Origin of the sequence: Streptomyces sp. NPDC086549, assembly GCF_044746205.1 — a bacterium.
Taxonomy (GTDB): domain Bacteria; phylum Actinomycetota; class Actinomycetes; order Streptomycetales; family Streptomycetaceae; genus Streptomyces.
In genome coordinates, this window is sequence record NZ_JBIVBS010000001.1 from 1,318,574 (window position 1) to 1,375,011 (window position 56,438).

Here is a 56,438-nt window from a genome sequence, read left to right on the forward strand (position 1 = left end):
TCCACTTGACCACGCACAGGATGACCGTGAGGGCACCGACGTAGAAGAGGGCGATGCGCCAGGGCAGGGTGTTGATCGCCTTGGGGAGGGTCTTCTCCGGGTCCTCGGACTCACCTGCCGTGACACCGACCAGCTCGACCGCGAGGTAGGCGAACATGACGCCCTGCAGGGTCATCAGGGACGAGCCGATGCCCTTGGGGAAGAAGCCGTCGAACTGCCACAGGTTGGAGACCGTGGCCGTGTCGCCGGCGGAGCTGAAGCCGAAGGTCAGGACGCCCAGGCCGATCACGATCATGCCGATCAGGGCGGTGACCTTGACCATCGAGAACCAGAACTCCAGCTCACCGAAGAGCTTCACGGAGATCAGGTTGACCCCGAACAGGATCACCAGGAAGACCAGGGCGGTCACCCACTGCGGGATGTGCGGGAACCAGAAGTGGACGTAGATCGCGGCGGCCGTCAGCTCGGCCATGCCGGTCACCACCCACATCAGCCAGTACGTCCAGCCGGTGAAGTAGCCGAAGAACGGGCCGACGAACTCGCGGGAGTACTCGGCGAAGGAGCCCGAGACCGGTCGGTACAGCAGGAGCTCGCCGAGCGCCCGCATGATGAAGAAGACGATCGCGCCCGCGAGGGCGTACATCAGGATGAGGCTGGGACCGGCCTTGGCGATGTTCGCGCCGGCTCCCAGGAACAGGCCGACACCGATGGCGCCGCCGATCGCGATCATCTGGACCTGGCGGCTGCCGAGTCCGCGCTCGTATCCCTCTTCGGAGGCTTCGGAGGTCTTCTCCGTGTCGACCTGAGCGGAGGTCATGTGTCGTGTGCGCCTTTCTCCATGCCGACCCGGGCCTCTCGTCGGCCTCGGAGCGGGTTTCGATCCCCCCGGATTGATGGAGTTGAGCGGGCTTCGAGGGCCCGCCCGTGCCTGGCCGGCGGTCGCCGGCTCGGTGGCGCACCCGGAACGAACATGGGTGGTGTTCGCCGGGCGGTCGTGAAGATCTATCACGAGGAAAACATTGATCGGCGGCGCCCCCTGTGGGGCACGACACAGGAAGAACCGGACAAATAACACCCAGTGGGTGCATACCTGGCCGCAACGGTAACGCGATCGTTATCCGGATTTGAGCGTCCCCTGAGCGAACACGAAACCTGAATGAATCAGGACATCGGGGTTAGGGCATCAGAGTGGTGACGAGGGTCTCCTGGAGCCCGCCCAGCCACAGGTAGGCCATCACCATCGGCTTGCGCGGGTCCTCGTCCGGGAGCCGGTAGAGCAGATCGGTGTCGTCCTCGTCGGTGATGTCCAGCCGGGAGCCGATCGCCAGGCGCAGGTCGTTGAGCGCGCCCAGCCACTGCCGGGACTCCTCGGTGGAGAGCTTGAGGACCGCCCCCTCCTCACCCACCGGGGACAGCACGTCCAGCGTGCGGATCACCGCGAGGGCGTTCTCCCGCTTGCCGGCCCGCAGGTCGTTCTCGGTGTAGCGGCGGAACTCGGCGGAGTGGGCCTGCTGCTCCTCGGCCTCCTTCGTCGAGCCCGGCACCTGCTCCGGGTCGCAGTAGGCGTCCGGGAAGAGGCGGCGCAGCACCGGATCGGCGGGCGGCTCGCTCGGTCCTTCGGCGAACAGCTCGGCGAGCGGGTCGTCCGGGGCGTCCGAGGCGGGGCCGGGGCCGATGAGCTCCAGGAGCTGGACGGCCAGCGAGCGGATGATGGAGATCTCGACGTCGTCGAGTGCGACGGCCGCGCCGCCGCCGGGGAGCGGTTCGAAGGTTCCGGGCATGAAAGGGATTCGCTACTTCCGGTCCTGCTGGAGGGTGGCCCACAGACCGTAGCCGTGCATGGCCTGCACGTCACGTTCCATCTCCTCGCGACTGCCGCTGGAGACGACCGCCCGGCCCTTGTGGTGGACGTCGAGCATGAGCTTGGTGGCCTTGTCCTTGGTGTAGCCGAAGTACGCCTGGAAGACATACGTCACGTAGCTCATGAGGTTGACCGGGTCATTGTGGACGATCGTGACCCAGGGGACGTCCGGCTCGGGTACGGCGAAGACCTCCTCCGCCGACTCGGTGCGTTCGATCTCTACGGGAGCGGGTGACGTCACATGGCCATGCTGCCACGCACGCCATAAATCGTCACACTGACGAAATGGGAGTAGCATCCCTTGCCATGAGCACAGCGGACCTTGGGCTGCCGGTCAACGTTCCCTCTACGGCGCTCTTCACGGACCAGTACGAGCTGACGATGCTGCGGGCCGCTCTGAAGGCGGGTACCGCCGAACGGCGCAGCGTGTTCGAGGTCTTCACCCGGCGGCTGCCGGAGGGCCGCCGCTACGGCGTCGTGGCGGGCACCGGACGCGTGCTGGACGCGGTCGAGAACTTCCGCTTCGACCCGGACGTCCTCGGCTTCCTGCGCGAGCGCCAGATCGTCGACGAGGCGACCCTTCAGTGGCTGGCCGACTACCGCTTCAGCGGTGACGTCTGGGGCTATCCCGAGGGGGAGGTGTACTTCCCGGGCTCGCCGATCGTGCGGGTCGAGGGGACCTTCGCCGAGTGCGTGCTCCTGGAGACCGTGATCCTGTCCATCCTCAACCACGACTCCGCGATCGCGGCCGCCGCCTCCCGCATGAACTCCGCCGCCGGGGACCGGCCGCTGATCGAGATGGGCGCCCGCCGCACCCACGAGCTGGCCGCCGTCGCCGCCTCGCGGGCCGCCTACATCGGCGGCTTCGCCACCACCTCGGACCTGGCCGCCGGCTTCCGCTACGGCATCCCGACCGTCGGGACCTCCGCCCACGCCTTCACCCTGCTGCACGACCGCGAGCGGGACGCCTTCCGGGCCCAGGTCGACTCGCTGGGCCGGGGCACCACGCTCCTCGTGGACACCTACGACGTCGCCGAGGCCGTCCGTACGGCCGTCGAGGTGGCCGGGCCCGAGCTGGGCGCGGTGCGCATCGACTCCGGCGACCTGCTCCTGGTCGCGCACCGGGTGCGGCACCAGCTGGACGAACTGGGCGCCACCGGCACGAAGATCATCGTGACCTCGGACCTCGACGAGTACGCCATCGCCTCGCTCGCCGCGGCGCCGGTGGACGCGTACGGCGTCGGTACCCAGCTGGTGACCGGTTCCGGGCACCCGACCTGCTCGATGGTCTACAAGCTGGTCGCCCGCGCCGAGTCCGCCGACCCCAAGGCGCCACTGGTGCCGGTGGCGAAGAAGTCCACCGGCGGCAAGACCTCCATCGGCGGCCGCAAGTGGGCCGCGCGGCGGCTGGACGGGGACGGAGTGGCGGAGGCCGAGGTCATCGGTACCGAACCGGTGCCCGCCGACCTGGTCGACCGGCAGCTGCTCGTCGAGCTGATCAAGGCCGGCGACGTCGTCACCCGTGAGCCCCTGGACGTGGCCCGCGACCGGCACGCGGCCGCACGCGCCAACCTCCCCCTGTCCGCGACCCAGCTGTCCCGAGGGGAACCCGTCCTTCCGACGGAGTACGTCCACGCGTACTCGGGTAGCTAGAGCGGGTGCCCCCTTCCCGCACCGCCGCCGAAGTCTCTAGGCTCTTAAGTTCATCCTCAGTCGAAGGACACCGACCATGCGCCGCGCCTTGATCGTCGTTGACGTGCAGAACGACTTCTGTGAGGGGGGCAGCCTCGCCGTGGCCGGGGGTGCCGATGTGGCCGCCGCGATCACCGAGCTGATCGGGCAGGCCCCCGCCGGGTACCGGCATGTGGTGGCCACCCGCGACCACCACATCGCGCCCGGCGGCCACTTCGCCGACAACCCCGACTATGTCCGCTCCTGGCCCGCGCACTGTGTCGCGGGCACGGAGGGCGTGGGCTTCCACCCGAACTTCGCGCCGGTCGTCGCCTCCGGAGCGATCGACGCCGTCTTCGACAAGGGGGCGTACGCGGCCGCGTACAGCGGCTTCGAGGGGGCCGACGAGAACGGTGTGAAGCTCGGCGACTGGCTGCGGGCCCGGCAGATCGACGAGGTCGACGTGGTCGGCATCGCGACCGACCACTGCGTGCGGGCGACCGCCCTGGACGCGGCCCGGGAGGGCTTCCGTACCCAGGTCCTCCTCGACCTGACCGCCGGGGTGGCCGAGGAGACCACCGAGCGGGCGATCGAGGAGATGCGGGGGGCGGGCGTCGACCTGTCCGGCAAGCCCGTCGTCCAGTAGCGCTCCCCGGACTGCCTGGACTCCCTGGAATCCCCTGACCTATGCCTGGGCCGTCGGCCGCCTCAGCAGGGACCTGATCGGGCGCCACAGCTCGGTCACCGGCTCGGGTGCCAGGACACCGCTGTCCGGCTCCGTTCGCCATATCAGGCCGTCCGGGTGGTGCAGGACCGCCGTGATCTCGTCCGGGGTCGGCGGGGCCGCGTTGCCCCGCAGGTAGACCGCACGCAGGCCCAGGTTGCGCAGCCGCGTCAGGGCGCGGGCGCGGTTCTGGGCGTGGACGAGCACGCGCACGCAGCCGGTTCCGTCGGCGGCGGGGCGCGGCAGGTTCAGGGCCACCACCACCCTGCCGTTCGGCAGTCTGCAGAAACCTCCTGCGGCCATGCGGTCACATCCCCGTTTCGGTCGGTGTCAATAAGCGAGCCACAGGACGCACCTAAACACGATCGGCGGCGACCCGCCAGGGGGTCACCGCCGATACGCTTCTGACCTGCTAAAACGCGGACTACTTCACCGCGGGACCGACCTTGAGCAGGATCGTGGAGCCGTCCTTGGCCTCCTTGACGATCCTGATCTTGGTGTTGGTGTCAGTGATCTTGACGCCCGCGGCCGGGGTCGCCGGGTCGTAGTAGGTGTTCGTGTGGTCGTTGAAGACCGGAACACCCGCCGACGACTTGATCTTGGTCGCCACGTCCGCGTTGTGCAGCGTGAGACCGTCCGTGCGGTACAGGCTGAACGGCGAGTCGTAGGACTGGATGCGGGTGCGCATCAGCGTGCCGTCGGACCACTTCATCGCCGTCGGGTGCGAGTCGACCGGGAGGACCAGACCGACGCCCGGGTGGACGCTGGTGTTGTTGTCCGCCTGGGAGGTGTCCCACTTCCAGATCAGCAGGCCGTTCTGGTACGGGTAGTGCTCCACCCAGTCCGGACGGGTCGTCGAGAAGCCGAAGTTGTACGGGCCGACCTTGAGGGTCTTGTCGTACGACACGTACTGGCGGTTCTCGGCGATGTAGTACTGCGCGTAGTCCTTGGTGAAGGACGCGCCGATGCGGGAGAAGCCGTTCGCGGTCCAGGCGGCGTCCGCGGACTCGGCGTTGTCGGAGAACACGGTCGCGCCGTCGGCGGTCAGCGTGATCTCGTCGGCCGCGAAGCCCTTCTGGGACACACCGCCGTCGGTCGCGTAGCGGAAGCGGACGTCGATCTTCTTGCCCGCGTAGGCGTCCAGGGAGTACGACAGCTTCTTGTAGCCGTCCACCGTGCCGGTCAGCGCCGGGGCGTTGCTGGCGTCGCGCGGGATGGCCTGGCCGTCCACCGTGCCGTCGATCGCGGTCCAGTTGGCGCCGCCGTCGGTCGACACCTCGGTGTAGAGGTAGTCGTAGTTGGCCTCGATGTCGTAGTACCCGTCCAGGCTCAGCGTGGCCGAGGACTTGCCGGTGAGGTCGACGGAACGGGTCAGCGTGTTCTTGAGGTTGTCACCGCTGCCGCTCCACCACTGGGCCGAGCCCTGCGCCGGGTTGACGACGGTGGTGGTGACCGCCTTGTCCGGCAGGGAGACCACGAGGGCCTGCTTGTCCCAGGTGTTGTACTCGGCGACGCCCAGCTTGTGGGTGGACTGCTTGCCCGCCTTGGCCGTGTCGTAGTTCAGCCAGCCGAGCTGCAGCTTGTCCCAGGCGCTGAAGTCGCCCGGCAGGTCACCGATGGACTCCTTGCCCCGGCCGAGCCAGGAACCGGAGGACATCAGGGTCCAGAAGCCGGTGGAGTTGTCGCCGTTGCCGGTCGTGTCGTAGTGGTCCGGCAGACCGAGGTCGTGGCCGTACTCGTGGGCGAAGACGCCGAGTCCGCCGTTCTCCGGCTGGATGGTGTAGTCGCCGACCCAGATGCCGGTGTCGCCGATCTGCGCGCCGCCCAGCTTGTTGCCCGTGGGGCCGGTGGCACCGGCGTCGGTGCCGAAGGCGTACCAGCGGTGGGCCCAGATCGCGTCCTTGCCCTGGGCGCCGCCGCCCGCGGACTCGTCCTCGCCAGCGTGCACGATCTGGAAGTGGTCGATGTAGCCGTCGGGCTCGTTGAAGTTGCCGTCGCCGTCGTAGTCGTAGCGGTCCCACTGGTCGAACTTCGCCACGTCCGCCTTGACCTGGGCGTCGGTGCGGCCGGCCGCCTTCTGCTGGGCGACCCAGGCGTTCAGGCCGTCGCTGACGACGTTCCACACGCTCGGGCAGTTGGTGGAGCCGCAGGCGTTGTTGCCGTAACGGGCCTCGTTGTAGGGGACCTTGACCCAGTCGGCGACCTCGCCGTCGACCGAGTAGCGGCCCGAGGACTCCTTCTCGTAGAACTTCTTCATCGACTCGACGTTCTTGCCGGTGCCGAAGTAGAGGTCCTGGAAGTGCTTCTGGTTGTAGTCCTTCTGCCAGGCCGTGCTGTTGTCCTTCTTGCGGTCCGGCGCGGCGATCGTGTTGTGCAGCGGGCCGGGGGTGCCGCCGAACTTCGGGTCGGTCTGGTCGCCGAACTCCACAAGGATCGTGAAGATCTTGTCGGTCTTCTCGCGGCCGAGCTCGACGTACTTGCTGTCGCCCTTCTTGCTCTTGAGCTGGACGACCTGCGAACCGTTGCGGTCCTTGACCTTGGCCTCGCCGGATATGACCTGGTTGAGGGCCTCCTGGCGCTGGGCATCCTGGGTCTTGCTGAGCGGACCGTCGAGGTCGTGCTTCTGCTGCTTCACCGGCGCCGGGTCGTGCCGGTTCGCGGCGGCGGACTTGGCCGTTGTACCGGCCTCCGCCACGGCGAACGTCGAGAACGTGGCGGTGGCCGCCGCGAGTGCTACACCGATCGCGGCCGCTCTGAACGTCCAGGGTCTGCTGGTCACTTGCTTCCTCCCCCGCGTCCGGGCACACGGAAGAAGGGGTCCTGGTCATGGAGGAGTCCGTGCGCGCCTGATCAACGCGTGTAGTCAAGTGACGACATTTGACTAGAGGTTTAAGAGAAAAGACAGACCTTGACTTGAACAGGTCAAGTGCACTATGCGGAGCGGAAGTTCGCTTTACGAACGCGCTCGCATACGACTTGACGGGCGCGCGAGTCCGTCCACCAGCTGGACCTCATGCGTCCGTGCGCCCCCTGTGCTCCGGTACCGTGGGTTAGGTCACGCTTACCGGCCGTTCCACTCGGGCATGCACGCGATTAGAGTCGAATGGTGGAACGCCCGGAAGTCGGCGGAAAGCCAGGCCGGTTACCCGTCTCACCCCCAATATCTTCCGAGGACACGATTGCCATGCCTCGTCCGACTGCCGCACAGCTCGCCTACGGTTCATGCACCGTGATCTTCTCGACGCTCGCCATGCTGCTGCTGTCACAGACGAGTTCAGGTCTGGGGATCGCGGTGATCGCCCTCGCCGCACTGGCCCTGGGGCTGCTGGTCGCCATGACGGTGCCGCTGCCCAGGACTCGCGCGGTCACGGAACCCGCCCCTGCCAGGGTCGTCGAGGAGCGGGTCCCCGCACCGCGGGAGCCCGTGGCCGCCACGATCGAGCCGATACGGGAGCCGAGCGCTCCCTGACGGCACAAGGCGGCGGGTCCGTGAGCCCCACGGACCGGCCGCCTGCCGCGTGGCCGCCCTCCACCGGCGCCGTTCCACCGACGCCGCTTCACCGGTGCCGCCTCACCGGTGCCGCTCAACTCGCGCTGACCACCACCGTCTTGGCGGCCTTGTCGTGCAGGCCCTGTTTGTAGGGCTTGTCGAAGAAGCTCCAGCCGCCCGCGATCGCGAGCCACACACACGGGCAGCACCAGAGCGCGAAGAACGGGAGCCACAGCACCAGTGCGCGGATCAGCGAGGTCTGCACGGAGGGTGTGGAGCCGTCGTCGAGGTTGGCCACCCGCATACCCAGCCACTTCTTGCCGAGGGTCTGTCCCAACCTGGCGATCATGAAGGTGTCGTAGGCCACGAAGAGCACGGCGGCGACGACCTGCTCCACGATGGCCCTGACCACGTTGATCCCGTCGCTGCCCACCTGGTACTCGTGGACGCCGAAGGGCCAGGTGAGCAGCCAGGCGACGATGCCCACAAGGATCATGTCGATGATGCGCGCGAGCGTGCGTCTGCCGCTGTCGGCCAGCGGGGGCATACCGGCGAGCGGATCGGCGGGGTAGTCGCCACCGCCTCCGTACGGGCCGCCGCCTCCGTACGGGCCACCACCCCCGTACGGACCGCCGGCCCCGGGCGGCGGACCACCGGCCCCGGGCGGACCGCCGCCGCCCTGCGCGGCGCCGCCGCCGGGCGGGGTGTCGTACGGCGAGCCCGAACCCCCGCCCGGTGGGGGCTGCTTCCTGAAAGGGTCGTCTTCCGGCGGCTGCTGCCCGGAGCCGGGGGGCGGTTCGGTGCTCATGGCCCGAGTGGACCGCGAGGAGTCCGGCTCCGCATCCGGCGGGCGGCCGTCCGGGGGACGGACTCAGCCCGCGACGAACGTGTGCGCCGCCTTGTCGTGCCAGCACTGCCGCCACGGGCGGTCGAACAGGCACCAGAGGACACCGACGATGCCGATGCCGAGCAGGCCGGAGACGGTGTACACGAGCCAGCGGCGCAGCGCGAGACCGAAGGTGGGGGGCTCGTGGGCCTCGATGTCCCTGACCTCCACACCGCACAGCTTCTTGCCCAGGGTGCGGCCCCACTTGGCGGTGGGCAGCACCTCGTAGAGGACGCCGACGACCAGGAGGACGGCGAGGACGATGCCGAGGTACGTGCCCGTCGTCCCGTCGAGCAGCCAGACGGTGACGGTGCGGCCGGACTGCTTGGCCGCGTCGATCTTGTCCTGGATGTGGTCGACCGCCTTGGTTCCGAACGGCACCGCCGCCGCGGCGGTCACGGCGCCGACGACCAGGGTGTCGACGAGCCGGGCCGCGAGCCGCTTGCCGAGTCCCGCGGGGCGCGCCGCCGCCTGCTGCCGAACGGCCGCCAGGAACGGGTCCTCCACCGGCGGCTTCCACGGCGCCAGGGGCTGCTCGTCCCCGGCACCCGCGAGCCGGTGCACCTGCTGGGCCCAGGAGGACTGCCCGCCGCCGACGCCGGTGGTCATGGGCGTGCCGGAGCCCGACTGCTGGGGCGGGGAGGGAGCGGCCGCGGGCGCCTGCGCCGCGGCCCCTGCCTGCGCCACCTCGGCCTGCGCGGCCGCGGCGCGGGCCGCGGCGGCCTTCCCCGCACCGAAGCCGGGCCGAGCGGAGCCACCGGCGGCCCCGGGCGAGCCGGGCGAGCCGGAGGACCCGGCCCCCGGGGCACCGACTCCCACGGGCCCCTGCACGGCGGGTCCGGGCGCCGTGCCCCCGTTCTGCGCCCCGGGCGCTCCCCCCTGCTGACCTGTGCGCGGGGAGGGCGCGCGGAAGGGTGTGTTGCCGTCGGAGGCGGTGGGCCTGCGGAAGACGAAGGTGCCGTCGGAGGGCACGTCGGACGGGTCGGCCGGAGGGATCGTCGCCGTGCCGTCGGTACGGGCGGCGGCACCGTCCGGCTGCGCCGGGATGTCCGCGGGAACCCTGGGGTCGGCGCCCCAGGAGACGCGTCGGTCCTGGTCGCCTCCGAAGCCGGCCTGCTGGGCCCGGTCGGCTCCCCACGCGGGCGCGGGCTGCGGATCCTCGTCGAAGAAGTGCGGGCCCGTCTCCTCCACGGCGGGGGCCGCCGGGTGTCCGGCGGGCGGTGCGGTGAGCGGTTCGCCGTCCTGCGGCGCCGGCCGGCTGGTGCCCGGCACCCAGGCCGCGCCGTTCCAGTACCGGACGTAGCCAGGAATGGACGGGTCCGGGTAATACCCTTCGCGGGGCCTGTCGTCGCCGGGGGCCGGGGTTGGGGCGCTCATGTCCGTCGTCCCGTATCTGCTCGGGGGTCGTATAGGGGCCTCCACATCTATCAGACGCGCGCAACCCCCACCGCCAGTCCCGCAGGACCCGCCCCTATCCGGGCAACCCCGTGCACCTGCTTCACAGCTTCGGAAGGAATTTCTCCGAACCCGCGTAATGATCGTGCCGGAACGTCCTCTCCCCTCGTACGGGGCCATCCTCAGGGCCCCTCACCCGTCCGAGAGAGGAACCGCCGTCATGCACCGCACAGTGGTGGAACGCGAACTGGAGCTCAAGCTCGTCCTGTCGCCGGAGCGCAGCGTCCCGGTCCCGGCCCGGCTCACCTACCGCACCGACGACCCGTACGCCGTCCACATCACCTTCCACATCACTTCCGAGCACCCGGTGGACTGGACGTTCGCGCGCGAGCTCCTCGTGGAAGGGGTGTTCCGGGCGTGCGGCGACGGGGACGTACGGGTGTGGCCGACGAGGGTGGAGGGCCGCAGCGTCGTCCTGCTGGCGCTCAGCTCTCCCGACGGCGACGCCCTCCTGGAGGCACCCGCCGCCCAGGTGTCCGCCTGGCTGGAACGGACGCTGTGCGTGGTGCCCCCGGGAACCGAGGGCGGGCAGCTCGGGATCGACGACGAGCTCGACCAGTTGCTCACCCCGTGAGAGAACCGGCCGGAGAGAAGGAAGCCGGAGAAGAGGAAGCCGGAGAGAAGGAAGAGGGAGAGCGGCGGCAGGTTCAGAAGAGCTTGCCCGGGTTGAGAATGCCCAGCGGGTCGAAGACCTGTTTCACCGCCCGCTGCATCTCCAGCCCGACCGGGCCGATCTCCCGTGCCAGCCACTCCTTCTTCAGGACGCCCACGCCGTGCTCGCCGGTGATGGTCCCGCCGAGTTCCAGGCCGAGGGCCATGATCTCGTCGAAGGACTCGCGGGCCCGCCGGGACTCGTCGGGGTCCTGGGCGTCGAAGCAGACGGTGGGGTGTGTGTTCCCGTCCCCGGCATGGGCGCAGAGGCCGATGGTGAGCCGGTACTTGCCGGCGATCCGCTCGATGCCTTCGAGCATCTCGCCGAGCCGGGACCGGGGCACGCACACGTCGTCGATCATCGTCGTGCCCTTGACCGCCTCCAGGGCGGTGAGGGACAGCCGGCGTGCCTGGAGGAGGAGTTCGGACTCGGCGGCATCGTCGGCCGGGACCACCTGGGTGGCGCCGGCGGCCTCGCACAGCGCGCCGAGGGCGGCGAGGTCGGCGGCCGGGTCCGGGGTGTCGAAGGCGGCGAGGAGCAGGGCCTCGGTCGACTCCGGCAGGCCCATGTGGGCGAATTCGTTGACCGCCTTGACCGTCGTACGGTCCATGAGTTCCAGGAGGGACGGCACATGGCCGCCGGCCATGATCCGGCACACCGCGTCGCAGGCCGCGGCCGCGGAGGCGAACTCGGCGGCCAGCACCAGCTGCTGGGGCGGCTTCGGCCTCAGTGCCAGGACGGCGCGTACGACGATGCCGAGCGAGCCCTCGGAGCCGACGAACAGGCGGGTCAGGTCGTACCCGGCCACGCCCTTCGCGGTGCGGCGGCCCGTGGACATCAGGCGTCCGTCGGCCAGGACGACCTCCAGGCCGAGGACATACTCGGCCGTCACCCCGTACTTCACACAGCACAGGCCGCCGGAGCCCGTCCCGATGTTGCCGCCGATGGTGCACATCTCCCAGCTGGAGGGGTCCGGCGGGTAGTACAGACCGTGCTCCTCGACCGCCCGGGAGAGCGTGGCGTTGATGACGCCCGGCTCGACCACGGCGATACGGTCGACCGGGTTGATCTCCAGGATGCGGTCCATCTTGGTGAGGGACAGCACGATGCAGCCCTCGGAGGCGTTGGCCCCGCCGGACAGGCCGGAGCGGGCGCCCTGCGGGACGACCGGGACGCGCAGTTCGGTGGCGATCCGCATGACGTGCTGGACCTGTTCGACCGTGCGCGGCAGGACGACCACGGCCGGTGCGCCCGCCGGGCAGAAGCTCGCCATGTCGTTGGCGTACGTGGCCGTGACGTCGGGATCCATGAGGACCGCCTCGGCCGGCAGGCCCGCGAGGAGCCGGTCGCCGAGGTTGCCCTGGGCTGCGTCGGGTGCGGCTTGGATACGGCTCATGATCACAGCGTCGCACCCGGGGCCATCGGTGTGAACCCCGTCCGGGACGCGCGTTGGGCTGACCGGATGGGTCGTAGTACTGACGCACAGTGAGCGCCATGGAGAACGCACAGTCCCGCCCGGGTACGTCCTTGGTCGCGGAGCAGCCGCCGCGCCGCTCCCGAAGGCTGCGGCGCGCACTGATCGGCACGGTCGCGGTGGGGGTGGTGGCCGGAGCGGCGGTCGGCGGGGCGCTGATGCTGCTGCCGCCGGAGCGGCCCCGGAGCAGGCCGCCGGCGCGGGGGGCCGGGGCGCAGGCGATGACGGTGGACCGGGCCGGGATGCCGGCCTCGCTGCCCGACCTCACGGCGCTGATCGGGGACCGTGAGCGCCATCTGCGGGCGCATCCCCTGGACGCGCAGGCGTGGGCCGTGCTGGGGACGGCCTATGTGGAGCAGGGGCGCAGGACCGCCGACGCCGCGCAGTATCCGAAGGCCGAGCGGGCACTGCGGACCTCGCTGCGGGTGGTGGAGAAGAAGAACCCGCAAAGCCCGGAAAGTTCACATAACGCCGCGAACACGGCGAAGGCGGCGGACATGAAGGCGCTGGACGGGCTGGCCGCGCTGGCGAACGCGCGCCGGGACTTCGCCGAGGCCAAACGCTGGGGCGAGCAGGCGCTGAAGGCGGAGCCGAAGCAGTGGACGGCGTATCCGCCGCTGATCGACGCGTACACCGGGCTCGGCGACTACAAGGCGGCCCGCAAGACGCTGGACAAGCTGATGGGGCTGCACACCGGAGCCGCCGCGCAGCCGGCCGTGATGGCGCAGGCCGCCGCCGTCTACCGTGACCGGGGCTGGCGCGAGGACGCGGCGGCACAGCTGTCGGACGCGGCGTCGGCCGCCCGTACCCCCGCCGAGCAGGCGGACTACCTGGAGCGGACGGGACAGCTGGCCTGGGAGCGCGGGGACCCGGAGGACGCTCTGCGGCACTTCGAGGAGGCCCTGCGCCGCGGCCCCGGCCAGCCGGCCGCCCTGGCCGGGCGGGGGCGGGCACTGGCCGCGCTGGGCCGGACGACGGAGGCGCTGGACGCCTACCAGGAGGCGCTCGCCGAACAGCCCGGTCCCCAGTACATCCTGGAACTGGGCGAGCTGTACGAGTCGCTGGGGCAGCGGCCGGAGGCCTGGGTGCAGTACGACCTGCTGCGGGTGCGGGTGACGCAGGACACGGCGGGCGGGGTCGACGACGAGCTGGTGCTCGGGCAGTTCGAGGCGGACCACGGGGACGCGGAGGACGCCGTACGGCGGCTGACGGCCGAGTGGGAGCGGCAGCCCGGTATCGAGGTGGCCGACGCGCTGGGCTGGGCGCTGCACCGGGCGGGCAAGGACAAGGAGGCGCTGCGGTACGCCGAGACCGCCACCGACAAGGTGAACGGTGGCGGGGTGCGCAGTGCCCTGTACATGTATCACCGGGGCGTCATCGAGCAGGAGCTGGAGCTGGCCGGACCCGCCCGGCGTCATCTGGAGGAGGCGCTGCGGATCAATCCGTACTTCTCACCCTTGCGGGTGCCTCTGGTGCGGGAGGCGCTGAGGGAGCTGGGGCCGCCGGACGACGCGGAGATGCCGGAGGACGTCGCGCCGGCGGGGGGACGGTGAGTCGCGCGGACCCGTGATCCGCGGACTACGCCGACCACGCGGACCACGCGGACTAGGCGGCCGGCTTGTAGTACACCGAGAACCGGCGCGCCCCCTCCTCCCCCGACGCGAACCCCATGTACACCCGGGGCTGGGGTGAGCGGCGGACGGCGAGGCCTTCCGGTTCGCGGTAGTCGAGCGAGCAGGCGGCCTCGGTGTGCCACTGCTGGAGCAGTTCGCCGGTGGGGATGGCGAGGCAGGACACGTACGCGTTGCCCTTGGAGACGGCCGGGTTGGTCTTCTCGTCGTAGGCCGTGCCCGCCAGTTGGTAGAGCCGGTCGCGGTACAGGGCGTAACCCTGGAACGGGATCTTCGGGTCGGGGTGGGCGCCGGTCTGCGCGAAGTCCGCGACGGGGGCGGAGTAGTCGCGGGCGACGAAGGCGTCGAGGTCCCAGACGCGGTAGCGGGGCTTGTTGTCCATGCGGTACCGGACGGCGATGCGCCGGGAAGCCATGCAGACCGACGGCTGGTTGTTGGTGGATCCCTCGATCGGGTGGCGGATCTTGACGTCCTCGCCGGTGCGGACCGCCCCGTCGAAGAACCGGAAGCGGGTGACGCCCTGGCCGTAGCCGTTCTCGGCATCGGCCTCGGTCCAGATCCAGACGGTGCCGTCGGACGCGTTCTGCACGCCCATGCTCACCCCGTGGCCGAAGCCGCGCAGGTACATGTGGCCCAGCCGGTGGCCCTTGTAGTCGAGCTTGTTCAGGCACAGGTCGCCGTCGTCGGCGCCGCCCCGGCACACCTGGAGGGCGTACAGGTGCTTGTGCACCTCGTCGAAGGCGAACGACTGCAGAACCGTCGGCTCCTTGAGCGTGTCCTTCCGCCGCAGCCAGTACTTGGCCGGCACGGCAAGGTTCGTGCGCTCGTCCACGGTCTCCCCCGGGTCCTGTGGATGCCCCCGTGGCACCCACAGGACCCGAGCGTGTCAACTCCCGGTAACCGCTTTCAAGTTCTCCGGGCGATTCACAGGTTTCACAGGTTTCCGCGCTTCTCCTGCTCCCGCTCGATCGCCTCGAACAGGGCCTTGAAGTTGCCCTTGCCGAAGCCCATCGAGCCATGGCGCTCGATGATCTCGAAGAAGACGGTCGGGCGGTCCTGGACCGGCTTGGTGAAGATCTGCAGGAGGTAGCCGTCCTCGTCGCGGTCGGCGAGGATCTTCAGCTCGCGCAGGGTGTCGATCGGGACGCGGGTGTCGCCGACCCACTCCCCGAGCGTGTCGTAGTAGCTGTCCGGGGTGCCGAGGAACTCGACGCCGGCCGCGCGCATGGTCCGGACCGTCGCCACGATGTCGTTCGTGTTGAGCGCGATGTGCTGGACGCCCGCGCCGCCGTAGAACTCCAGGTACTCGTCGATCTGGGACTTCTTCTTGGCGATGGCGGGCTCGTTGATCGGGAACTTGACCTTCAGGGTCCCGTCGGCGACGACCTTCGACATCAGCGCGCTGTACTCGGTCGCGATGTCGTCGCCCACGAACTCCTTCATGTTCGTGAAGCCCATGACCTTGTTGTAGAAGCCGACCCAGTCGTTCATCCGGCCGAGTTCGACGTTGCCGACGCAGTGGTCGATGGCCTGGAAGGTGCGCTTGGCGGGCGGCTCGACCATCGGCTTCGCGGCGACGAAGCCGGGGAGGTACGGGCCGTCGTAGCCGGAGCGGTCGACGAGGGTGTGGCGGGTCTCGCCGTACGTGGCGATCGCGGCGAGGACGACCGTGCCGTACTCGTCCTTCAGCTCGTACGGCTCGGCCACCGAGCGGGCGCCGTGCTCGATCGCGTAGTCGTACGCGCGGCGCGCGTCCGGGACCTCGATGGCCAGGTCGATGACGCCGTCGCCGTGTTCGGCCACGTGCCGGGCGAGGAAGGCACCCACCTCGGTGCCCGGCTTGACCACCGAGGTGAACACGAAGCGGGCGGAGCCGTTCTCCAGGACGTAGCTCGCGGTCTCGCGGCTGCCGGTCTCCGGTCCGCAGTAGGCGACCAGCTTCATGCCGAAGGCGGTGGAGTAGTAGTGCGCCGCCTGCTTGGCGTTGCCCACGGCGAAGACGACCGCGTCCATTCCCTTGACCGGGAAGGGGTCGGCCTGCCGGGCGGTGTCGGGAGTGTGGTGTGTGGTCTGCGTCATGCCGGAAGACTGGCTCCGCTCCACAAGGTGCGCAATAGTTTGCGTATCAGCTGGACAATCTGCTCAGTGATACGACCATATCGACGGACTTTCCGTACAGGATGACCACCCGGGAGGCGGGCGTGGCGATCGATCATCTGGACGGGCGCATCATCGTGCTGCTGGCCCGGGAGCCGCGCCTCGGGGTGCTGGAGATGTCACGGCGGCTGGGGGTCGCCCGGGGCACGGTGCAGGCCCGGCTCGACCGGCTTCAGTCGAACGGAGTCATCCGCGGATTCGGCCCCCAGGTGGATCCGGCGGCCCTCGGCTATCCGGTCACCGCGTTCGCCACGCTCCAGATCCGGCAGGGACAAGGGCCTGATGTCCGGGCGCACTTGGCGACCGTGCCGGAGGTGCTGGAGCTGCACACCACCACCGGCACCGGGGACATGCTGTGCCGCCTCGTGGCCCGCTCGAACGCCGATCTCCAGCGGGTGATCGACCGGGTTGTCGGTTTTGATGGCATCGTCCGGGCCTCCACGGCGATCGTCATGGAGAACCCCGTCCCGCTGCGGATCATCCCGCTGGTGGAGCAGGCGGCGGAGGACCGGGAAGGGACCTGACACGACCGGCCTGGGGTGAGTTGAGCGTGGGTTTCTGGGAGTACCTGGGCGATCGCCGCCGGCAGCTGCTCACCGATGCCCTTCAGCACGCCAGTGTCGTCTTCCAGTGCATGGTCGTGGCGACCCTGCTCGGGGTGCTGATCGGGGTCGCCACCTACCGCAGCGCGTGGGCGGGCGACCTCGCCACCACCACCGGCGCGACGATCCTCACCATCCCGTCCCTGGCCATGATCGGTCTGCTGATCCCGGCCGTGGGCCTCGGCGTGCCGCCGACGGTGATCGCGCTGACGCTGTACGGGCTGCTGCCGGTCGTACGGAACTCCGTGGTGGGCCTGCGCGGGGTCGACCCGGCGCTGGTGGACGCGGCGCGGGGCATCGGCATGTCCCGTGCGGCGCGGCTGCTGCGGGTGGAGCTGCCGCTCGCCTGGCCGCCGATCCTGACCGGCATCCGGGTCTCCACGCAGATGCTGATGGGCATCGCGGCCATCGCCGCCTACGCCTCCGGACCCGGTCTGGGCAACGAGATCTTCCGCGGCATCGCCTCGCTGGGCAGCAGGAACGCCCTCAACCAGGTGCTCGCGGGCACGCTCGGGATCGTCATTCTCGCGCTGCTGTTCGACGCCGCGTACGTCCTGCTCGGGCGGCTGACCATTCCCGGGGGGATCCGTGCCTGAGAACGGCGGCAGCGGCGACAGCGGCGGCGGCGACAGGGGCACCCACGGCGCCTCGATCGAGCTGGAGAACCTCACCAAGCGCTATCCGGACAGCCCGGACCCCGCCGTGGACAACGTGAACCTGCGGATCCGGGCGGGCGAGACGGTCGTCCTCGTCGGCCCGTCCGGCTGCGGCAAGTCGACCACGCTGAAGATGATCAACCGGCTGATCGAGCCGACCGGCGGCCGCATCCGGATCGACGGCGAGGACGTCACCGGCATGGACCCGGTGCGGCTGCGCCGGAAGGTCGGGTACGCGATCCAGTCGTCCGGGCTGTTCCCGCACATGACCGTCGCCCAGAACATCGCGCTCGTGCCGAGGATGCTCGGCTGGCCGAAGGCGCGGATCAGGGAGCGGGTGGAGGAGATGCTCCACCTCGTCGGACTCGACCCCGGCGAGTTCCGCGGCCGCTATCCGCGCCGGCTCTCCGGCGGCCAGCAGCAGCGTGTGGGAGTGGCCCGGGCCCTTGCGGCCGATCCACCCGTCCTGCTGATGGACGAGCCGTTCGGCGCGGTCGACCCGATCACCCGCGAGCACCTCCAGGACGAGCTGGTCCGGCTCCAGACCGAGCTGCGCAAGACGATCGTCTTCGTCACCCACGACCTCGACGAGGCGATCAGGCTGGGCGACCGGATCGCGGTGCTGCGCGAGCGCTCGCACATCGCCCAGTTCGACACCCCGCAGGCCATCCTCGCCAACCCGGCGGACGACTTCGTGTCCGGGTTCGTGGGCTCGGGGGCGGCTCTCAAGAGGCTGAGCCTGACGCGCGTACGGGACGTGCGGATCACCGGCTGTCCGACGGCCGGCGTGGACACCCCGCTGCCGCAGATCTTCGGCAGGCTGCGGGGAAGCCGCACGAAGGAGGTCCTGCTCCTCGACAGGCAGCGCCGCCCCTGGCGGTGGCTGCGGCGCGGCGACCTCGTACGGGCCAGGGGTTCGCTGGCCCGCGCGGGCACGCCGGTGCGCTCCACGGTGACGCGGGACGCGACGCTGCGGGACCTGCTGGAGGCGGTCCTGACGGACAGGGCGGGCCGGGTCGCGGTGACCGGGCGGGACGGGGAGTACGCGGGTGTCGTCGACGTGGACGGGCTGATGGACTCCGTGCACGAGTTGCTGGAGGGCGACGCGAGGGGAGGGCGGAGGTGACCGCTCCCGACCTCGGAGAGACGCGGGCACGGCAGGTGGCGGACGAGAAGACGCGGGCACGGCAGGTACCGGACGAGAAGACGCGGGCACGGCAGGTACCTGACGAGGAGACGCGCGCACGGCAGGTACCTGACGAGGAGACGCGCGCACGGCAGGTACCTGACGAGGGGGCCGGGCCGGCGGACACCCGGACCCCGCCACCCCCGCCACCCCCGCCACGCCGCCGGATCACGTGGCAGCGGTTGACCGTCCTGCCGGCCGTCCTGACCGTGATCCTGCTGGCGACCCGGCTGTGGTTCCAGCGGGCCGACCTGGACGCGGTCTCCCGGAACGCGCTGTCCGACGGCCAGGTGCCCAAGGCCCTGTGGCAGCACGTCGAACTCACCGTGATCTCGGCCTTCTTCGTCCTGCTCATCGCGATCCCGCTGGGCGTCCTGCTGACCCGCGCGCCGTTCCGGAAGGCCACCCCGGTCGTCATGGCGGTCGCCAACACGGGCCAGGCGACCCCGGCGATCGGTCTGCTCGCCCTGCTGGTGATCTGGCTCGGCACCGGTGTGCGGGCAGCCCTGATCGGTATCACCGCCTACGCCGTCCTGCCGGTGCTGTCGAACACCGTCGCGGGGCTGAAGGCGAACGACCCGGCCCTGCTGGAGGCGGCCCGCGGCATCGGGATGTCGGCGCGCGGTGTGCTGGCCCGCGTCGAACTCCCCCTCGCCGTCCCGCTGATCCTGGCGGGCGTGCGCACGGCCCTGGTCCTCGGCGTCGGCACGGCGACCCTGGCGGCCTTCGGCGGGGGCGGCGGCCTGGGTGTGCTGATCACCGCCGGGATCACCAACCAGCGCATGCCGGTACTGGTGCTGGGCTCCCTCCTCACCGTCGTCCTGGCCCTGCTGGTCGACTGGCTGGCCTCACTGGCCGAGGTGCTGCTGCGGCCGCGCGGGCTGGAGCCGGAAGCGTGAGGCGTGGCGTCCGGCTGGTGTTGGCCGGGGTGCTTGTGACGGCGTCCGGTTGCGGCCTGAGCAGCGGCTCCCCCATGGCCGACGACGTGCGGCCCGGCTCCATCGGGCAGGGCGAGCCGCTCAAGGGCGCCCATCTGACGGTGACGTCGAAGGCGGACACGGAGAGCCTGATCCTCGGCGCGATGATGGGCATCGCCTTCCAGGCGGCCGGCGCGGACGTCGTCGACCGGACCGGCATCCAGGGCTCCATCGGGGCGCGGGAGGCGATCCGGAACGGGGACGCGGACGCCATGTACGAGTACACGGGCACCGCCTGGATCACGTACCAGGGCCACAGCACCCCGGTCCCCGACCCGCACAAGCAGTGGCAGGCGGTGCGCGACGCCGACGTGCGGAACGGGGTGAGCTGGCTGCCGCCGTCCCGGCTGAACAACACCTACGCGCTCGCGATGAACCGGGCCGGCTTCCGGAAGTACCGCACGCGGACCCTGTCGGAGGTGGCCGCGCTGTCCCGGTCCGACCCCGGCGCGGTGACGCTGTGCGTGGAGGGCGAGTTCGCCGGCCGGGTCGACGGGCTGCGGGGCATGGAGAAGGCGTACGGGATGAACGTGCCGGCGAGGAACGTCACGCAGATGGACACCGGGATCATCTACACCCAGGTGCAGAAGGGCAGTTGCACGTACGGGGAGGTCTTCACGACCGACGGGCGCATCCGGTCGATGGACCTGGTGGTGATGGCGGACGACCGGAAGTTCTTCCCCGACTACAACGCGGCCCCCGTGATCAACACCAAGGCCCTGACGAAGTGGACGGCGATCGCGACGGTCCTGGACCCGGTGACGAAGCGGCTGGACAACACGGTGGCACAGACGCTGAACGCGAAGGTGGACGTGGAGGGGGAGGATCCGCATCAGGTGGCGCTGGAGTGGATGAAGGCGGAGGGGTTCGTGAAGTAGCGGGACTCCGGAGCGAGTTCCAAAGAAGTTGATGCAAAAGATATGTTGCAAAGGATCCTTTGCATGGCTATCTTTGTACACATGACGGAGCACGAGGAACGGCCACGGCGCCGACTGGACGCCCGCTCGCTGCGCGGGCTCGCGCACCCGCTGCGGATGCAGTTGCTGGAGGCGCTACGGCACAACGGTCCGGCCACCGCCTCCCAACTGGGCGAGCGGCTGGGCGAGTCCAGCGGCGCGACCAGTTACCACCTGCGTCAGCTGGCCGCCCACGGCTTCGTCGAGGACGCGCCGGAGCACGGCAAGGGCCGGGAGCGCTGGTGGCGGGCGGTGGACCAGGGGATCGTCCTCGACACCGACGACTTCAAGAGCGCGGGTCCCGAAGTCCGGGGCCTGGCGGAGGTGTTCCTCCACGAGGTCGCGAACACCCACGCTCGCAAACTGTCCACCTGGCTCTCCACCCGGGACCGCTGGTCCGAGGGATGGACCCGCGCGTCCGACATGAGCGACGCGACACTTCGGCTCACCCCCGAGCTGGCCGACGAGCTCATCCAGAAGATGCACGCCCTGATCGACGACTACCGGGACCGGGTCCCCGACAAGGACACGCCCGACTCCGAGCAAGTACGCATCCACACGCACCTCTTCCCCATCGAGACGGACTGAGAGGCCCCACCATGTACAACGAGACCCAGCTCGCCCAGCACCGCATCGCCGAGTTCCGCGCCCAGGCCGACGCCCACCGCCTCGCCGCCGAGACCCACCGCCCCAAGGAGCTGCGCGCCCGGCTCGGCTGGACCCTGGTCGAAGTCGGCCTGCGCCTCGCCGCCGCCCCCCGCCCGGCCGTCGCCTAACAGCTCGGTACCGGGCCCTTCCCCTTCTGCAGCGCCAGCAGGGAGTTCACCGCCCCCTTCAGGGTGGTCACCGGGACCAGCCGCAGCCCCTTCGGCAGTTCCGACTTCGCTTCGGCGCACTCGTCCTTCGGCACCAGGAAGACGGTCGCCCCGTCCCGCCGCGCGGCCTGCGTCTTCAGGGCCACGCCGCCCACCGCGCCGACGGTCCCGTCGGTGTCGATGGTCCCCGTACCGGCGACGGTACGGCCGCCCGTGAGATCGCCGCCGCTGCCGTCACCGTGCAGCTTGTCGATGATCCCGAGCGAGAACAGCAGGCCCGCGCTGGGCCCGCCGACATCGGCCAGCTTCAGCGTGACCTTGACGTCCTTGTCGCTCAGCTTCAGGTAATTCAGCGCCGCCTGGGTCGCCGCGTCCTGGGACTGCTGCATCTGCTCGGCGTTGTGCTGCTCGATCTCCTTGACGCTGTTGCCGGTCGGGTAGACCGCGTCGCGCGGCATGACCGCCCGGTCCGTGCGGAACCAGTTGTCGACCACGTCGACGAGCGTGACGTCCGCGTCCGGGCCGGTCGCCTCGATGGTCGTCATCCGCAGCTGCCCGTTCGTCTCCCGGGTCGGCGCCCCGGAGACCGTGATCACCTGGGTGCCTTGGTTCTTGCCCAGCACGTTCGCCGTCATCCCGGGCTGCGCCACCGAGAACGGCAGCGGCGCGAGGGCCGCCGCGGCGATCAGGCCCGCGACGGGCAGGGCGCAGACGGCGACGGCCTGGAGGCGCGTGAGACGAGAGAGCACGAGGTCAATCTAACGTGACGGCCACTTCCGACCACCCGTCCGGTGCGACGGGTACGGGCCGGCACCCGCCCGGTGCGACGGGTACGGGCACCCCCGCGGAACCCGGCCCGACCTAGTAGTACTAGCCCGGGTACAGATCCCGCCGCTCCCGGGTGAAGCGGCGCAGGGCCTCCGGGAGCGGGGCGATGCCGATGCCGGGCGTGGTCGGGACGGGCAGATGGCCGTCCCGGAGGACGAAGGGCTCGGTGATGTCCTCGGCGAAGTAGCGGGAGGACGCCGAGGTGTCGCCGGGGAGGGTGAAGCCGGGCAGGGCGGCCAGGGCCAGGTTCGGGGCGCGGCCGATGCCCGTCTCCAGCATGCCGCCGCACCACACCGGGACGCCGTGCGCATGGGCCACGTCGTGGACGCGGCGGGCCTCCAGGTAGCCGCCGACCCGGGCGGGCTTGACGTTGACCACCCGGCAGGCGTCCATCGCGATCGCGGAGGCCGTGTCGCGCGCGTTGTGCAGGGACTCGTCCAGGCAGACCGGAGTGGTGATGCGCTGCTGGAGCCGTGCGTGGGCATACAGATTGTTCTCCTCCAGCGGCTCCTCGATCAGCAGCAGCCCGAACTCGTCGAGTCGTCGCAGGTGCTCGGCGTCGGCGAGCGTGTACGCCGTGTTCGCGTCGACCTGGAGGGGCAGCGCCTCGCCGAAGCGCTCGCGCACCTCCCGTACCGGCTCGACGTCCCAGCCGGGCTCGATCTTCAGCTTGATGCGGACGTATCCCTCGGCGAGATAGCGCTCGACGTCGTCCAGCAGCTCGGGGAGGGAGTTCTTGATGCCGACCGAGACACCGGCGGGCACCCGGTCCCGTACGGCGCCCAGGTAGGCCGCCAGCGGCATGCCGTGTGCGCGCAGCTCCGCGTCCAGGACCGCCGTCTCCAGGGCGGCCTTCGCCAGCTCGTGCCCCTTGACCCCGGCCATGGCAGGGGCGAGCGCGGCCACGGTGAGGTCCGGGAGGGCGGCGGCGCGCGGCAGCAGGAAGTCGCGCAGCACGATCTCGGCGCCGGTGGTGAACTCCGAGCAGTACCGCGGCTCGGGGTCGGCGGCGAACTCCGACCAGCCCTCGGCCGCGTCCGTGACGACGTGGAGGAGGAAGGTGTCCTTCGTGGTCATCGTGCCGAAGGAGGTACGGAAGGGGATGACCAGCGGGATCGCGACGTGGACGATCTCGACGCGTTCGAGCTTCATGCCGCGCCCTTCTCCCGGGTGAGCGTGTACCAGCCGTCGCGGGACATGCCCGTGGCCGTGAATCCCCCGGCGAAGGCCTCCGTGAACACCTCGCGCACGGCGTACCGCCAGCGCAGCGCCAGCACCGGGTCGGTGGCGCGCAGCTTCACGATGTCGTCCGGGACCCGGCAGTGCACATGCCGGTCGGCGAGGTCGCGGCGGGCCAGGATGCCGCCGTCGGGGGCGGTGTGGGTGGCCGGTGCGGCCTCACGGTCCCCGGGGTCGGTGCCGGTGCCGGTGCCGGTGCCGGTGCCGGTGCCGGTGGTGCCGTACGACACCGTCGGCGCCGTGAGGTCCCAGGCCACCGTCATCCGGTCGCTCTCGTCGCCGCGGTTCACGCCGTCCGTCATCGGGCCGTAGAAGTCGACGAGGTACTCGGTGCCGACGGCGCCCAGCTTGACCAGGTTGAAGCGGGCGTTGCGGCCGACCAGCGGGTCGAAGGTCCAGCGCATGCTGCGGGCACCGCGGTCCAGGGCCCACTCCCGCTGGGCCTGCTTCACCACGTACCCGAGGCCCTGGTCGGCGGCGGCCACCAGCGAGTAGATCTCCTGTCCCGGGCCGAACACGGCCACGGACGCCCCGGCCAGCCGCTCCCCGTCGTAGGCGGCGTGCACGGCACCGCCCGCGTGGACCAGGCTGTGCAGCACCTCCGCCGGATACGGGGGCGCGCCGAGGGACGTCCGCCAGACGTCGCAGAAGTAGGCGGTCACGGCCGCGAGCCCGGCGACGTCGTGGACGGTTCGGATGGTGACTCCTGTCATGGTCCGAGTGTCGGAGACGGAGGCCGGGCTCGCGTTGTGCGAGCGGCCAACACGCGCGTACGGTCGTTTTCAGATCGGCCAATCGCGAAGCCTCGGCCCGTCGCGAAGGTGAGCACCCATGGATGCCTGCACGCTCGGCGGCCTCCTCGACATCATCGGCGGCCCCTCCGTACGACTGCACACCGCCCCCGCCGGGCTGAGCGTGCCGGTCACCGAGGTGCTGCTGCACGACGCCCACGCGCCGCTCCGCCACGCGCCCGGCGCGCTGCTCCTCGCGGTCGGGGTGCGCGCGGCGGCGGCCGGGCCGCTGGTGCGGGCCGCGGCCGAGGCGGGGATGACCGGGGTGGTGGTGCGGGGGGCGGACGGTCCGGTCGGCGAGGCGGAGACACAGGGCGTGGCGCTGCTGTCGGTCGACGAGGACGCCGCCTGGCACCACGTCCACCTGCTGCTGGCGTCCGCGATCGGGGCCCGGCCCGCCCCGTCCGGGAGCGGGCTCGGCGACCTGTTCGCGCTGGCCGACGCGATCGCGGCGGCGGCCGGCGGGGCCACCGCCATCGAGGACCCCCGGCAGCGGATCCTCGCCTACTCGACCGTCCCCGGCCAGCCCGTCGACGAGGACCGCCGGCAGGGCATCCTCGGCCTCCAGGTACCGGCCAGCTCGGAGAACACCGAGCAGTACCGCGTGCTGTTCGCGGCGGACCGGCCGGTGCGGCTGCCCGCGCTGCGGGACCCGGACCTGCTGCCTCGGCTGGCGATGCCCGTCCGGGCGGGCGGTGAGACCCTCGGCTCGGTCTGGGTGATCGACGGCGGCACGCTCGCGCCCGACGCCGAGGAGACCCTCACCCAGGGCGCCTCCACGGCCGCCCTGCTCCTGCTGCGCGCCCGGGCGGCGCAGGAGCTGGCCCGCCACCAGAACAGCGACCTGCTGCGCCGCCTGCTGGAGGGCACGGCCGACGCGTCGACGGCCGCCCACCGGCTGGGACTGGAGGGCGCGATGGGGGTCCTCCCTGCTGGAGCGAAGTCGAAAGCCTGGGGGAGGGTGGCCGCCTTCGTCCCCGACTCCGCGGCGAGCGTGCCCGACGCCGAGCGGACCGCCCTGCGCCTGCTGGACGTCGTACGCCTGCAGTGCGAGGCGCGCTACGGGCGGCACGCGTGCGTGCTGGTCGACGGGGTGGTGTACGCGCTGCTGCCGGGCCCCGGCGCCCGGCACCGGGCGCTCGCCGAGGACATCGTGGCACGGGCCGGGCAGGCGCTGCGGGTGCCGGTGCGGGCGGCACTGGGCGAGGTGGTGCCGGATGCCGGCGGGGTGGTGCACTCGCGGGCGGACGCGGACCTGGTGCTGCGCGTGCTGGACACGGACCTCCCGGTGGCGACCGTGGACGAGGTGCGCCCGCGCATCACCCTGCTACGGCTGACGGAACTGCTCGCCGAGCGGCGGGAGTTGAGCGCGGGCGCGTGGCAGCGGGTGCTGGCGTACGACGCGGAGCACGGTACGGACTACGCCCGTACCCTGGTCTGCTGGTTCGACGCGGGCTGCGACATGGCGGGGGCGGCGAAGCTGCTCGCCGTGCACCCCAACACCTGCCGCTACCGCCTCAGGCAGGCCCAGCAGCACACCGGGATCGACCTGGACGACCCCGATGAACGGCTGGTGCTGTGGCTCCAGTTGAGGGTCCTCGCAGGCCTCAGAGGAGCCAGTTCCTGAGACGGTCCTCGCACTCCCCCAGGTGCACCACCGGGACGTACTCGCCCGCCGTGTGCGCGAGCGACGGCTCCCCGGGCCCGTAGTAGAGCGCGGACACGCCCGGCGCGGCGAACCGGGCCACGTCGGTCCGGCCCGGCTTGGGCCGGGGCCGCGCGCCGAGCACGGCGACGAGGTCGCCCACCTGCCCCGGCTGGGGCAGGTGGGCGACCTCGTGCTCGGGGAAGAGCCCACGGACGTAGGCCTCCGCCTCCTGGGCCGGCCGGCTCGGCGCGAAGCGGGCGTCGACGGTGATGGTGACGGTGGCGGTGGCGGCGCTGATGGTGGCGGTGGCGGCACTTACGGATCGGCCGAAGATCGCGCTAGCGCAACGCTTCGGCAACCTCCCGCGCCGCGTCCACGACCCGCGGTCCCACCCTCTCCGGCACGGAGTCCGCCAGCATCACGACGCCGACGCTGCCCTCCACCCCCGTGACCCCGAGCAGAGGCGCCGCGGCCCCGCAGGCGCCCGCCTCCAACTCTCCGTGCGTCAGGGTGTACCCCGGATCCGTCAACGACGACTGCCGCGCCGCGATGATCGCCCTGCCCGCGGCTCCCCGGTCCAGCGGATGCCGGAACCCGGCCCGGTACGCCACGTGATAGTCCGTCCACGTCGGCTCGACGACCGCTACGGCCAACGCCTCCGTCCCGTCCACGAGCGTGAGATGTGCCGTCGCCCCGATGTCCTCGGCCAGAGACCTGAGCGCGGGCAACGCCGCCTCACGTACCAGCGGATGCACTTGCCGGCCGAGGCGCAGCACTCCCAGCCCGACCCGGGCTCGCCCGCCCAGATCACGGCGCACGAGCGCATGCTGTTCGAGGGTGGCCAGCAACCGGTACACAACGGTCCGGTTCACGCCCAGTTTGTTGGAAAGCTCGGTGACGGTCAGCCCGTGGTCCGTATCGGCCAGCAGCTTGAGGACGCGCAGTCCCCGGTCGAGCGTCTGAGAGGTCTCCGCGGTCACGACGCCCACTCCTTAAGTGGTGAGGTCGGCAACCCCTTAGCGACGGATGCGTCACCGAGTCCCGTCAGCGACGCGCTTCAGAGGCCGCCGATCGGCATGGCAGCCCGGCGGCTCCGGGCCAAGTCGCTTCACGGCTGCGCTCCGCGGCGGCGCTGCCACGGGGCGTGTGCGTAGCGGGACATTAGCGAAGCCGGTTCGCTGAGCGGAAGCCTCCGTCCAGAATCCGGGCAAGACCAGATCCGGCCTGCGAGCATTCGTCCGGATACGCACACGGCCCAGGAAGTTCAGGAGGGGCAAAAGCCCCGCGCCTCCCCGCGACTCCTGGACCGGGGTCCGGGCCAAAACCCCCGCGACTCCTGGATCGGGGTCCGGGGCGAAGCCCCGCGACGGCGCGCTCTTGGCCAACCGAGACGGGCGGGCGGGTGGGAAAAATCCCCGAACCCAGCGGAGCGTCACCGCATACGCGTAGCCCACTCCTGCACCTTGGCGATCCGCTGCCGAAGCTGCCCGGCCGTCGCCTCCGCGCTCGGCGGTCCACCGCACACCCGCCGCAGCTCGGTGTGGATCACCCCGTGCGGCTTGCCGCTCTGGTGGACGTAGGCGCTCACCATCGTGTTGAGCTGCTTGCGCAGCTCCATCATCTCCTTGTGGCTGACCACAGGCCGCCGCTCGGCGGGCAGTTCCAGCAGATCGGCCTCGGTGTCCGGCTTCTTGCGGCTGTGCGCGATCTGCCGGGCCTGCCGCTTCTGGAGCAGCAGCTGCACCTGGTCGGGTTCGAGGAGTCCCGGAATGCCGAGGTAGTCCTGCTCCTCCTCGCTCCCCGGGTGGGCCTGCATGCCGAACTCGGCGCCGTCGTACAGCACCCGGTCGAAGACGGCCTCGGACTCCAGCGCCTCGAAGGCGAACTGCTCCTGCTCGCCGGTGTCCTCGTCCTGCTCCTTGTTCGCCTCCTCCATCTCCTTCTCGGACTCGGCGTACGGGTCCTCCTCGCCCTCCTTCTTCGGCTTGTCGAGGGCGTGGTCCCGCTCCACCTCCATCTCGTTGGCGAAGGTGAGCAGGTCGGGGACGGTCGGCAGGAAGACGGAGGCGGTCTCGCCGCGCCGCCGGGACCGTACGAAACGCCCGACGGCCTGCGCGAAGAAAAGAGGGGTGGAGATGGTGGTGGCGTACACCCCGACGGCGAGCCGGGGCACGTCGACGCCCTCGGACACCATCCGGACCGCGACCATCCAGCGGTCGTTGTTCTGGCTGAACTCGTCGATCCTGTTCGAGGCGCCGGCGTCGTCGGAGAGGACGACGGTGGCCTTCGTGCCCGTGATCTCGCGGATGAGCTTGGCGTAGGCGCGGGCCGAGTCCTGGTCGGAGGCGATGACGAGCGCGCCCGCGTCCGGGATGCCCTTCCTGACCTCGGTCAGCCGCTGGTCGGCGGCGCGCAGCACGCTGGGCATCCATTCGCCGCGCGGGTCGAGGGCGGTGCGCCAGGCCTGGCTGACGGCGTCCTTCGTCATGGGCTCGCCGAGCCGGGCGGCGATCTCGTCACCGGCCTTGGTCCGCCAGCGCATGTTGCCGCTGTAGGAGAGGAAGATCACCGGCCGGACCACGTGGTCGGCGAGCGCGTTGCCGTACCCGTACGTGTAGTCGGCGGCCGACCGCCGGATCCCGTCCTGCCCCTCCTCGTACGTCACGAACGGGATGGGGTTGGTGTCGGACCGGAAGGGCGTACCGGTGAGCGCGAGCCGGCGGGTGGCCGGTTCGAACGCCTCCAGACAGGCCTCGCCCCAGGACTTGGAGTCGCCGGCGTGGTGGATCTCGTCGAGGATGACGAGGGTCTTGCGCTGCTCGACCCGGTTGCGGTGCAGCATCGGGCGCACGCCGACACCGGCGTACGTCACGGCGACCCCGTCGTAGTCCTTGCCGAGCGGGCCCGCGCTGTACTCGGGGTCGAGCTTGATCCCGATCCGCGCGGCCGCCTCCGCCCACTGCTTCTTCAGGTGCTCGGTGGGTGCGACCACGGTCACCTGCTGCACGACGTGGTGGTGCAGCAGCCAGGAGGCGAGGGTGAGGGCGAAGGTCGTCTTGCCCGCGCCGGGGGTGGCGACCGCGAGGAAGTCGCGCGGCTGCTCCTGGATGTACTTCTCCATCGCCCCCTGCTGCCAGGCACGGAGCCTGCTGGCGGTGCCCCAGGGGGCGCGGCCGGGGAAGGCCGGGGAGAGGTGGTGGGAGTGGGTGGAGGAAGCGGCGGTGGTAGTCACGGTCTCCGTGGAGGGGGTCGGGCTCGGCTACGTATGACAACCGGGCCACCCTACCGGCGGCCCGGTGGTGTCAACGCCCGGACGAGGCCGGGTCGCCCGTGGGTGGGATCCACGTCACAGGGCGCGCAACCGCCGCGCGATCACCGCGACATCGCTCTCCTCGCCGGAGGCCACGTCGATGACCAGCGCGTACGCCGTGTCCTGGTCGGTGCCGGCGAGATCGACTCCGTTCACGGCGAGGAAGGTGGCGGCGGCGAGCCAGGCGGTGCGCTTGTTGCCGTCGACGAGGGGGTGGTTCGTGGCGATGGCGTGGAGCAGCGCGGCGGCCTGTTCGTGCAGGTCCGGGTAGGCCGCCGTACCGAACATCCGGGCGCGGGGCCGGTGCACGGCCGAGGCGAGCAGTCCGGGCTCCCGGGCCTCGGGCGCCCGTCCGCCGAAGGCGACCTCGGCGAGGGCGGTGACCTCTGCGACGGTGAGGTGGCGGGTCATTCGCCGAGCCTCCTCAGCAGGTCGGCGTGCGCCCCGGCCAGCCGCTCGGCTACGGCGCGCACCGCGAGCCCCTCCTCGCGCAGATGCCTGCGTACCGCGTCCAGGGCGACGTCTTCCGGCGTGCGCCCCTGGGCGTCCGCGAGGTCGTCGAGGGCCTGGCGGGTCGCGGGGTCGAGGGGGAGGGTCAGCGCGGGCTCATGCATACGGGGAGGGTAGGCCGGGTGGTCAGGACCGGGCGATCGTTTTACGGCTCGCGGAGCGCCGGCCGCCCACGCCTCACGGCTTCCTCACCGCTCCCGCAGCCGTGTGGTCACCCACGCCCCGATCAACGCCACCCCGGCCATCGGCAGGAACACGGCGGCGAAGGCGGCGGGATGCGCGCCGGAGCCGCCGGCCGCCGTGGCCGTGGCACCGCCGCCCAGCGTGGCGAAGGCAGCGCCCGCCGCCGCGAGGAGGACGACGTTGGAGAGGGCGTCGGAGATCTGGAGGGCGGCGGAGTTGGCCCCGGCCTCCTCGGGGGCGGACAGGTGCAGCAGGAGCACGCTGGCGGAGGAGATCACCAGCCCCATGCCGAAACAGCCGAAGCCCCAGGCGACGGCGACGGTCCACACGGGCACGGCATGGATCAGCACACTGGGCGCCACGGCGATCGCGGCCGCGGCCAGCACCATCCCCACGGTCATCAGCCGCTCCCGGTACGGCTCCGCCCGCGGCCGCGACTGCACCCACGACCCCAGCGCCCAGGTCACCCCGCCCGCCGCCAGCGAGAATCCGGCCAGCGTCGGCGACAGCCCCCGCTGGGTCACCAGCATCAGCGGCACGAACGACTCGGCGGCGATGAAGGAGCCCGCGGCCACCCCGCGCAGCAGCACGACGGACGGCAGCCCGCGGGCGGCCCGGTACGTACCGCGCGGCAGCAGCCCGAGCACGGCCGGCCCGAGGAGGGCGGCGCCCGCGAGCCCCGGGAGCACGGACACCCAGCGCAGATCCTGCGCGGCGTACTGGAGGAGCCCGGCGCCGAGGGAGATGCCGAGGGCAAGCCGGATGCGCCGCCGATCCACCGAAGCCCCCGACGCGCCCGCCTCCACCGGCCCCGCCGCCCGCCGCCGTATCTGCGGAAGCGCGAGGACCAGCGGAAACACGACGAGCACCGGAATCCCGATGAACACCCACCGCCAGCCGAGCTGCTCGGTCACGGCCCCCGCCGCGAGCGGCCCGACGACGGACGGCACGACCCACCCGGCCGCGAACGCCGCCATGATCGCCGGGCGCAGCCGCTCCGGATAGGCCCGCCCCACGACGACGTACAGCGCGACGATCACCAGCCCGCCGCCGAACCCCTGCACGGCGCGTCCCGCGATGAACACCCACATCGTCCCGGCCGTCCCGGCCACGACCAGCCCGGCCGCGAACGCGCCGATCCCGGTCGCCAGGGCACCCAGCGGCCCCCTCCGGTCGGACCACTGCCCGGCCAGCACCATCCCGAACAGACTGGTGGTGAAGTACCCCGAGAAGGCGAACGCGTACAGCGACACCCCGTCCAGCTCCCGCGCCGCGACCGGCATCGCCGTCCCCACCGCGGTCGCCTCGAAGGCGATCAGCAGAACGACGGACACGATCCCGACACTGAGCGCGCGGTACGACCGCCCCAGCACGGTCTCGTCGGCTCTGTCGGCGGGTATGTCGGCGACGTCGGCGTCGCGCGGCTCAAGGGCGGTCATGGTCGCCAGGGTAAGTCGCACAGCCCCCTTTTGCCCCTGTCGCGAGTCGCCCCCGGCCTCGGCCCTTGGTCGTAGGCCCCCCTTTCGTGAACGGCGCATGGCAGTCCCATTGCAGCCCCACGGATTCCCTTGAGCGGCCTGCCGTCGCCGCCTTACGGTCGTTTCACCGAGTTCGGAAGGCAGCCCGAGGCTCCAACCGACACGGCCGTGTGCCCGAGTGGTTTAGGGACTCGCCTGCAAAGCGAGTTACGTGGGTTCGATTCCCGCCACGGCCTCCAGTGCCTGACCAGGCAAAACGAAGGGGCGGCACCCCCGAGGTCGCAGGGCGGAGCCGTACGGCACTCGCCGTCACGCGGGACACCGGCCCGGGCGGGTAGGCCGGGGCGGGCGCCGCCGGTCCTCCGAAAACGCCACGGGTCCGCGGGCGCCGTGGCGTCCGCGGACCCGGGTGGTCGGGCGAGAAGTGCGACCCGTGCCGGTATCAGTAGGAGAACTGCTGGATCTGGCTGCCGTCGCCTGCGTACGTCCAGCCGGTCCGGGTTGCCGGGTCGAGCTGCATGACGCGCTCGCGATGGTTTTCGAGCCGACCGTTGTAGGAGCCGTACTGCGGGTACTCGACGCCGGTCACGGTGCTCACCGTCTTGCCCGTCTTCAGGTCGACGACGGCGATGCGGCCGGTGGCGTTGTTGTCGCCGAAGCCGTACTGCTGAAAGTCGCCCATCGGCTTCAGGTCCGGGACCCGGAAGGCGAACAGTGCCAGTTGGTGCTCGCCGTCGACGGCGAGCGCGACGGGTGCCTGCTGCATTCCGAGATCCACCTGGTTCCCGCTGGGCAACTGCGCGAAGTACCCGGTGCCGGGGAAGTGGATGCTAAACGAGTGGTACCACGATTCGTAGAGGTTGCCCTTCTGGTCGGAGGCGAGGTCCGTGGCGCAAGGGGTCCCTCCCTGGCTGTGGGTGACCGTTCCACTGTCCAGGTTGACCGCTGCCATCGTGCCGGAACCCATCGAGGCCAAGCAGTTGGCGTCGGCCCCGGTCAACTGCGCGGAGAAGACGCCGGTCGACTCGTCCACGTCCAGCAGGCTGTACGTGGAACGGCCGTTCGGGGTGGGGTCGAGCTGGAGGGCGGTGCCCAGTGCGCCGGTCGCCGTGTCCACGGGGAGCACGAAGCCCGAGTGGTCGCTCGAACGGTAGGCGAGCACCGCTGCACGGTGGCGCTTGGCGTCCACCCGGCCGCCCGTCACGACGTACTGGTCGTCGACCCGGACGGGGCTGCCGACCGCGTTGCCGGTGCTCGTGTCGTAGGTCTCCAGCCACTGCTCGCCGGTGGTGGTCTGCTTGTGCAGGACCAGCGTGTGGTTGGCGGAGTCGACGCCGAACACCTCGTAGATGGAGCCGTACGCGGGGTCGCTCGTCAACTTGCGTCCGTAGGCTCCGGTGACGGTGTCGTAGTCGTACACCGAGCCTTCACCGGTGGGGCTCTCGACCGCTGCGACGGACGTGCCGCCGGGGACGATCGCGAAGTTGGTCAGGTTGGTGCCGTCGGGGGCCAGTCCGTCGTCGTATCCCAGCAGCGACGTCGGCGAAGCCTGGCCGACTATCTTGCCGTGCTCGTCGACGGCGAACACTCGCAGGTCGTAGTTGACCGATGCGGGCAGCTTGAGCGCCAGTGCGTCGAGCGTCGCCGTGCCTCGCGTGCCCTTCAGCGAGTGGTCGAGCGTGGCCGGGCTGTTCACCCCGTCGTGGTCACGGGTGGTGCCGTTCTGGTTGCTGACCAGGTTGTACGAGTGGTACAAGTTCGGCCCGGGCGCGGAGAACTCCAGCAGCGCGCCGGTGGCACCCTCGACCTTCGATACGTCGTAGTGCACCGAGAACCGCGGTGCCGCCCGGTTGATCTCCAGCAGGTGACCGAAGTCTCCGGAGGCCTTCGAGGCCAGGGTCGGCGCTTCCGGGCGTTGCGAGGGGTCACTGCCGTCGACCCGGATCGAGGCGAACTCGCCGTACAGCGGGCCCCCCTTGGCGTTGCCTGTGGGGTTCTCGAGGACACCGATCCCGTAGATGCCGCCGCCGGCGGAGAAGGCGGAGGCCGGGACGGTGACCGTGCCGCGAAGTCCCGTCAGCGGGGTGGTGTAGGAGGCGGAGAAGATGGGCGCCATCGCGGGGCTCCAGTGGCCGACTCCCGACACGACCAACTTCGGCGAGCCGACGTTCCGCACTCCGGTGAGGTCGTAGCTCACCTGCACGGAGTGCCCCGCCTTGACGACGGGCTGGACCACCGGGGCGAGCGACTCGAGGTAGCTGCCGTCGGTGGGGCCGAAGGTCAGCTCGTGGGTGGCCGAGGCCAGCACCTGGTGGCCGCGGCGCACCTCGAAGGTGAGCGAGATCTGCCGGTCCGTCGCGGAGACGACCGGAAGTCCGGCCGCGGTCAGCATCTGTGTGGGGGTGAGCCGGATCGCCGACACATCGGAGGTGAACTCTTTGTTCCCGATGCGCAGCGCGTAGCTGACGCCCTGCCGGCTGGACAGGCCGGTCACGTCGGCGCCGATGGTCACCGGTCCCACCAGGCCCTCCCCGGTGGCTTTGGAGCCCGTGCCCGGTCCGGCCAGGTCGATGCGTCCGGGATCGGTGCCCTCCAGGTACGCTCCTCCGAGTCCGCCCACGGTCTGGCGATGCGCCACGGAGAGCCGGACGATGCGGGGCGCGCCCGTGTCGGCACGGCTGCTGCCGTCCGCCTTGGCCAGGACCGCTTGCAGCGCGGCGGTGACGTCGAGCTGCGGGCCCACGTGCAGCGGCTGGTCGATCTGCGGCGGCGTGGGCACGGCCCGGCCGGTGCGCTCCAGCAGCGAACGGACGTCATCGGACGACGGGTGCTGCCCGGTCAGCCGGGAGGCCTGCAGCACGACCGCGGCAGCGGCCGCGATCTCGGGCGCGGACGCCGAAGTGCCTCCGCTGAGGACCTCGGCCACCGACTGCGCGGTAGCACCCTGGTGCTCGAAGGCGGGGATGCCGTCACTGGGCGCCGAGACGTCCACGCGCGTGCCGAATCCCGAGGAGAAGACCCCGGAACCGTTGAGCCTGGTGGTCGCCCAGGTCCCGTTGGCCGACCCGGCCGCACCGCTCTGCGGCGGAACGGACAGCGTGTCGTCGGTCGTGGTACCGCCCGCGGCGATCGCGCCGGAGTCCAGCACCTTGCTGGGCGTGGTCGACGCCTGGTCGTCGTCGATCCGGGTGGTCTTGGCGGCGTTGTGCGTCACGTCGGTCGGAGTGCTGCCGCCGTCGGGCCCGACGGACGCGTTGGTGAACAGCCGGGTGCCGTCGTTCGACGAGACCACCACGGTGATGCCGTACTGCTTCACGATCGATGCGATCACAGCCTGCTGGACCGGGTCGTCCTCCAGGTAGCGGCCGGGGAGCCCGAAGGCGTCGGTGCCGACGCCCAGGCTGGCAGTGATCACGTCAGGCCGCGGAGTCTGCTGGGCCGCGGCAAGCAGTGCCACCGCGATCTGGCTGAACGTCGGCTGCTGAGGAACGACGAGCCGGTAGTTGGCGCCCGGGGCAATGCCCAGCAGGTCGGAGGGCCCGCTGCCCTGCATGCCAGGGCGTTGCAGATCGTGCGGAAGCGGCGCCATCACGGAGAAGTCCAGCAGCACCTCGCCCAGCTGGCCGTCCTGCCCCCGGGTCGATCCGGTCGGGTCGAGCGCGCCGGTCGCGTCCGCGGTGTAGGTGGGGATCAAGGGCATCGTGGGAATGTCCAGGTATCGCTGGCCGTTCTGGACGACGGTCGTCGGCCCGTAGTCGCTCGGGGTCGACGAGTCGGTGAGGTCGCCGACCGAGACGTTGGTGATGGTCTCACCGGTGCCGGGCAGCTGGCCGAACTTCCGCTTCAGCACGCTGTAGGCGCCCGTGGCGTTCACACCGCCGGCGTTGAGGAAGCTCTGCACCGAGGTGCCGAGAGCCGCGTTGCCGGGCACTCCGTCGGAGCCGGTCGCACCGCTGTCCTGTGCCTTCGCCGACAAGCCGGCCTTCCCCGCCGTGGCGCTCGCCGTGGAGGGCAGCGGCACGGAGCCGGTGTTCATGGGGGAGACGGTCTGGTCGGGCTCGGCGTAGACGACACCGGGTGTGGCGGCCAGCGCCCGGGCAGCCCCCGAGGCGTCGCCGCCGGCGAGCTTGACGACCTGGACCTTGGACAGGTCGATCGCCCCGGAGCCCAGCTTCGCCTGGGCGGCTGAGCGCAACTGCTTCGCCTGGGTGGCCGACAGTTCCGGCAGCAGGGGCCGCATGGAGACCGCGTGGGCCCGCCGGAGCGCGGTGTTGACCGCGGTGTCTGAGGTCAGCGGGGTACGGACCTGCAGATTGCGCTGCTTGCCCAGCGACGTGCCCGTCACCTGGGTGGCCGAGTCGAGTACCACAAGGACCTGGTGAGGGCTGTTCTTCGCCGACTGCGCGGGCGTGGGCTTCAGGAACGAGCGCCACGGACCGAGCGCTGAGGATCCGGGTATGGAGGGCAGCGCGGCCCCCGCACCGGGCTGTGACGCTGATGAGCTGCTGCCGAGCGGGGTCTTGACGGCCGGCGACTGGCCGGAATCAGCGGCCGCGGAGCCGGACCCGGGGGAGCTTGAGGGAAGCGCGGCCGCAGGTATCGTTACGGCCGCGGTGATGGCCACGAGCGCGACACCGACGGCACCAAGCCGTCTGCCGCGCGTGTGGGCATACGTCATGGGACACCTTTCTCAGGGAGCGAATCCGCGAGCACGGATCCACACCGAAAGGCGCTGCCCGCTCGAATGTGCTCAGGACAGCGCCAACTTCAGCGTGAAAGATGTCAACCGCGACCAACGAAACACAAGATTACGAGGCTGGCGGATCTCTGACAGGTGGCGGAAGCCGCCACAGAAATTGGCGGGACAGTATGGAATTTGACGTGCTCGGGCTTGCGGAAGAGACAGAACACGTCTATGTGGCACTGGTCCGGCAGCCTCGCTGCACCGCTTCGGAGTTGGCCGACGCTTGCGGCATGTGCGCGTCCACTGTGGGAAGACTGCTGTCCAAACTGGTCAAGCTCGGGCTCGCCGTGCAGGACGCCCGACGCCCGCCACGCTTCACCGCCACTCCCCCGGATGTCGCCGTCACCCCGCTGATAGACCAGCGCGAGAACCAGCTCAAGGAAGCACGAGCCCTGGTACTGCGGTTGACCGAGACTCACCGGGAAGCGGCCCGGATAAGCCATCCCGACATGGCCGTCGAACTGCTCACCAGCCGTGAGCACATCAGCGCCGCCGTGCACCGGTTGACTGTCGACGCCAGCCACCAAGTGCGTGCGTTCGACCGCCCGCCCTATGTCGACGGCCCCGGCAGCAACCTCGACCGCCAGCTCCAGCAGCAGCAGCGCGGCGTGATCCACCGGGTGATCTACGACCGCGAAGCGGTGGCCTGGCCCGGCAGGCTGGACAACGACATCGTGCCCAGCATGAAGGCGGGCGAGCAGGCACGGGTACACCCTGAGTTGCCCCTCAAACTCGTCATCAGCGACGACCGGGCGGCCGTCCTCCCCTTCAGCCTCGGCCCTGGGGGCCAGTCAGTCGCCTACCTGGTCCACCGCTCCCCCGTGCTCGTAGCCCTGGAATCGCTCTTCGAGGCACAATGGGAGCGCGCAGTGCCACTGTCGGACGCCCCACCGCCACCCGGCGACGCCACCACCGCGGCGGAATCCGAGGACGCAGAGCCTGATGAGGAGACTCGGTCCCTGCTTGCCCTGCTCGCCTCCGGCCTCACCGACACGGCCATCGCGCGCGCCCAAGGCTGGAGCGAGCGGACTACCCAGCGTCGCGTCCACCAACTCATGTGCCAACTCGGCGCCTCCACCCGCTTCCAGGCCGGCCTCACCGCCACCCGACGCGGCTGGCTATGAAACGAGGTGAGTCCGGTCGCGGCGAGCTTGGCCCGTTGGATGTCCCCCGCGCCGTTCGTCGCGGCACCGAGATTCCACCCTGCACCGCGCAACGCTTCGAGGCTCTCCCGAACCCCGGGAAGCAACGGACCGACCAGGCGATACCTTCGACGTACCCACGCCAGAGGTCGTCTGGATCGTCGCTGAGCCCGAGTGTCTCCCGCAGGTGTACGAAGTCTGCGGGGTAAGCCCGCGACCGGAGCCGATCGCAGATGCCGGACTCCGCCTCACGGGGCAGGCGCCGCTGGCGCACAAAGCCGCGGGCCCGGCCCTCAAGGCCCCCACGGTGGTCGATCAAGGTGTTGTCCAGGTCGAAAAGTGCCAGCACACAGCGAAGCTACGCGACGGGCCGCTCGTCTCGGTTTCCGTCTCATTCACCGCTTTACGCGGCCGTCCGGAGCCGTTCCAGCTGCCCCATTGATCACAACGTCCGTACGAGATTGAACGCGCGCGAACGCCCTTGGATCATGCCCTGACCAGCCCGGACAAACCTGCAAAGCGAATTACGTGGGTTCGATTCCCGCCACGGCCTCTGATGTCGGCGTCGTGCGACGCGTCCGCAACCAGGGCGCGAGTTGCGCGGCGCCGAACGTCGTCTCCACCGTGAAGAAGATCCACAGCAGGTCCGGGGCGCCGTGGGTCACGGCGTAGGCCTGCCACAGGGCGAACAGGGTGCGGGCGGCTCCGTCCAGGAGGCCGTGGAGCGGCAGGGGCCTGGTGATCCGCAGGAGGGCCCAGACGATCACCACCGAACCCATCAGGTTTGCGTAGAGGGTCTGCATCGGGTTCAGGGCCGGCAGGCCGCCCAGGCCTGCCGCCCTGCCCAGGGACGTCAGCGCGTCGTGCAGGAGCGCGTAGGTCCACGGGGTCGCGAATCCCGCTGTGACGACGAGGTCGTACCAGGCGCTCGCCCGTACGACGCGGAGGTAGGCGGGGTGGGCCGGGGAGAGGAGTTCGAGTCGGTGTCGGTTCACGTCTCCCGACGCTAAACACTGGAGTACTGTCCAAGGTCAAGTCCGTCGGGCTCGTCAAGTCCGGGAACCTGCGGGGTAGTCATGCGTATCGGGGAGCTCGCCGCGCAAGCGGGTACGACCAGGGACACCATCCGCTTCTACGAGAAGATCGGCCTCGTGGCGGGTCAGCGGCTGGCCAACGGGTACCGGGACTTCCCGCCGGAGACGGTGCCCTGGCTGCACTACGTCCGCACCGCCCAGACCCTCGGCTTCTCACTCGCCGAGATCGCCCGGCACGGCGAGGAACTGCGGGACGCGCCGGACTCCGCCGCCGCGCTGTCGACGTTGTTCGAGGAGAAGATCCACGTCATCGACGCACGGATGGCCGAACTCGCCGCCCTGCGGGCCGAACTCGGTGAACGCGTCGGCACCGGGTGTCCGTTGCGGGCGGCGGACGGACGGGACGGATCCCGTCCCGCCCGTCAGAGCACGCCGCCCGCTTCGTCCTGGAACAGTTCCGTCCAGTAGTGCCAGCCGGCGTCGCCCGTCGTGCCCGTCGGGTCGACCGTCGACAGGACCTGGATCATCGTCGTGGCCAGCTGGTCGTAGGCCTTGGTGAGTTCGCCGCCGAGGTCCGCGTCGATCGCGCGCTCGCGGTGCAGCAGCCAGAGGGTGAAGGCGAGGGTGGAGACGTCCGTGTTGAGGGGGTACAGGGTCGCTTCGGGCTCGCTGAAGTTCAGGACCGCGCCCGTCGTGCCGTCCACCACCAGGCTGTTGTCCTCGACGAGGTAGCCGAGGCGTATCAGGCGGTCGGAGTGGGCCGGGAGCGCGTCCAGGGGGTACTCGTCGGCCCGTTCGTCCGTGTAGTACTCCGTCAGCGTCGGCAGCGGCACGTCCGTGTCGAGGTGGAAGAGCACGGCGTCCTCGGGCAGACCCGTCTCGCGCAGGAAGCGGCGGGTCGGCTCGTGGGTGAGCGTGGCGGGGAAGTCGACCTCCTCGAAGCGGGCCACCCTGCCGTGGCCGAACTCCTGGTCCATGAGGCGCACGGGAAGGTCCAGGGTGAGGCCGGAGTCCCCGCCGGGGCCCGCCGCCAGGGCCAGGGGGCGGATCAGCGCGGCCGCCTTCCAGTACGGCGGCACGTGGCCGTCCGTGTCCTCCTCGAAGAGGGCCAGGAGCCGGCGGGACGCCTCGGTCGCCGTCTTCGTGCCGTACCGGCCCGCGAAGGAGGCGAAACGGCCGCGCAGGCCCGCCAGTTCCTCGGTGACCGCGGCGAACCGCAGCAGGGTCCGCAGGGAGGGCGCGAGCGGGCGGCTGTCCGTCGGGTCGAAGAGGTACGCGGTGGTGATCTCGCCCGTGCCGCCGTCGAGCAGGATCGACTCCGTCTCCATGCCCGCCGCGCCGAGCAGTTCCCCTATCACCAGCCGGTCCCGCAGCTCCTCCGCGAGGCGGCGCGGGCCGTCGGTGGCGTCCGCGAGCGTGCGCAGGCCTGCCGCGCGCAGGGGCGCGAACGTCAACAGGCCGCTGTCGCCCGGCAGTCCGGGGCCGGTCAGCAGGCCGCGCGTCGGGGCGTGCGTGACGTACGACCCGAGCTCGTCCTCGGTCAAGGTGATCGCCGCGACACCGGCGTCGGTCGTGCTCATCGCTCCCCCGCGATTTCGGTCAAACTTCGTGGCAGATCGTCGTAGATCGGTGTGGGTCCGTGTGGGTCCGTGTGGGTCGGTGCGGGTTGTCGTGGGCAGCCCGTCCCTCACTGCCCAGAACACTACGCCGCACCACTGACAACGCCCCGCGGATAAATGACGTCAGACGACCCTGGCCCGTTCCGCCCCGGCGAGGATCGCGTGCACCGTTTCCCCCACGGTCATCGTCGAGTTGCCACAGCCCGATGCGCGGGGTCTCCAGCGACCGCAGCGCCCCGTCCACTGAGTCGACCCTCCCGGGATCCGGCGGAAGACGTCTCCCCAGATGTGGGCGGCACGAGGCAGCCGCTCCGCGAGCGCCTGCGCGATCGTCGACCTGCCGGAGGCCATCACCCCCGTGATGACGACGACGCCGCTCCTCACGTGAAGTACACGCCGCCCAGCACCACGACCACCGCCGCCAGCACGAACACCAGGATCCAGATCAGCAGTTTGCCGACGCTGGGCGGGGGTTCGTAGCGCGGTTCGTCCTCGGGGGTGGTCACTGGCCCGTCACCACCGCGGCCTGCGGGCGGATCGGGAGGCGGTTCACCGGACGTCCGGTCGCCGCGCGTACGGCGGAGGCGATCGCCGCCGGAGAGGTCACGACCGGTACCGCGCTGGCCGCCTTCGCGCCGAAGGGGGCGACCACGTCCCGTTCCTCGACCAGCTTGACGATCCGGATGTCCGGCGCGTCCAGGGCGGTGGGGAGCGCGTACCCGGTGAGGTCGGGGTGGCGGATCAGACCGCGCGGGGTGCGCAGGTTCTCGGTGAGGGCGATGCCCACGCCCTGGGTGACGCCCGCCTCGATGCGGGCGGCGAGCTGCGCCGGGTTGAGGACCCGGCCCACGTCCTGGGCGACGGCCAGCTCCACGACCCGTACCGAGCCGAGTTCGATGTCGACGTCCACCACCGCGCGGATCGCGCAGAAGGCGAGGCCGACGAAGGCGTCGCCCTGGCCCTCGGCGTCGAGCGGCTCGGTGGGGTGCGGGCGGCACTGGGCGGTGGCCCACAGCTCCTTGCCGTCCAGCGCCTCGGTGACGGTGGTCGACAGGACGCCGTCGTACGACGTGATCTTGCCGTCGGTGATCTGCAGCAGCTCCGTGGACATGCCGAACTTGTGCGCCAGGGGCTGGAGCAGTTGCGTGCGGACCATCTTGGCGGCCCGTTCCACGGCGCCGCCCGAGACCCAGGTGTGGCGGCCCCGGCAGCTGCCGCCCGCCGAGGGCTGGTCGGTGTCGACGGGCGCGACGTGCACCTCGTCGATGCCCAGGGTCTCCTGGACGATCTGGCGGGCCAGCGTGGTGAAGCCCTGGCCCGTCTCCACCGCCGCGCACAGCACGGTGGCGATGCCGTCGTGGACCTTCACCGTCGCCGTGGAGACCTCGTCGGCGCCCTCCGCGCCGAGCATGTGCACCATGCCCAGGCTGTAGCCGACGCCCCGGCGCACCGCGCCCGGTTCGCCCGCGCCCTCGGGGCCGCCGGGCAGCAGCCACTCCTCCTCGGGGGTGTCCTTGGGGAGGGGCGGGAGCGGAAAGTCGCGTACGGCCTGGAGGAGTTCGGCGACGGGGGCCGGGCAGGTCACCGTCTGGCCGATCGGGAGCACGTCCCCGGTGGCGAGGGCGTTGCGCAGGCGCAGCTCCGCCGGGTCAAGGCCGAGCTTCTTGGCGAGCTTGTCCATCTGCGCCTCGTAGGCGGCGCACACCTGCATGGCGCCCTCGCCGCGTACGTGGCCGGAGGGCGGGTTGTTGGTGCGCACGGCCCAGCCCTCGATGAAGGCGTTCGGGACGACGTAGGGGCCGCAGGCGAAGGAGACCGCGGCGGCCAGGGCCTCCGAGGAGGTGTCCGCGTACGGGCCCGCGTCGAGGAGGATCTGCGCCTCGACCTTGACCAGGTTGCCCTCGGCGTCGGCGTGGTGGCGGTAGCGCAGGAGGGTGGGGTGCCGGTGGGCGTGGCCCAGGAAGGATTCCTCGCGGGTCGCCGTCAGCTTCACCGGGCAGCCGGTCTTGAGCGCCAGCAGGCCGAGCGGGAGCTGGAAGCCCTGGTCCTCGCGGTCGGCGGTGGCGCCGGGGACGCCGGTGACGACGATCTTCACGCGGTCGGGGGCCAGGCCGTAGACCGCGGCGGCCGTGTTGCGGTCGGTGTGCGGGTCGGTGGAGGCCAGGTAGAGCTCGACGCCGCCGTCGGGGCGGGGCACGGCGAGGCCGGCCTCGGCACCGATGGGAGCGGGGTCCTGGCGGCCGATGCGGTACAGGCCCTCGACGACGATCTCGCCGGCCGCGTCCGGGTCGCCGTGGCGCAGCGGGATGTGCCGGATCAGGTTGCCGTCCGGGTGCAGCGGCTCGGCCTCGAAGGCCTGCTCCGGGTCGGTCACCGGATCGAGTACCTCGTACTCGACGATGACGGCCGCCGCGGCCATCCGCGCGGTGTCGGGGTGGTCGGCGGCGACGGCGGCGATGGGCTCGCCGTGGTGGCGCACGACCTCGGAGGCGAACACCGGGCGGTCGGGCGTGCCGCGTCCGTACCGGGGGGTGCCGGGCACGTCCTCGTGGGTGACGATCGCCCGTACGCCGGGCATCTCGCGCGCGTGGGAGGTGTCGATGGACACGATGCGCGCGTGCGGGTGCGGGGAGCGCAGTACGGCCGCCCACAGCAGGCCCTCGGCCCACAGGTCGGCCGCGTAAGGGAACGTGCCCTCGGTCTTGGCGTGGGCGTCGGCCGGCAGCAGGGAGACGCCGAGGCCGTGCGGCAGCGGTTCGGGGGCCGCGGCCTCCGCTGCGGTGGTCGCGGTGGCGGCTTCGTTGCTCACGCCCGGCCTCCGTCCTGTCCGTAGGACTGGTCCTGTCCGTAGGCCTGGTCGTGCCCGTAGGACTGGTCGTGCGGGACCGGCGGGCCGGACGCCTCGAACACCGACGGGTTGACGCCGCCGGCACCCGGGCCCGCCTGGTGCGGAATACGTGCCTCGTCCGCGTCCGCCTCGGCCTCCGCCGCGGCGTGCGCCTCGCGTTCGGACACGACTTCCTTGACGGCCTCCAGGACGCCCCGGTAGCCGGAGCAGCGGCACAGGTTGCCGCACAGCGCCTGGCGCGTCTCCAGCTCGGTCGGCGCGGGATTGCCCTCCAGGAGGTCGTGCAGGGTCATCGCCATGCCGGGCACGCAGAAACCGCACTGCACCGCACCGCACTTGGCGAGCGCCCGCTGCACGTCGGAGGGCTGTCCGTCGACGGCGAGTCCCTCGACCGTGCGGACCTCGCTGCCGGCCGCGGTGACCGCGGGCACCAGGCAGGAGGCGACGAGCCGCCCGTCCACCTGGACGTTGCACGCCCCGCACTCGCCCTGCGAGCAGCCGTCCTTGGCGCCGGCGAGCCCGAGCCGCTCCCGCAGGACGTACAGCAGGGACTCGCCGATCCAGGCGTCGGTGACGGGGCGGTCGGCGCCGTTGACGCTCAGGACGAAGGAGGCGAGGGGGTGGTCGTCGTGCGGGGGGAGGGCGGCCGGGTCGTCGGTGGACGGGGCCGCGGCGTCGGGCGAGGGAGCCGGGTCGTCGGCCGCGGGGGCCGTTTCCGCGGCCTCCGGGGCGAGTTCGGCATCGGTGGTGGCGTCGTGCCGCGCGGGGCGTCCAGCGGGCCTCTCAGGGGCCTCCTCGGCCTCGTGGGCGCCCTCGGGCCCCGACTCCTCGGAAGGCTTCGTGTCCTCGGCCGGCCTCGCGGTCCCGTGCGCCTGGTGTCCGGTGTGTGTGGGGTACGCGTGGTCGGCGTCGGACTCCTCGCCGTACGCCGCCGCCGGGAAGCCCGCGCCGGGTGCCATGGTCCCGGTGTCGTCGTCGGCGGGCGGCTCCGGGTATCCCGCGCCGGCCGCGAACCCCTCCCGGGAGGGCTCGGCGTGGACGCCCGGGTAACCGGGGGCTGCACCGGCACCGGGGTGACCGGGAGTCCGTGCGGGGGCGTAATCCGGGTGCTCGGCGGCCACGTGGTCGGCGCCGGCCGGGTTCCCGTCCGTCCGCGGATCCGCCGTCTGCTGCCCCCAGGGCTGCCCGGAGCCCTCCGTCGCCCAGGGCGCGGGCGCGCCGCCGGGCAGGGTGGCCGGAGGGGTGCCGCCCCACTGCTCGACCAGGGAGGACGTACTGAACTCGCCCGATTCGTCCGGAAGGTCGCCTCCGGCGACGGGGATGGACCACTGGCCGGTCACGTCATGACCGGGGGCGGGCGCTGCGGGCTCGTCGAAGGCCCACTGCTGCGTGGACGCCGGGTTGTACGTGAAGCGGTCGTCCGCGCCAGCCCCCTGGGGCACGGCGTTCGGGTCGGGCCACTGTGCGCCGTCGGCCGGCATCGTCCACGTGCCCGTCGCCCCGGGTTCGGTCCCGGGGTTCGCGGCAGGGGCCACCGCTATCTGCGGCGGCACATAGCCGTGGCCGGGCGCGGCGAGCGGGCTGTCGGCGGCCAGGAGGGCCTCGATGCCCCCTTCGGGGAGCTTCACGAAGGCGGTGGCGCCGTCGTCGTAGTCGCCCTGGGGCAGCGGGTCCCAGCGGCTGCCGCCCTGGGGCCCGCCCTCTCCGTGCTGATCGTCGGTCACGACAGCGCCCTCCCCAGTGCTCGTCGGGCCAGCGCGGCAACGGTGCGCCGCAGGTGCAGTACGGCGGGCGGAAGCGTCGGCACGGAGCCGTCGGCCTCCGGGGCCGGGTCGGGGATGCAGGCCGCGGCGACGTACTCCCCGAAGGCGTTCAGGGCCTCGGGGACGAGCGCGCGGTCGTTGTCCCAGTCGATGAGCCGGGAGACCCACTGCTCGGCGTCCAGGGGCCTGAGCGGCATCGGCGCGATGGCGCCGACGGCACACCGCACGCCGCGCCGGGCGGGGTCGAGGACCAGGGCCACGGAGGCCACCGCACGGCCCGGCCCGGTCCGTCCCGTCGCCTTCAGGAACACCTGCGGGGCGTGCAGCAGGGGCACGCGCACGTAGCCGATGAGCTCACCGCCGCGGAGCATCTCCATGCCCGCCAGCAGGTGCGACACCGGGATCTCCCGGCGGGACCCGCCCGGACCCGCGACGATCACCGCCGCCTCCAGGGCGGCCAGGACCGGAAGCGCGTCCCCGGTGGGCGCGGCCGTGGCGATGTTGCCGCCCAGGGTGCCCGCGTTGCGGATGTGCGGCGGGCCGGCGGCGCGCGCGGCGGCGGCGAGGGCCGGGATCAGGGCGGCGAAGTCGGGTCGGCCCATGCGCGCATGCGTGAGCCCGGCGCCGAGCAGCGCGTGGCCGTCCTGGTACTGCCAGCCGCGGATCTCGCTGATCCGGCCGAGGCCCACCAGGGCTGCGGGCCTGAGCTGCCCGGAGTTGACGGCGGCCATCAGGTCGGTGCCGCCCGCGACGGGCACGGCGGCGGGCATGGCTGCGAGTGCCGCCACGGCCTCGTTCAGCGTCGTGGGCAACGTGACGGCCTGCGCCGCCTGCGGTGCGTGCGTGGTCAAACCGGCTGCCCCTTCCGCTGCCCCACCTGGTCCCACCTGTGCTGCCGTACGGTACGTGCTCACAGGGCGGACGTGGCAACTCTGGCACATCATCGCAACACTCGAGCGCGGGGGTCCGCTAGGAGCCATTCGCCCACCTCAATGGGGACATGGTCCGTTTTCGTACCTCATCGCCGGTGAGAACCGATTGACACTCTTCGGTGACTCTTGGGGTCTTTTTCCATTACCTGTTCGGGGGCGGTCCGTCGAGGGGACGGCCGAGCACGCCGGGGCGCCGCTGCCACGGGCGGGGTCCGCCGGGCGGGCGGTAGCCGACGCCCAGGGCGTCGAGGCGCCGGTAGTGGGCGGCCATACGCCGCTCGAAGCCGGCGAAGTCCCGGGCCTCGGGGGCGGGCAGGCGGCTCCAGGCCACCTCGGCGAAGGCGGCGAGCCTGGGGAAGGTCTGGTAGTCCACGCGTGCGTGGTCCTCCGTCGCCTCGGTCCACACGTTCGCCTGGGCTCCCAGCACGTGGCGGGCCCGCTCCTCGTCGAGCTCCGGCGGAACCGGCTCGAACCGGTAGACGTCCTCCAGGGTGCGGACATACCCGATCGGTACGGGTTCGTCCTCGCCCGCGGCCTGCCGGTGGTCCAGGTACACCTGCTGCTCGGGGCACATCACGACGTCGTGCCCGGCCCGCGCGGCGGCGACCCCGCCCGCGTAGCCGCGCCAGGACGAGACGGCCGCGCCCTCCGGGAGCCCGCCCTCCAGGATCTCGTCCCAGCCGATGAGTCTGCGTCCGCGCGCGGAAAGCCACTTCGCGAAGTGACCGATGAACCAGGACTGCAGTTCGTCCTCGTCCGCGAGTCCGAGTTCCTCGATGCGGGCCCGCGCGGTCGGCGACCGCTTCCACTGGTCCTTGAGGCATTCGTCGCCGCCGACGTGAATGAACGTCGAGAACGCCGGGAACGCCGGGAACTCAGCCGCGCCCGCGGGGAACAGGTCGAGGAGTTCCTCGAACACCCCCTCGTAGAAGCGCAGGGTGTTGTCAGTGGGGGCGAGTACGTTCGGAGAGATCCCCCAGTTGTCCCAGACGGAGAGGGTGGTCGTGTCGATGACGTCGGTGTTGCCGAGTTCCGGATACGCGGCGATGGCTGCCTGCGAGTGGCCGGGGATGTCGATTTCGGGGACGACGGCGATATGCCGCTCGGCGGCGTAGGCGACGATCTCCCGGATGTCGTCCTGGGTGTAGTAACCGCCGTGCGGCTTCTCCTCCCACAGCGGCGAAGCCCGGTGTCCGAATTTCGTGCGCGCCCGCCAGGAGCCGACCTCGGTCAGCTTCGGGTAGCGCTTGATCTCGACCCGCCAGCCCTGGTCGTCCGTCAGGTGGAAGTGGAAGACGTTCAGTTTGTGCGCGGCCATCAGATCGAGGTATCGCAGGACGCCTTCCTTGGGCAGGAAGTGCCGGGCGACATCGAGCATCAGGCCCCGCCAGCGGAATCGGGGACTGTCCTCGATCGTGACCAGCGGGAGTTCCCAGCCCTGGTCCGGCCGCACGGGAGCCCGCCGGAACGCGTCGGGGCCGAGCAGCTGACGGAATGTCTGGGCACCCCAGAAGACACCGGCCGCACTTCCGCCCTCGATGCGGTGCGCATACCCGTCGACGACGATCCGGTATCCCTCCGGGGGCAGGCCGGGTTCGATGCTCAGCACAATGCTGTTCGCGGAGCTGTTGTCCGCACCGGATCCCTCCGCAAGAGGCAGGCCGGTGGCCGCGCCGACCGTTGCGCGCAGCCAACGCGCGACACCCTCCGTGCCGGGGCGCGCCGCCAGCTTGGTCTCCGCGTCCAGGCTCGCGTAACCGGCCTCGTTCCAGTACGAGTTCCCGGGCGCCGGAATTACGTCCACCACGTCAGTCCCCAACCGCTCCGCCCGGCCCGGAGACCGGGGTAAACACCCTCGACGGTATTCACGAACCCCCGCCGCATGATCGGCAACCGGGTCCGGAAGCGGAAACGGAATGGCGTCACGGCGGCCGCGGCGGGAAACGCGAACCCTCCCGAGGTGATCACGGCACCGGTCGTCGCGACAAGGCCGTGGACAGGACGGCCGGCGAATTCCCGCCGCCGGGAGAAGTGGACCGACAGGGGCCCGGCCCCACCGCCCGGCCGCCCCACCGCTCGACCGTCCGCTCGTCCGCTCGTCCGCTCGTCCGCTCGTCCGCTCGTCCGCTCGTCCGCTCGTCCGCTCGTCCGCTGTCCGGATCTTCCACGCCGCCGACGCCAGGTCGGCCCGGCGCGTCAGGGTGCCCGGACCGCGCCCCGAGGAGGATTCCGAGGGGCGAACGCCACTCCTCCGGGTCGACCGGGTCGACCGGAGAGGGTCCGCGAAAGAGACCGCCGCGGATCGGTCCGGGCCCGGCACCCTGTCACGCTTCAGCACCGCCACAGCGTTGGCCGTACCCCGACCCGCCTCCAGGCACCCGGCCGGACACCACCACCGACGGCCGACCCCTGCCCGCGCCACCGCCGTACGTCCAGCACGTACCCCTCGGCACCGCCGTACCCCTCGGCACCGCCGTACGCCCAGCACGCACCCCTCGGCACTGCCGCGCGACAGCGACAGCCTCCTCCGGGCGCCAGGCCGGAGATCACCCGGCGGCCGCCACATGCCCGCGCCGGTGCCTTGCGTCAGGCCGCACGGCCGTCGCGGCCGAGTCCCTCCGCGCAGCACAAAGCCGCGGCACCCCCTCGACCGGGGCACCGCGGCCTTGGCCCGTACGCGCGACGCGCGCGGTCCGGATACGCATACCGACGCCGTACACGGCTCCGCATGCCGTACCGCGCCTGGCGGGCGGGCGTGCTACTTGTCGCCGCCCTTGCCGTCGTCGCCGCCGATGCCCATGGAGTCGTAGATCTCCTTGCACATGGGACACACCGGGTACTTCTTCGGGTCGCGGCCCGGCACCCACACCTTGCCGCACAGCGCCACGACGGGGGTGCCGTCGAGAGCGCTCGCCATGATCTTGTCCTTCTGGACATAGTGGGCGAAGCGCTCGTGGTCGCCATCACCGTGGGACACCTGCGGCGTCGGCTCTACGAGGGTCCCGGTACCAGTCCCGCGCTCGGGCTCGAGAGTGCTCATATCGCCAAGAGTACTGAAGCTCACCCGTATCAGTTGAGCGTAGGGTCGTCCGGATAGGTGGCCACCATCGCGAGCTCGTTGCGCTGGCGGCGCAGTACCTCGCGCCAGAGTCTCTCGGGGGAAGGGGAGGAGACGTCGCCGGGCTCCGACTCGACGACGTACCAGGCGCCCTCCACCAGCTCGTCCTCCAGCTGACCGGGGCCCCAGCCCGCGTACCCGGCGAAGATCCTCAAGGACCCGAGGGCCGAGGCGAGCAGTTCGGGCGGGGCCTCCAGGTCGACCAGCCCGATCGCGCCGTGCACCCGGCGCCAGCCGAGCGGGGCGCGGTCGCCGGACGCCCCGCCGGGAATGACCGCGACGCCGAGCGCCGAGTCCAGGGACACGGGGCCGCCCTGGAAGACGACACCGGGCTCGCCGGTGAGGTCCGCCCAGCCCTCCAGGATGTCGCTCACGTCCACCGGGGTCGGACGGTTGAGGACGACACCCAGGGAGCCCTCCTCGTCGTGGTCGAGAAGGAGCACCACCGCACGGTCGAAGTTCGGGTCCGCCAGGGCGGGCGTTGCCACGAGCAACCGCCCTGTGAGCGAGGACACCTCGGTCATGCCAGACATGATCCCGCATCTTCCCTTCGCGTGGGGAGCCAATGCGGGTACGCGAGTGAATGCAGCTCAGGGCGCACCGGTGCGCCCCACGCGCACGCCCACACACAGCCCTACACACACGCCCTCGACGGTGACCCCATGTGCCCGCTAGGGAACGGTTCGTGTTGTGACACAGCTGTGCCGATCCTGGGTGGCCCTTGGGCTTACGGGAGGGGGGCGGTGGGCGATTACCCTGTCTCTCCGGCCCCTGCCCAACTCCACGGAACGCGAGATTCATGACCGTCAACGACGATGTCCTGCTTGTCCACGGCGGAACCCCGCTGGAGGGCGAGATCCGTGTCCGCGGCGCGAAGAACCTCGTGCCGAAGGCAATGGTCGCCGCACTGCTGGGCAGTGCGCCGAGTCGACTGCGCAACGTACCTGACATCCGTGACGTTCGTGTCGTACGCGGCCTGCTGCAACTGCACGGGGTGACGGTCCGTCCTGGTGACGAGCCCGGCGAGCTGGTGCTCGACCCGACTCATGTGGAGAGCGCGAACGTCGCTGACATCGATGCCCACGCGGGTTCCAGCCGTATCCCGATCCTGTTCTGCGGTCCGCTGCTGCACCGCCTCGGCCACGCCTTCATCCCCGGCCTCGGCGGCTGCGACATCGGCGGCCGGCCGATCGACTTCCACTTCGACGTGCTGCGGCAGTTCGGCGCGACGATCGAGAAGCGTGCCGACGGCCAGTACCTGGAGGCACCGAAGGGCCTGCGCGGCACGAAGATCCGGCTGCCCTACCCGTCCGTCGGCGCGACCGAGCAGGTGCTGCTGACGGCCGTAATGGCCGAGGGCGTCACCGAGTTGTCCAACGCGGCCGTCGAGCCGGAGATCGAGGACCTGATCTGCGTTCTGCAGAAGATGGGCGCGATCATCGCGATGGACACCGACCGGACGATCCGCATCACCGGTGTGGAGAGCCTCGGCGGCTACACCCACCGTGCCCTCTCGGACCGGCTGGAGGCCGCGTCCTGGGCGTCGGCGGCGCTGGCGACCGAGGGCAACATCTACGTCCGTGGCGCCCAGCAGCGCTCGATGATGACGTTCCTCAACACCTACCGGAAGGTGGGCGGCGCCTTCGAGATCGACGACGAGGGCATCCGCTTCTGGCACCCCGGCGGCCAGCTGAAGTCCATCGCGCTGGAGACGGACGTGCACCCCGGCTTCCAGACGGACTGGCAGCAGCCGCTGGTGGTGGCCCTCACGCAGGCCACGGGCCTCTCGATCATCCACGAGACGGTCTACGAATCCCGCCTGGGCTTCACCTCCGCCCTGAACCAGATGGGCGCCCACATCCAGCTCTACCGCGAGTGCCTGGGCGGCTCCGACTGCCGCTTCGGCCAGCGCAACTTCCTGCACTCGGCGGTCGTCTCGGGCCCGACGAAGCTCCAGGGCGCCGACCTGGTCATCCCCGACCTGCGCGGCGGCTTCTCGTACCTGATCGCCGCACTGGCCGCCCAGGGCACGTCCCGCGTCCACGGCATCGACCTCATCAACCGCGGCTACGAGAACTTCATGGAGAAGCTCGTGGAACTGGGCGCGAAGGTGGAACTGCCGGGGAAGGCGCTCGGATAGTTCCCGGTTAGATCCCGGTCGGGACCCGGTCAGGTCCCGGTCGGATCCCGATACGACGATGGGGCGGCCCCTGGTGAAGGGAGCCGCCCCACTGTCGTTGTGTCCGCATCCGCTGCGGATGCGCCCCCGAAGGGGCGCGGGGAAACTGCGCGACCAGCCACGACGGGCCCGCAGTTGCCCACGGCGCTCTCAGCGGAGCGTCACTTGCCCTTGGCCGCTTCCTTGAGCTTCGAGCCCGCGGAGACCTTCACGCTGTAGCCGGCCGGGATGTTGATGGGCTCGCCGGTCTGCGGGTTGCGCGCGGTGCGAGCGGCACGGTGGGTGCGCTCGAAGGTCAGGAAGCCGGGGATGGTGACCTTCTCGTCGCCCTTGGAGACGATGTCGCCGACGACCTCGGCGAACGCGGCCAGCACGGCGTCGGCGTCCTTGCGGGTCACCTCGGCGCGGTCGGCCAGCGCGGCCACCAGCTCACTGCGGTTCATAGTTGTTACTCCCGTGTTCTTCTTGCCGTTGGGGTGTGCCACGCGGCGAGGCCGCACTATGGCACAGCGAAGCCGATGCGCTCGCGCCCAGGGACGCATCCTGCCCCTACCTGCGGCGGGAAAGCCAATCCGGCACCCGCAGGAGTCGTGAGAACACCCTGGGGAGTCACACGAAAAGCGCCTGCTCGGCCGTCACCCTAGAGGGCGCCCGAGCGTAGGGGGTTCCACGACTCGCCGGTGCGGGCGCTGCCGTGTCGATCCTCACAGCCCCCGCACACCGCGATACGGGGCTTTCAGGAAGCCGCCCCGGCGGCCTTCGCCGCTTCCCGCACCGCACCCGCCACCGCGCCCGCGACCTTGTCGTTGAAGACGCTCGGGATGATGTAGTTCGGGTTCAGCTCGTCCTCGGTCACCACGTCCGCCAGGGCCTTCGCGGCCGCGAGCATCATGTCCGTGTTCACCGTACGGGACTGCGCGTCCAGCAGGCCGCGGAACACACCGGGGAAGACCAGCACGTTGTTGATCTGGTTGGGGAAGTCGGAGCGGCCGGTGGCCACAACTGCGGCCGTCTGTCGGGCGATTGCCGGGTCGACCTCGGGGTCCGGGTTCGCGAGCGCGAACACGATGGCGTCCTCGGCCATGGCGGCCACGTCGTCGCCGTCGAGGACGTTGGGAGCGGAGACGCCGATGAAGACGTCGGCGCCGCGCACGGCCTCCTTCAGCGTGCCGGTCAGGCCCTCGATGTTGGTGTTGTCGGCGATCCAGCGCAGCGGCGAGTCCGGCGCCGCGTCCACCAGGTCCTCGCGGCCGGAGTGCACGACACCGTGGATGTCGGCGACGACGGCGTGCTTCACGCCCGCCGCGAGCAGCAGCTTGAGGATGGCCGTGCCGGCCGCGCCGGCGCCGGACATCACGACGCGGATGTTCTCGATCGCCTTGCCCGCGACGCGAAGCGCGTTGGTCAGGGCGGCGAGGACGACGATCGCCGTGCCGTGCTGGTCGTCGTGGAAGACGGGGATGTCGAGGGCCTCGCGCAGCCGGGCCTCGATCTCGAAGCAGCGCGGCGCGGAGATGTCCTCCAGGTTGATGCCGGCGAAGCCCGGGGCGATCGCCTTGACGATCTCGACGATCGCGTCGGTGTCCTGGGTGTCCAGGCAGATCGGCCAGGCGTCGATGCCGGCGAAGCGCTTGAAGAGGGCCGCCTTGCCCTCCATGACGGGCAGGGCGGCCTTCGGGCCGATGTTGCCGAGGCCCAGCACCGCGGAGCCGTCCGTCACGACCGCAACGGAGTTGCGCTTGATGGTGAGGCGGCGGGCGTCCTCGGGGTTCTCGGCGATCGCCATGCACACGCGGGCCACACCCGGCGTGTAGATCATGGAGAGGTCGTCACGGTTGCGGATGGGGTGCTTCGACGCCATCTCGATCTTGCCGCCGAGGTGCATCAGGAACGTACGGTCGGAGACCTTGCCGAGCGTGACGCCCTCGATGCCGCGGAGCTGCTCGACGATCTCGTCGGCGTGCGCGGTCGAGGTGGCCGCGATGGTGACGTCGATACGGAGCTTCTCGTGGCCGGACGCGGTGACGTCGAGGCCGGTCACCGAGCCTCCGGAGGACTCCACGGCGGTGGTGAGCTGCGAGACGGCGGTTCCGCTCGCGGGCACCTCCAACCGGATGGTCATCGAGTAGGAGACGCTGGGCGCCGTTGCCATGGCCGACTTCCTCTGCTTTCACCGTGTCGCGTGGATGTGCCGACCGATCGTCGCACCTACCGTCGAGTAGGCGTTAGCCGGTCTGGATTGCGAACGTTTTGTTCATGCCGGGGATTCCCATGGGTTCGCGGGGCATTACCGAAAAGAAGAGACCCACGTCACGGGTGACGTGGGTCTCTTCTACGTTCATGACACCGACCCGCCATGCTCGCCTCGCGGCAAGTGGTCGCTCGTAGCGACGAAGGTTGGGCCCGGGGGCTTGGATCGAGCCGGTGTCACAGCCAGGCTAACAAACGGATCGCCCGGAACCATTCCCGTGCGGAGAGTTCCCAGGATTCCCGCCCGGGATTCAGTCCGTGAGCGCACGGGATTCAGTCCGTGAGCGCACGGGATTCAGTCCGTGAGCGCCCGGGATTCAGTCCCGGAGCAGGTCCGGCATCCCGTCCGCGTCCGGCTCGTCCCGTTCGCCCGAGATCACCGTGAGCTGCTGGGTGGCCCGGGTCAGCGCGACGTACAGCACTCGCAGGCCGGCCGGCGACTCGTCGGCGATCTCCGCGGGTGAGACGACCACCGTGGCGTCGTACTCCAGTCCCTTGGCCTCCAGGCTGCCGAGCGCCACCACCCGGTCGCCGAGCCCGGCGAGCCAGCGCGCGGCCTCCGCGCGCCGGTTCATGGCGACGACCACGCCGACCGTTCCGTCGACCCGGTCGAGCAGCCGCTCGGCCTCCGCGCGCACGGTCTTCTCCAACGAGTCCCGTACGCCCGTGCCGTGCCCGTTGTCCGTTCCCACGAACCGCGGCTCGACCCCGGTGGAGCGCACGGCCGAAGGGGACTTCGAGCCGGGCATGGCGAGGGCGAGCACCTTGGCGGCGAGCTCGGCGATCTCGGCCGGGTTGCGGTAGTTCACCGTGAGCTCGAAGCGGCGGCGGGGGCGCGTGCCCAGGGCCTCGTCGCGGGCCTCGGCCGCCTCGTCGGGGTCGGACCAGGAGGACTGGGCCGGGTCGCCGACCACCGTCCAGGTGGCGTGCCGGCCACGGCGGCCGACCATGCGCCACTGCATCGGCGTGAGGTCCTGGGCCTCGTCGACGATGACGTGCGCGTACTCGGTGCGCTCCTGTGCCAGCCGCTCGGCCCGCTCCCACTGCGACTCCTCGCGCACGGGCATCAGCTCCTCCAGGCCGGTGAGCTGGTCGAGCGGGTCCTGCTCACGCCTCTTCTTCGGCCGGACAGGGGCGCCAAGGATGGCCAGGAGCTCGTCGAGCATGGCGATGTCGTGCACGGAGTGACCGTCCCGCCGGAGCGACCGGGCGACCCTGCGCACCTCGCCGGGGTTGAGGATGCGGCGGGCCCAGCGGCCGAGCCGCCGCTCGTCCGCCATGGCGGCGAGGACGGCCTGGGGGGTCAGCTCGGGCCACCACGCGTCGAGGAACCCGATGAAGCTGTCCTCCGTGGTCACGTCCTCGTCGAAGGACGAGCGCAGCTCGGCGGCCAGCTCCGGGTCGGTGTGCCGGCCGGCCGCGCCGGACTTGGCCCAGAGGGCGTCGAGGAGCAGCTTGCGGGCGCGCGGGCGGAGCAGGTTGACGGGTGCCGTGCCGCCCAGGGCGGTACGGCGGACACGTTCCAGCTCGGCCGCCTCCAGCTCCAGCCGGCGCCCGAAGGCGACGACACGGAGCCGGGTGGGCTGACCTGCGGGAGCGCTCTGCGCCGTGGCGGCACCGTCGCCCTCGTCACCGAAGGCAAGCTGTCCGGAGTCGGCGGCACCCGGACGTGCGGCACCGGAGCCCGCACCGCGGGGCCCCGCCTCCAGCGCGCCACGGGCCGCCTTCCGCAGCACCTTCAGCATGCGGTACGACCCCTTGGCGCGGGCCACCGACGGGGAGTCGTACAGGGTGGCCTCGGCGCCGACCGCGTCCACGGCGAGTGAGCCGATCGCACGGATGGCGACCTGGCCCTCCTCGCCGAGGGAGGGCAGCACGCCCTCGGTGTACGCCACGAGCAGCGGGGTCGGCGAGACGATCAGGATGCCGCCCGCGTACCGGCGCCGGTCCTGGTAGAGGAGGTAGGCGGCCCGGTGCAGCGCCACGGCGGTCTTTCCGGTCCCCGGTCCGCCCTCGACGTAGGTCACGGAGGCGGCGGGGGCCCGGATGACCACGTCCTGCTCGGCCTGGATGGAGGCGACGATGTCCCGCATGGTGTGGCTGCGGGCCTGGCCCAGGGCGGCCATCAGGGCGCCGTCGCCGATGACGGGAAGTTCGTCGCCGCCGAGGAAGGACTTGAGCTCGGGGCGCATCAGGTCGTCCTCGACACCGAGCACCCGGCGCCCCTTGGAGCGGATGACCCGACGCCGTACGACCCGCCCCGGGTCGACCGGGGTGGAGCGGTAGAAGGGGGCCGCGGCGGGCGCCCGCCAGTCGATGACCAGCGGGGCGTAGTCCTGGTCCAGGACGCCGATGCGGCCGATGTGCAGCGTCTCGGCGATGTCGGCGGTGTTGTCGGCGCGCACGGCGCCCTCCGCCGGCTCCACGGCGGTGTAGGCGCCGTCGGGCCCCTTCTTCCCGTCCTTGCCGAGGAGCAGGTCGATCCGCCCGAAGAGGAAGTCCTCAAACTCGTTGTTGAGCCGGTTGAGGTGGATGCCGGCCCGGAAGACCTGGGCGTCCCTCTCGGCCAGCGCGCCGGGCGTGCCGACCTGACCGCGCTTGGCCGCGTCGTTCATGAGGAACTCGGCCTCGTGGATCTTCTCCTCGAGGCGTCGGTACACCCGGTCGAGGTGCTGCTGTTCGACGCTGATCTCTCGGTCCCGTACGGAGTCGTGTGCGCCGTGAACCGAGCCGACCGCGGATTGTTGAGCCTGAGCGGCCACCGGGCCCCCTTCTGACGTGCTGGGCAGCCGTCAACCGTACGCGAAGGGGGCCCACGGAAGCTACGCGTCGATGTCGACGAGCTTCTTTCCGTCGAAGGTCATGACCTCGAAGTGGTCGATCTGGTTGGGGGAGAAGGCGGCGCCGCCGTGGACGTAGAGGGGGTTCTTGGCCTCTTCCGTCTTGGCGTTCGCGATGCCGTATCCCCAGGTCGGGACCGACCAGGAGGTGACCGTCTCGCGTTCACCGTTCTTGCCGACGGCGATGAGCGAGCACTTCTTCGGGCCGACGACGTTCTTGAGCTGAAGGACCGCGTGGGTGCCCCAGGCCTTCTTCTCGACGGCGACGGTCGCGCTGACGTGGGTCGTCGCGTCCGTGGCCGACTTCTTGTCGGACATGGTCTGGAAGGCCGCCTGGGCGGGTCCCATCGCCATGTTGTTGTTGCCGCCGCTGTCCGAGCCGCCACTGGCCGCCAGCACGGCCAGCGGGCCGCCGACGATCAGCGCGGCCGAGGCCGCGAGCATGAACATGGTGTGCCGGCGCTTGACCGCACGGCGCTCCGAGACCTCGACGACCAGCTTCTCCGCCAGCCGTGGGCTGGGCTTGACGGACAGCGAGTCGCCGATCGCGGGCGTGCTGCCAGAGCCCGGCAGGTCCGCGAGCGCGGCCAGCATCGGCTCCATCCCGGCGAGCTCGTCAAGCTGCTGGGCGCACCATTCACAGCCGGCGAGGTGGGCCTCGAAAGCGGTTGCCTCGGCGTCGTCCAGGATGCCGAGAGCGTAGGCGCCGACTGTCTCGTGCTCATTGGGCGCCGGAGTTGCCTGACTGGGGCTCATGGGCCCAGACATACCCGGACCACCCGTGCTGAA

49 protein-coding genes, 1 tRNA gene and 1 pseudogene (1 of these 51 cut by a window edge) are annotated in these 56,438 nt (G+C 71.2%); 17 read left to right on the forward strand and 34 right to left on the reverse strand.

What is annotated here, in order from left to right:
• From ACIPSA_RS06060 to clpS, 3 genes are all read right to left on the reverse strand, one after another.
• Positions 1-817: the 5' portion of an amino acid permease gene (locus ACIPSA_RS06060; RefSeq protein WP_402629087.1), read on the reverse strand. 617 nt of this gene lie to the left of the window's left edge; 817 of the gene's 1,434 nt are visible here — the first part of the coding sequence; the start codon lies at positions 815-817; its stop codon lies beyond the left edge, outside the window.
• A 358-nt stretch (positions 818-1,175) separates the two neighbouring features.
• The gene (locus ACIPSA_RS06065; protein WP_402629088.1) at positions 1,176-1,781 is read right to left on the reverse strand and encodes a DUF2017 domain-containing protein; all 606 of its coding nucleotides are present in this window, start codon (positions 1,779-1,781) and stop codon (positions 1,176-1,178) included.
• Between the two features lie 12 nt (positions 1,782-1,793).
• Entirely contained in the window at positions 1,794-2,159 is a 366-nt protein-coding gene (clpS, locus tag ACIPSA_RS06070; RefSeq protein ID WP_402629090.1) for an ATP-dependent Clp protease adapter ClpS, read from the reverse strand.
• Between the two features lie 8 nt (positions 2,160-2,167).
• Between clpS and ACIPSA_RS06075 the strand changes: the two genes are divergently transcribed.
• Entirely contained in the window at positions 2,168-3,514 is a 1,347-nt protein-coding gene (locus ACIPSA_RS06075; protein ID WP_402629092.1) for a nicotinate phosphoribosyltransferase, read from the forward strand.
• Between the two features lie 76 nt (positions 3,515-3,590).
• Positions 3,591-4,178 carry an isochorismatase family protein gene (locus tag ACIPSA_RS06080; protein ID WP_402629094.1) on the forward strand — a complete coding sequence of 196 codons (588 nt, stop codon included), beginning with the start codon at positions 3,591-3,593 and terminating at the stop codon, positions 4,176-4,178.
• 39 nt (positions 4,179-4,217) lie between these two features.
• On the opposite strand, the gene ACIPSA_RS06085 is transcribed toward ACIPSA_RS06080, so the two are convergent.
• On the reverse strand, positions 4,218-4,559 hold the full coding sequence (locus tag ACIPSA_RS06085; protein WP_402629096.1) for a hypothetical protein: 342 nt from the start codon (positions 4,557-4,559) through the stop codon (positions 4,218-4,220).
• Positions 4,560-4,680: 121 nt separating this feature from the next.
• Positions 4,681-7,035, reverse strand: coding sequence for an immune inhibitor A domain-containing protein (locus ACIPSA_RS06090; protein ID WP_402629098.1), 2,355 nt, complete (start codon positions 7,033-7,035; stop codon positions 4,681-4,683).
• 405 nt (positions 7,036-7,440) lie between these two features.
• Here ACIPSA_RS06090 and ACIPSA_RS06095 point away from each other — a divergent pair, with 405 nt between their 5' ends.
• Positions 7,441-7,725 carry a hypothetical protein gene (locus tag ACIPSA_RS06095; protein WP_402629100.1) on the forward strand — a complete coding sequence of 95 codons (285 nt, stop codon included), beginning with the start codon at positions 7,441-7,443 and terminating at the stop codon, positions 7,723-7,725.
• A 115-nt stretch (positions 7,726-7,840) separates the two neighbouring features.
• Here ACIPSA_RS06095 and ACIPSA_RS06100 read toward each other — a convergent pair whose 3' ends face one another.
• Entirely contained in the window at positions 7,841-8,554 is a 714-nt protein-coding gene (locus ACIPSA_RS06100) for an RDD family protein (RefSeq protein WP_402629101.1), read from the reverse strand.
• Positions 8,555-8,617: 63 nt separating this feature from the next.
• Positions 8,618-10,009 (reverse strand): RDD family protein, encoded by a 1,392-nt coding sequence (locus ACIPSA_RS06105; RefSeq protein ID WP_402629103.1) that lies wholly within the window; start codon positions 10,007-10,009, stop codon positions 8,618-8,620.
• Between the two features lie 238 nt (positions 10,010-10,247).
• Here ACIPSA_RS06105 and ACIPSA_RS06110 point away from each other — a divergent pair, with 238 nt between their 5' ends.
• Positions 10,248-10,661 (forward strand): SsgA family sporulation/cell division regulator, encoded by a 414-nt coding sequence (locus ACIPSA_RS06110; RefSeq protein ID WP_402629104.1) that lies wholly within the window; start codon positions 10,248-10,250, stop codon positions 10,659-10,661.
• A gap of 73 nt (positions 10,662-10,734) precedes the next feature.
• Here ACIPSA_RS06110 and ACIPSA_RS06115 read toward each other — a convergent pair whose 3' ends face one another.
• A complete protein-coding gene (locus tag ACIPSA_RS06115; protein ID WP_402629105.1) occupies positions 10,735-12,141 on the reverse strand; it encodes an FAD-binding oxidoreductase in 1,407 nt (468 codons plus the stop codon).
• A gap of 92 nt (positions 12,142-12,233) precedes the next feature.
• On the opposite strand from ACIPSA_RS06115, the gene ACIPSA_RS06120 reads away from it, so the two are divergent.
• Positions 12,234-13,766, forward strand: coding sequence for a tetratricopeptide repeat protein (locus ACIPSA_RS06120; protein ID WP_402629107.1), 1,533 nt, complete (start codon positions 12,234-12,236; stop codon positions 13,764-13,766).
• A 52-nt stretch (positions 13,767-13,818) separates the two neighbouring features.
• On the opposite strand, the gene ACIPSA_RS06125 is transcribed toward ACIPSA_RS06120, so the two are convergent.
• Together ACIPSA_RS06125 and hppD are read right to left on the reverse strand one after the other, a co-directional pair.
• Entirely contained in the window at positions 13,819-14,676 is an 858-nt protein-coding gene (locus ACIPSA_RS06125) for a Teichoic acid biosynthesis protein C (Precursor) (RefSeq protein ID WP_402629109.1), read from the reverse strand.
• Positions 14,677-14,777: 101 nt separating this feature from the next.
• Positions 14,778-15,923: a 4-hydroxyphenylpyruvate dioxygenase gene (gene hppD, locus ACIPSA_RS06130; protein WP_402629111.1), complete on the reverse strand. Its 1,146-nt coding sequence runs from the start codon at positions 15,921-15,923 to the stop codon at positions 14,778-14,780.
• 122 nt (positions 15,924-16,045) lie between these two features.
• On the opposite strand from hppD, the gene ACIPSA_RS06135 reads away from it, so the two are divergent.
• The 7 genes from ACIPSA_RS06135 (at position 16,046) to ACIPSA_RS06165 (ending at position 21,154) form a co-directional block, all read left to right on the forward strand.
• Complete coding sequence (locus ACIPSA_RS06135) at positions 16,046-16,525, forward strand: Lrp/AsnC family transcriptional regulator (RefSeq protein WP_402629113.1); 480 nt, start codon at positions 16,046-16,048, stop codon at positions 16,523-16,525.
• 26 nt (positions 16,526-16,551) lie between these two features.
• Positions 16,552-17,199, forward strand: coding sequence for an ABC transporter permease (locus tag ACIPSA_RS06140; protein ID WP_402629115.1), 648 nt, complete (start codon positions 16,552-16,554; stop codon positions 17,197-17,199).
• Positions 17,192-18,385, forward strand: a complete 1,194-nt coding sequence (locus tag ACIPSA_RS06145) for an ABC transporter ATP-binding protein (protein WP_402629117.1) — start codon at positions 17,192-17,194, stop codon at positions 18,383-18,385. The genes ACIPSA_RS06140 and ACIPSA_RS06145 overlap by 8 nt, the downstream gene beginning before the upstream one ends.
• A complete protein-coding gene (locus ACIPSA_RS06150; RefSeq protein WP_402629119.1) occupies positions 18,382-19,344 on the forward strand; it encodes an ABC transporter permease in 963 nt (320 codons plus the stop codon). Before ACIPSA_RS06145 ends, ACIPSA_RS06150 begins: the two co-directional genes overlap by 4 nt.
• A gap of 74 nt (positions 19,345-19,418) precedes the next feature.
• Entirely contained in the window at positions 19,419-20,300 is an 882-nt protein-coding gene (locus tag ACIPSA_RS06155) for a glycine betaine ABC transporter substrate-binding protein (protein WP_402629121.1), read from the forward strand.
• A 63-nt stretch (positions 20,301-20,363) separates the two neighbouring features.
• Positions 20,364-20,966, forward strand: a complete 603-nt coding sequence (locus ACIPSA_RS06160) for an ArsR/SmtB family transcription factor (protein ID WP_402629123.1) — start codon at positions 20,364-20,366, stop codon at positions 20,964-20,966.
• Between the two features lie 11 nt (positions 20,967-20,977).
• Entirely contained in the window at positions 20,978-21,154 is a 177-nt protein-coding gene (locus ACIPSA_RS06165; protein WP_402629125.1) for a hypothetical protein, read from the forward strand.
• On the opposite strand, the gene ACIPSA_RS06170 is transcribed toward ACIPSA_RS06165, so the two are convergent.
• The 3 genes from ACIPSA_RS06170 to ACIPSA_RS06180 all read right to left on the reverse strand — a co-directional run bounded on the left by ACIPSA_RS06170 (position 21,151) and on the right by ACIPSA_RS06180 (position 23,973).
• Positions 21,151-21,942, reverse strand: a complete 792-nt coding sequence (locus tag ACIPSA_RS06170; protein WP_402629126.1) for a S16 family serine protease — start codon at positions 21,940-21,942, stop codon at positions 21,151-21,153. The two genes, ACIPSA_RS06165 and ACIPSA_RS06170, sit on opposite strands and share 4 nt — an antisense overlap.
• A gap of 121 nt (positions 21,943-22,063) precedes the next feature.
• On the reverse strand, positions 22,064-23,173 hold the full coding sequence (gene menC / locus ACIPSA_RS06175) for an o-succinylbenzoate synthase (protein ID WP_402629128.1): 1,110 nt from the start codon (positions 23,171-23,173) through the stop codon (positions 22,064-22,066).
• Positions 23,170-23,973, reverse strand: coding sequence for a chorismate synthase (locus ACIPSA_RS06180; RefSeq protein ID WP_402629131.1), 804 nt, complete (start codon positions 23,971-23,973; stop codon positions 23,170-23,172). Before ACIPSA_RS06180 ends, menC begins: the two co-directional genes overlap by 4 nt.
• A 118-nt stretch (positions 23,974-24,091) precedes the next feature.
• On the opposite strand from ACIPSA_RS06180, the gene ACIPSA_RS06185 reads away from it, so the two are divergent.
• Positions 24,092-25,678, forward strand: a complete 1,587-nt coding sequence (locus ACIPSA_RS06185) for a PucR family transcriptional regulator (protein WP_402629134.1) — start codon at positions 24,092-24,094, stop codon at positions 25,676-25,678.
• Here ACIPSA_RS06185 and ACIPSA_RS06190 read toward each other — a convergent pair.
• The 6 genes from ACIPSA_RS06190 to ACIPSA_RS06215 form a co-directional block, all read right to left on the reverse strand.
• A complete protein-coding gene (locus ACIPSA_RS06190) occupies positions 25,659-26,057 on the reverse strand; it encodes a hypothetical protein (protein ID WP_402629137.1) in 399 nt (132 codons plus the stop codon). The two genes, ACIPSA_RS06185 and ACIPSA_RS06190, sit on opposite strands and share 20 nt — an antisense overlap.
• On the reverse strand, positions 26,038-26,679 hold the full coding sequence (locus tag ACIPSA_RS06195) for an IclR family transcriptional regulator (RefSeq protein ID WP_402629140.1): 642 nt from the start codon (positions 26,677-26,679) through the stop codon (positions 26,038-26,040). Before ACIPSA_RS06195 ends, ACIPSA_RS06190 begins: the two co-directional genes overlap by 20 nt.
• 452 nt (positions 26,680-27,131) lie before the next feature.
• On the reverse strand, positions 27,132-28,931 hold the full coding sequence (locus ACIPSA_RS06200) for a DEAD/DEAH box helicase (protein ID WP_402629143.1): 1,800 nt from the start codon (positions 28,929-28,931) through the stop codon (positions 27,132-27,134).
• Positions 28,932-29,045: 114 nt separating this feature from the next.
• On the reverse strand, positions 29,046-29,420 hold the full coding sequence (locus ACIPSA_RS06205) for a type II toxin-antitoxin system death-on-curing family toxin (RefSeq protein ID WP_402629146.1): 375 nt from the start codon (positions 29,418-29,420) through the stop codon (positions 29,046-29,048).
• Positions 29,417-29,623 carry a hypothetical protein gene (locus ACIPSA_RS06210; protein ID WP_402629149.1) on the reverse strand — a complete coding sequence of 69 codons (207 nt, stop codon included), beginning with the start codon at positions 29,621-29,623 and terminating at the stop codon, positions 29,417-29,419. The genes ACIPSA_RS06205 and ACIPSA_RS06210 overlap by 4 nt, the downstream gene beginning before the upstream one ends.
• Before the next feature lie 84 nt (positions 29,624-29,707).
• A complete protein-coding gene (locus ACIPSA_RS06215) occupies positions 29,708-31,141 on the reverse strand; it encodes an MFS transporter (RefSeq protein ID WP_402629152.1) in 1,434 nt (477 codons plus the stop codon).
• A gap of 203 nt (positions 31,142-31,344) precedes the next feature.
• Between ACIPSA_RS06215 and ACIPSA_RS06220 the strand changes: the two genes are divergently transcribed.
• Positions 31,345-31,419 (forward strand) — tRNA-Cys (locus ACIPSA_RS06220).
• A 203-nt stretch (positions 31,420-31,622) separates the two neighbouring features.
• Here the strand turns inward: ACIPSA_RS06220 and ACIPSA_RS06225 are convergent.
• The gene (locus ACIPSA_RS06225) at positions 31,623-35,858 is read right to left on the reverse strand and encodes a hypothetical protein (protein ID WP_402629155.1); all 4,236 of its coding nucleotides are present in this window, start codon (positions 35,856-35,858) and stop codon (positions 31,623-31,625) included.
• A 191-nt stretch (positions 35,859-36,049) separates the two neighbouring features.
• Between ACIPSA_RS06225 and ACIPSA_RS06230 the strand changes: the two genes are divergently transcribed.
• The gene (locus ACIPSA_RS06230; protein ID WP_402629157.1) at positions 36,050-37,048 is read left to right on the forward strand and encodes a TrmB family transcriptional regulator; all 999 of its coding nucleotides are present in this window, start codon (positions 36,050-36,052) and stop codon (positions 37,046-37,048) included.
• Positions 37,049-37,590: 542 nt separating this feature from the next.
• On the opposite strand, the gene ACIPSA_RS06235 is transcribed toward ACIPSA_RS06230, so the two are convergent.
• A complete protein-coding gene (locus ACIPSA_RS06235; protein ID WP_402629160.1) occupies positions 37,591-38,061 on the reverse strand; it encodes a hypothetical protein in 471 nt (156 codons plus the stop codon).
• An 81-nt stretch (positions 38,062-38,142) separates the two neighbouring features.
• Between ACIPSA_RS06235 and ACIPSA_RS06240 the strand changes: the two genes are divergently transcribed.
• Positions 38,143-38,568 (forward strand): MerR family transcriptional regulator, encoded by a 426-nt coding sequence (locus ACIPSA_RS06240; protein ID WP_402629162.1) that lies wholly within the window; start codon positions 38,143-38,145, stop codon positions 38,566-38,568.
• Here the strand turns inward: ACIPSA_RS06240 and ACIPSA_RS06245 are convergent.
• The 9 genes and pseudogenes from ACIPSA_RS06245 to ACIPSA_RS06285 form a co-directional block, all read right to left on the reverse strand.
• On the reverse strand, positions 38,523-39,680 hold the full coding sequence (locus tag ACIPSA_RS06245; protein ID WP_402629165.1) for an SUKH-4 family immunity protein: 1,158 nt from the start codon (positions 39,678-39,680) through the stop codon (positions 38,523-38,525). The two genes, ACIPSA_RS06240 and ACIPSA_RS06245, sit on opposite strands and share 46 nt — an antisense overlap.
• Positions 39,681-39,980: 300 nt before the next feature.
• Positions 39,981-40,070, reverse strand: a pseudogene (locus tag ACIPSA_RS06250) (phosphotransferase); the annotation flags it as partial.
• Positions 40,071-40,099: 29 nt separating this feature from the next.
• Positions 40,100-40,225 (reverse strand): hypothetical protein, encoded by a 126-nt coding sequence (locus tag ACIPSA_RS06255; protein WP_402629168.1) that lies wholly within the window; start codon positions 40,223-40,225, stop codon positions 40,100-40,102.
• Complete coding sequence (locus ACIPSA_RS06260; RefSeq protein ID WP_402629171.1) at positions 40,222-42,528, reverse strand: xanthine dehydrogenase family protein molybdopterin-binding subunit; 2,307 nt, start codon at positions 42,526-42,528, stop codon at positions 40,222-40,224. Before ACIPSA_RS06260 ends, ACIPSA_RS06255 begins: the two co-directional genes overlap by 4 nt.
• Positions 42,525-44,291, reverse strand: coding sequence for a 2Fe-2S iron-sulfur cluster-binding protein (locus ACIPSA_RS06265; RefSeq protein WP_402629174.1), 1,767 nt, complete (start codon positions 44,289-44,291; stop codon positions 42,525-42,527). The genes ACIPSA_RS06260 and ACIPSA_RS06265 overlap by 4 nt, the downstream gene beginning before the upstream one ends.
• Positions 44,288-45,181 (reverse strand): FAD binding domain-containing protein, encoded by an 894-nt coding sequence (locus tag ACIPSA_RS06270; protein ID WP_402629177.1) that lies wholly within the window; start codon positions 45,179-45,181, stop codon positions 44,288-44,290. Before ACIPSA_RS06270 ends, ACIPSA_RS06265 begins: the two co-directional genes overlap by 4 nt.
• A gap of 223 nt (positions 45,182-45,404) precedes the next feature.
• Positions 45,405-47,069, reverse strand: a complete 1,665-nt coding sequence (locus tag ACIPSA_RS06275) for a beta-N-acetylhexosaminidase (protein WP_402629180.1) — start codon at positions 47,067-47,069, stop codon at positions 45,405-45,407.
• A 951-nt stretch (positions 47,070-48,020) separates the two neighbouring features.
• Positions 48,021-48,302, reverse strand: coding sequence for a DUF3039 domain-containing protein (locus tag ACIPSA_RS06280; RefSeq protein ID WP_402629183.1), 282 nt, complete (start codon positions 48,300-48,302; stop codon positions 48,021-48,023).
• Positions 48,303-48,331: 29 nt separating this feature from the next.
• Entirely contained in the window at positions 48,332-48,904 is a 573-nt protein-coding gene (locus ACIPSA_RS06285) for a YqgE/AlgH family protein (protein WP_402629186.1), read from the reverse strand.
• A 275-nt stretch (positions 48,905-49,179) separates the two neighbouring features.
• Here ACIPSA_RS06285 and murA point away from each other — a divergent pair, with 275 nt between their 5' ends.
• Positions 49,180-50,520 carry a UDP-N-acetylglucosamine 1-carboxyvinyltransferase gene (gene murA, locus ACIPSA_RS06290; protein WP_402629189.1) on the forward strand — a complete coding sequence of 447 codons (1,341 nt, stop codon included), beginning with the start codon at positions 49,180-49,182 and terminating at the stop codon, positions 50,518-50,520.
• Between the two features lie 200 nt (positions 50,521-50,720).
• On the opposite strand, the gene ACIPSA_RS06295 is transcribed toward murA, so the two are convergent.
• The 4 genes from ACIPSA_RS06295 to ACIPSA_RS06310 all read right to left on the reverse strand — a co-directional run bounded on the left by ACIPSA_RS06295 (position 50,721) and on the right by ACIPSA_RS06310 (position 56,405).
• On the reverse strand, positions 50,721-51,002 hold the full coding sequence (locus tag ACIPSA_RS06295; protein ID WP_067001509.1) for an HU family DNA-binding protein: 282 nt from the start codon (positions 51,000-51,002) through the stop codon (positions 50,721-50,723).
• 293 nt (positions 51,003-51,295) lie between these two features.
• Positions 51,296-52,711: an NAD-dependent malic enzyme gene (locus ACIPSA_RS06300; protein ID WP_402629192.1), complete on the reverse strand. Its 1,416-nt coding sequence runs from the start codon at positions 52,709-52,711 to the stop codon at positions 51,296-51,298.
• A gap of 415 nt (positions 52,712-53,126) precedes the next feature.
• Positions 53,127-55,571 carry a HelD family protein gene (locus ACIPSA_RS06305; RefSeq protein WP_402629195.1) on the reverse strand — a complete coding sequence of 815 codons (2,445 nt, stop codon included), beginning with the start codon at positions 55,569-55,571 and terminating at the stop codon, positions 53,127-53,129.
• A 60-nt stretch (positions 55,572-55,631) separates the two neighbouring features.
• Positions 55,632-56,405, reverse strand: a complete 774-nt coding sequence (locus ACIPSA_RS06310) for an anti-sigma factor family protein (RefSeq protein WP_402629197.1) — start codon at positions 56,403-56,405, stop codon at positions 55,632-55,634.
• Positions 56,406-56,438 lie beyond the last annotated feature (33 nt).

What these genes read in the sequence shown, in the direction of transcription:
- ACIPSA_RS06110 (WP_402629104.1), top strand. Translation starts at nt 10,248, where the DNA reads ATGCACCGCACAGTGGTGGAACGCGAACTGGAGCTCAAGCTCGTCCTG.
- ACIPSA_RS06065 (WP_402629088.1), bottom strand. Translation starts at nt 1,781, where the DNA reads ATGCCCGGAACCTTCGAACCGCTCCCCGGCGGCGGCGCGGCCGTCGCA.
- ACIPSA_RS06210 (WP_402629149.1), bottom strand. Translation starts at nt 29,623, where the DNA reads ATGCATGAGCCCGCGCTGACCCTCCCCCTCGACCCCGCGACCCGCCAG.
- ACIPSA_RS06245 (WP_402629165.1), bottom strand. Translation starts at nt 39,680, where the DNA reads ATGAGCACGACCGACGCCGGTGTCGCGGCGATCACCTTGACCGAGGAC.
- ACIPSA_RS06155 (WP_402629121.1), top strand. Translation starts at nt 19,419, where the DNA reads ATGGCCGACGACGTGCGGCCCGGCTCCATCGGGCAGGGCGAGCCGCTC.
- ACIPSA_RS06230 (WP_402629157.1), top strand. Translation starts at nt 36,050, where the DNA reads ATGGAATTTGACGTGCTCGGGCTTGCGGAAGAGACAGAACACGTCTAT.
- murA (WP_402629189.1), top strand. Translation starts at nt 49,180, where the DNA reads ATGACCGTCAACGACGATGTCCTGCTTGTCCACGGCGGAACCCCGCTG.
- menC (WP_402629128.1), bottom strand. Translation starts at nt 23,173, where the DNA reads ATGAAGCTCGAACGCGTCGAGATCGTCCACGTCGCGATCCCGCTGGTC.
- ACIPSA_RS06295 (WP_067001509.1), bottom strand. Translation starts at nt 51,002, where the DNA reads ATGAACCGCAGTGAGCTGGTGGCCGCGCTGGCCGACCGCGCCGAGGTG.
- ACIPSA_RS06075 (WP_402629092.1), top strand. Translation starts at nt 2,168, where the DNA reads ATGAGCACAGCGGACCTTGGGCTGCCGGTCAACGTTCCCTCTACGGCG.
- ACIPSA_RS06280 (WP_402629183.1), bottom strand. Translation starts at nt 48,302, where the DNA reads ATGAGCACTCTCGAGCCCGAGCGCGGGACTGGTACCGGGACCCTCGTA.
- ACIPSA_RS06225 (WP_402629155.1), bottom strand. Translation starts at nt 35,858, where the DNA reads ATGACGTATGCCCACACGCGCGGCAGACGGCTTGGTGCCGTCGGTGTC.
- ACIPSA_RS06100 (WP_402629101.1), bottom strand. Translation starts at nt 8,554, where the DNA reads ATGAGCACCGAACCGCCCCCCGGCTCCGGGCAGCAGCCGCCGGAAGAC.
- ACIPSA_RS06285 (WP_402629186.1), bottom strand. Translation starts at nt 48,904, where the DNA reads ATGACCGAGGTGTCCTCGCTCACAGGGCGGTTGCTCGTGGCAACGCCC.
- ACIPSA_RS06120 (WP_402629107.1), top strand. Translation starts at nt 12,234, where the DNA reads ATGGAGAACGCACAGTCCCGCCCGGGTACGTCCTTGGTCGCGGAGCAG.
- ACIPSA_RS06180 (WP_402629131.1), bottom strand. Translation starts at nt 23,973, where the DNA reads ATGACAGGAGTCACCATCCGAACCGTCCACGACGTCGCCGGGCTCGCG.
- ACIPSA_RS06185 (WP_402629134.1), top strand. Translation starts at nt 24,092, where the DNA reads ATGGATGCCTGCACGCTCGGCGGCCTCCTCGACATCATCGGCGGCCCC.
- ACIPSA_RS06205 (WP_402629146.1), bottom strand. Translation starts at nt 29,420, where the DNA reads ATGACCCGCCACCTCACCGTCGCAGAGGTCACCGCCCTCGCCGAGGTC.
- hppD (WP_402629111.1), bottom strand. Translation starts at nt 15,923, where the DNA reads ATGACGCAGACCACACACCACACTCCCGACACCGCCCGGCAGGCCGAC.
- ACIPSA_RS06080 (WP_402629094.1), top strand. Translation starts at nt 3,591, where the DNA reads ATGCGCCGCGCCTTGATCGTCGTTGACGTGCAGAACGACTTCTGTGAG.
- clpS (WP_402629090.1), bottom strand. Translation starts at nt 2,159, where the DNA reads ATGCTACTCCCATTTCGTCAGTGTGACGATTTATGGCGTGCGTGGCAG.
- ACIPSA_RS06240 (WP_402629162.1), top strand. Translation starts at nt 38,143, where the DNA reads ATGCGTATCGGGGAGCTCGCCGCGCAAGCGGGTACGACCAGGGACACC.
- ACIPSA_RS06165 (WP_402629125.1), top strand. Translation starts at nt 20,978, where the DNA reads ATGTACAACGAGACCCAGCTCGCCCAGCACCGCATCGCCGAGTTCCGC.
- ACIPSA_RS06215 (WP_402629152.1), bottom strand. Translation starts at nt 31,141, where the DNA reads ATGACCGCCCTTGAGCCGCGCGACGCCGACGTCGCCGACATACCCGCC.
- ACIPSA_RS06095 (WP_402629100.1), top strand. Translation starts at nt 7,441, where the DNA reads ATGCCTCGTCCGACTGCCGCACAGCTCGCCTACGGTTCATGCACCGTG.
- ACIPSA_RS06310 (WP_402629197.1), bottom strand. Translation starts at nt 56,405, where the DNA reads ATGAGCCCCAGTCAGGCAACTCCGGCGCCCAATGAGCACGAGACAGTC.
- ACIPSA_RS06105 (WP_402629103.1), bottom strand. Translation starts at nt 10,009, where the DNA reads ATGAGCGCCCCAACCCCGGCCCCCGGCGACGACAGGCCCCGCGAAGGG.
- ACIPSA_RS06300 (WP_402629192.1), bottom strand. Translation starts at nt 52,711, where the DNA reads ATGGCAACGGCGCCCAGCGTCTCCTACTCGATGACCATCCGGTTGGAG.
- ACIPSA_RS06085 (WP_402629096.1), bottom strand. Translation starts at nt 4,559, where the DNA reads ATGGCCGCAGGAGGTTTCTGCAGACTGCCGAACGGCAGGGTGGTGGTG.
- ACIPSA_RS06160 (WP_402629123.1), top strand. Translation starts at nt 20,364, where the DNA reads ATGGCTATCTTTGTACACATGACGGAGCACGAGGAACGGCCACGGCGC.